48 protein-coding genes, 3 tRNA genes and 1 riboswitch (1 of these 52 running past the window's edge) are annotated in these 57,671 nt (G+C 59.2%); of the genes, 21 read left to right on the forward strand and 30 right to left on the reverse strand.

The genetic code is table 11. From position 1 onward, the window contains the following. The 7 genes from ACFPM8_RS00925 to gcl all read right to left on the reverse strand — a co-directional run. A partial coding sequence (locus tag ACFPM8_RS00925; protein WP_378994026.1) for a type VI secretion system Vgr family protein occupies positions 1-610 on the reverse strand: 610 nt, incomplete at its 3' end. A 245-nt stretch (positions 611-855) separates the two neighbouring features. Continuing rightward, complete coding sequence (locus tag ACFPM8_RS00930) at positions 856-2,322, reverse strand: sodium:solute symporter family protein (protein WP_378994028.1); 1,467 nt, start codon at positions 2,320-2,322, stop codon at positions 856-858. 402 nt (positions 2,323-2,724) lie between these two features. After that, complete coding sequence (gene pyk, locus ACFPM8_RS00935; protein WP_378994030.1) at positions 2,725-4,137, reverse strand: pyruvate kinase; 1,413 nt, start codon at positions 4,135-4,137, stop codon at positions 2,725-2,727. A gap of 20 nt (positions 4,138-4,157) precedes the next feature. Further along, positions 4,158-5,453 carry a glycerate kinase type-2 family protein gene (locus ACFPM8_RS00940; RefSeq protein WP_378994032.1) on the reverse strand — a complete coding sequence of 432 codons (1,296 nt, stop codon included), beginning with the start codon at positions 5,451-5,453 and terminating at the stop codon, positions 4,158-4,160. 138 nt (positions 5,454-5,591) lie between these two features. Continuing rightward, positions 5,592-6,479 carry a 2-hydroxy-3-oxopropionate reductase gene (locus ACFPM8_RS00945; RefSeq protein WP_378994034.1) on the reverse strand — a complete coding sequence of 296 codons (888 nt, stop codon included), beginning with the start codon at positions 6,477-6,479 and terminating at the stop codon, positions 5,592-5,594. 39 nt (positions 6,480-6,518) lie between these two features. Next, a complete protein-coding gene (gene hyi / locus ACFPM8_RS00950; protein WP_378994036.1) occupies positions 6,519-7,298 on the reverse strand; it encodes a hydroxypyruvate isomerase in 780 nt (259 codons plus the stop codon). A gap of 178 nt (positions 7,299-7,476) precedes the next feature. Continuing rightward, positions 7,477-9,252, reverse strand: coding sequence for a glyoxylate carboligase (gcl, locus tag ACFPM8_RS00955; RefSeq protein WP_378994038.1), 1,776 nt, complete (start codon positions 9,250-9,252; stop codon positions 7,477-7,479). A 137-nt stretch (positions 9,253-9,389) separates the two neighbouring features. On the opposite strand from gcl, the gene ACFPM8_RS00960 reads away from it, so the two are divergent. The 3 genes from ACFPM8_RS00960 (at position 9,390) to ACFPM8_RS00970 (ending at position 11,446) form a co-directional block, all read left to right on the forward strand. Continuing rightward, positions 9,390-10,298, forward strand: a complete 909-nt coding sequence (locus tag ACFPM8_RS00960; RefSeq protein WP_378994040.1) for a LysR family transcriptional regulator — start codon at positions 9,390-9,392, stop codon at positions 10,296-10,298. A gap of 229 nt (positions 10,299-10,527) precedes the next feature. Beyond that, positions 10,528-11,061 (forward strand): glycine zipper 2TM domain-containing protein, encoded by a 534-nt coding sequence (locus ACFPM8_RS00965; RefSeq protein WP_378994042.1) that lies wholly within the window; start codon positions 10,528-10,530, stop codon positions 11,059-11,061. A 49-nt stretch (positions 11,062-11,110) separates the two neighbouring features. Then, entirely contained in the window at positions 11,111-11,446 is a 336-nt protein-coding gene (locus ACFPM8_RS00970; RefSeq protein ID WP_378994044.1) for a hypothetical protein, read from the forward strand. Positions 11,447-11,650: 204 nt separating this feature from the next. Here ACFPM8_RS00970 and ACFPM8_RS00975 read toward each other — a convergent pair. The 6 genes from ACFPM8_RS00975 to apbC form a co-directional block, all read right to left on the reverse strand. Beyond that, positions 11,651-11,726 (reverse strand) — tRNA-Glu (locus tag ACFPM8_RS00975). 160 nt (positions 11,727-11,886) lie between these two features. Beyond that, positions 11,887-11,962 (reverse strand) — tRNA-Glu (locus tag ACFPM8_RS00980). Between the two features lie 53 nt (positions 11,963-12,015). Continuing rightward, positions 12,016-12,091 (reverse strand) — tRNA-Ala (locus ACFPM8_RS00985). Between the two features lie 64 nt (positions 12,092-12,155). Further along, positions 12,156-13,577, reverse strand: a complete 1,422-nt coding sequence (gene gltX / locus ACFPM8_RS00990; RefSeq protein WP_378994045.1) for a glutamate--tRNA ligase — start codon at positions 13,575-13,577, stop codon at positions 12,156-12,158. Between the two features lie 124 nt (positions 13,578-13,701). Beyond that, positions 13,702-14,112: a DUF4399 domain-containing protein gene (locus ACFPM8_RS00995; RefSeq protein ID WP_378994047.1), complete on the reverse strand. Its 411-nt coding sequence runs from the start codon at positions 14,110-14,112 to the stop codon at positions 13,702-13,704. A 76-nt stretch (positions 14,113-14,188) separates the two neighbouring features. After that, positions 14,189-15,277 (reverse strand): iron-sulfur cluster carrier protein ApbC, encoded by a 1,089-nt coding sequence (gene apbC / locus ACFPM8_RS01000; protein ID WP_378994048.1) that lies wholly within the window; start codon positions 15,275-15,277, stop codon positions 14,189-14,191. 174 nt (positions 15,278-15,451) lie between these two features. Between apbC and metG the strand changes: the two genes are divergently transcribed. Then, complete coding sequence (gene metG / locus ACFPM8_RS01005; protein ID WP_378994049.1) at positions 15,452-17,554, forward strand: methionine--tRNA ligase; 2,103 nt, start codon at positions 15,452-15,454, stop codon at positions 17,552-17,554. A 226-nt stretch (positions 17,555-17,780) separates the two neighbouring features. Here metG and bamE read toward each other — a convergent pair whose 3' ends face one another. Further along, entirely contained in the window at positions 17,781-18,287 is a 507-nt protein-coding gene (gene bamE / locus ACFPM8_RS01010; RefSeq protein ID WP_378994050.1) for an outer membrane protein assembly factor BamE domain-containing protein, read from the reverse strand. Between the two features lie 180 nt (positions 18,288-18,467). Between bamE and ACFPM8_RS01015 the strand changes: the two genes are divergently transcribed. From ACFPM8_RS01015 to panC, 3 genes are all read left to right on the forward strand, one after another. Beyond that, complete coding sequence (locus tag ACFPM8_RS01015) at positions 18,468-18,677, forward strand: DUF3460 family protein (protein ID WP_378994051.1); 210 nt, start codon at positions 18,468-18,470, stop codon at positions 18,675-18,677. Positions 18,678-18,718: 41 nt separating this feature from the next. After that, a complete protein-coding gene (locus ACFPM8_RS01020) occupies positions 18,719-19,585 on the forward strand; it encodes a segregation and condensation protein A (protein WP_378994053.1) in 867 nt (288 codons plus the stop codon). Positions 19,586-19,684: 99 nt separating this feature from the next. Continuing rightward, positions 19,685-20,524: a pantoate--beta-alanine ligase gene (gene panC, locus ACFPM8_RS01025; protein ID WP_378994055.1), complete on the forward strand. Its 840-nt coding sequence runs from the start codon at positions 19,685-19,687 to the stop codon at positions 20,522-20,524. A gap of 167 nt (positions 20,525-20,691) precedes the next feature. On the opposite strand, the gene ACFPM8_RS01030 is transcribed toward panC, so the two are convergent. From ACFPM8_RS01030 to ACFPM8_RS01040, 3 genes are all read right to left on the reverse strand, one after another. Further along, complete coding sequence (locus ACFPM8_RS01030) at positions 20,692-22,554, reverse strand: TonB-dependent receptor family protein (protein WP_378994057.1); 1,863 nt, start codon at positions 22,552-22,554, stop codon at positions 20,692-20,694. A 216-nt stretch (positions 22,555-22,770) separates the two neighbouring features. Beyond that, positions 22,771-23,038: riboswitch (cobalamin riboswitch) on the reverse strand. A 55-nt stretch (positions 23,039-23,093) separates the two neighbouring features. Beyond that, entirely contained in the window at positions 23,094-24,269 is a 1,176-nt protein-coding gene (locus ACFPM8_RS01035; RefSeq protein WP_465263040.1) for an HPP family protein, read from the reverse strand. A gap of 64 nt (positions 24,270-24,333) precedes the next feature. Next, a complete protein-coding gene (locus tag ACFPM8_RS01040) occupies positions 24,334-25,491 on the reverse strand; it encodes an ABC transporter substrate-binding protein (RefSeq protein ID WP_378994061.1) in 1,158 nt (385 codons plus the stop codon). Positions 25,492-25,668: 177 nt separating this feature from the next. On the opposite strand from ACFPM8_RS01040, the gene ACFPM8_RS01045 reads away from it, so the two are divergent. Continuing rightward, the gene (locus tag ACFPM8_RS01045) at positions 25,669-26,925 is read left to right on the forward strand and encodes a PrpF domain-containing protein (RefSeq protein WP_378994063.1); all 1,257 of its coding nucleotides are present in this window, start codon (positions 25,669-25,671) and stop codon (positions 26,923-26,925) included. Positions 26,926-26,985: 60 nt separating this feature from the next. Further along, entirely contained in the window at positions 26,986-29,154 is a 2,169-nt protein-coding gene (locus tag ACFPM8_RS01050) for a mechanosensitive ion channel family protein (protein ID WP_378994065.1), read from the forward strand. A 107-nt stretch (positions 29,155-29,261) separates the two neighbouring features. On the opposite strand, the gene ACFPM8_RS01055 is transcribed toward ACFPM8_RS01050, so the two are convergent. Then, positions 29,262-29,909 (reverse strand): class I SAM-dependent methyltransferase, encoded by a 648-nt coding sequence (locus ACFPM8_RS01055; protein WP_378994067.1) that lies wholly within the window; start codon positions 29,907-29,909, stop codon positions 29,262-29,264. A 221-nt stretch (positions 29,910-30,130) separates the two neighbouring features. On the opposite strand from ACFPM8_RS01055, the gene ACFPM8_RS01060 reads away from it, so the two are divergent. Both ACFPM8_RS01060 and ACFPM8_RS01065 read left to right on the forward strand, forming a co-directional pair. Then, entirely contained in the window at positions 30,131-31,726 is a 1,596-nt protein-coding gene (locus ACFPM8_RS01060; RefSeq protein WP_378994069.1) for an MFS transporter, read from the forward strand. Positions 31,727-31,816: 90 nt separating this feature from the next. Then, complete coding sequence (locus ACFPM8_RS01065; RefSeq protein ID WP_378994071.1) at positions 31,817-31,942, forward strand: hypothetical protein; 126 nt, start codon at positions 31,817-31,819, stop codon at positions 31,940-31,942. Positions 31,943-32,081: 139 nt separating this feature from the next. Here the strand turns inward: ACFPM8_RS01065 and ACFPM8_RS01070 are convergent, their stop codons facing one another. Further along, on the reverse strand, positions 32,082-33,023 hold the full coding sequence (locus ACFPM8_RS01070; RefSeq protein WP_378994073.1) for a CysB family HTH-type transcriptional regulator: 942 nt from the start codon (positions 33,021-33,023) through the stop codon (positions 32,082-32,084). A gap of 189 nt (positions 33,024-33,212) precedes the next feature. Here ACFPM8_RS01070 and ACFPM8_RS01075 point away from each other — a divergent pair, with 189 nt between their 5' ends. Genes ACFPM8_RS01075 through cobA form a run of 7 tightly spaced genes read left to right on the forward strand, consistent with a single transcriptional unit; the run spans position 33,213 to position 40,066 of the window. After that, on the forward strand, positions 33,213-33,989 hold the full coding sequence (locus ACFPM8_RS01075; protein WP_378994075.1) for a sulfite exporter TauE/SafE family protein: 777 nt from the start codon (positions 33,213-33,215) through the stop codon (positions 33,987-33,989). A 9-nt stretch (positions 33,990-33,998) separates the two neighbouring features. Next, complete coding sequence (locus ACFPM8_RS01080) at positions 33,999-35,693, forward strand: nitrite/sulfite reductase (protein WP_378994077.1); 1,695 nt, start codon at positions 33,999-34,001, stop codon at positions 35,691-35,693. Then, positions 35,680-36,213: a DUF934 domain-containing protein gene (locus tag ACFPM8_RS01085; RefSeq protein ID WP_378994079.1), complete on the forward strand. Its 534-nt coding sequence runs from the start codon at positions 35,680-35,682 to the stop codon at positions 36,211-36,213. Before ACFPM8_RS01080 ends, ACFPM8_RS01085 begins: the two co-directional genes overlap by 14 nt. Before the next feature lie 2 nt (positions 36,214-36,215). Further along, on the forward strand, positions 36,216-36,959 hold the full coding sequence (locus ACFPM8_RS01090) for a phosphoadenylyl-sulfate reductase (RefSeq protein WP_378994081.1): 744 nt from the start codon (positions 36,216-36,218) through the stop codon (positions 36,957-36,959). Positions 36,960-36,982: 23 nt separating this feature from the next. Further along, a complete protein-coding gene (gene cysD, locus ACFPM8_RS01095) occupies positions 36,983-37,918 on the forward strand; it encodes a sulfate adenylyltransferase subunit CysD (RefSeq protein ID WP_378994083.1) in 936 nt (311 codons plus the stop codon). Further along, a complete protein-coding gene (locus ACFPM8_RS01100) occupies positions 37,918-39,264 on the forward strand; it encodes a sulfate adenylyltransferase subunit 1 (RefSeq protein WP_378994085.1) in 1,347 nt (448 codons plus the stop codon). The genes cysD and ACFPM8_RS01100 overlap by 1 nt, the downstream gene beginning before the upstream one ends. Positions 39,265-39,277: 13 nt before the next feature. Beyond that, the gene (gene cobA / locus ACFPM8_RS01105; RefSeq protein WP_378994087.1) at positions 39,278-40,066 is read left to right on the forward strand and encodes a uroporphyrinogen-III C-methyltransferase; all 789 of its coding nucleotides are present in this window, start codon (positions 39,278-39,280) and stop codon (positions 40,064-40,066) included. A 22-nt stretch (positions 40,067-40,088) separates the two neighbouring features. Here the strand turns inward: cobA and ACFPM8_RS01110 are convergent, their stop codons facing one another. The 6 genes from ACFPM8_RS01110 to lptF all read right to left on the reverse strand — a co-directional run bounded on the left by ACFPM8_RS01110 (position 40,089) and on the right by lptF (position 44,494). Then, positions 40,089-40,277 (reverse strand): hypothetical protein, encoded by a 189-nt coding sequence (locus tag ACFPM8_RS01110; RefSeq protein ID WP_378994089.1) that lies wholly within the window; start codon positions 40,275-40,277, stop codon positions 40,089-40,091. A gap of 54 nt (positions 40,278-40,331) precedes the next feature. Continuing rightward, the gene (locus ACFPM8_RS01115; protein ID WP_378994091.1) at positions 40,332-40,538 is read right to left on the reverse strand and encodes a hypothetical protein; all 207 of its coding nucleotides are present in this window, start codon (positions 40,536-40,538) and stop codon (positions 40,332-40,334) included. Positions 40,539-40,904: 366 nt separating this feature from the next. Then, complete coding sequence (locus ACFPM8_RS01120; RefSeq protein WP_378994093.1) at positions 40,905-41,294, reverse strand: hypothetical protein; 390 nt, start codon at positions 41,292-41,294, stop codon at positions 40,905-40,907. A 505-nt stretch (positions 41,295-41,799) separates the two neighbouring features. Next, positions 41,800-42,213 carry a sirohydrochlorin chelatase gene (locus ACFPM8_RS01125; protein WP_378994095.1) on the reverse strand — a complete coding sequence of 138 codons (414 nt, stop codon included), beginning with the start codon at positions 42,211-42,213 and terminating at the stop codon, positions 41,800-41,802. 14 nt (positions 42,214-42,227) lie between these two features. Then, a complete protein-coding gene (gene lptG, locus ACFPM8_RS01130) occupies positions 42,228-43,364 on the reverse strand; it encodes an LPS export ABC transporter permease LptG (protein ID WP_378994097.1) in 1,137 nt (378 codons plus the stop codon). Next, positions 43,361-44,494, reverse strand: coding sequence for an LPS export ABC transporter permease LptF (gene lptF / locus ACFPM8_RS01135; RefSeq protein WP_378994099.1), 1,134 nt, complete (start codon positions 44,492-44,494; stop codon positions 43,361-43,363). Before lptF ends, lptG begins: the two co-directional genes overlap by 4 nt. Before the next feature lie 36 nt (positions 44,495-44,530). Here lptF and ACFPM8_RS01140 point away from each other — a divergent pair, with 36 nt between their 5' ends. Together ACFPM8_RS01140 and ACFPM8_RS01145 are read left to right on the forward strand one after the other, a co-directional pair. Continuing rightward, complete coding sequence (locus tag ACFPM8_RS01140) at positions 44,531-46,063, forward strand: leucyl aminopeptidase (RefSeq protein WP_378994101.1); 1,533 nt, start codon at positions 44,531-44,533, stop codon at positions 46,061-46,063. Between the two features lie 320 nt (positions 46,064-46,383). Continuing rightward, a complete protein-coding gene (locus tag ACFPM8_RS01145; RefSeq protein ID WP_378994103.1) occupies positions 46,384-55,266 on the forward strand; it encodes a glycoside hydrolase family 94 protein in 8,883 nt (2,960 codons plus the stop codon). Between the two features lie 161 nt (positions 55,267-55,427). On the opposite strand, the gene ACFPM8_RS01150 is transcribed toward ACFPM8_RS01145, so the two are convergent. Both ACFPM8_RS01150 and ACFPM8_RS01155 read right to left on the reverse strand, forming a co-directional pair. Beyond that, the gene (locus ACFPM8_RS01150) at positions 55,428-55,790 is read right to left on the reverse strand and encodes a hypothetical protein (protein WP_378994105.1); all 363 of its coding nucleotides are present in this window, start codon (positions 55,788-55,790) and stop codon (positions 55,428-55,430) included. Positions 55,791-55,804: 14 nt separating this feature from the next. After that, complete coding sequence (locus tag ACFPM8_RS01155) at positions 55,805-56,014, reverse strand: DNA-binding protein (protein WP_378994107.1); 210 nt, start codon at positions 56,012-56,014, stop codon at positions 55,805-55,807. A 93-nt stretch (positions 56,015-56,107) separates the two neighbouring features. On the opposite strand from ACFPM8_RS01155, the gene ACFPM8_RS01160 reads away from it, so the two are divergent. Continuing rightward, the gene (locus tag ACFPM8_RS01160; protein WP_378994108.1) at positions 56,108-56,464 is read left to right on the forward strand and encodes a helix-turn-helix domain-containing protein; all 357 of its coding nucleotides are present in this window, start codon (positions 56,108-56,110) and stop codon (positions 56,462-56,464) included. A gap of 161 nt (positions 56,465-56,625) precedes the next feature. Here ACFPM8_RS01160 and ACFPM8_RS01165 read toward each other — a convergent pair whose 3' ends face one another. The 3 genes from ACFPM8_RS01165 to xth form a co-directional block, all read right to left on the reverse strand. Then, on the reverse strand, positions 56,626-56,919 hold the full coding sequence (locus ACFPM8_RS01165) for an addiction module antidote protein (RefSeq protein WP_378994110.1): 294 nt from the start codon (positions 56,917-56,919) through the stop codon (positions 56,626-56,628). Positions 56,920-56,928: 9 nt separating this feature from the next. Continuing rightward, entirely contained in the window at positions 56,929-57,219 is a 291-nt protein-coding gene (locus ACFPM8_RS01170; RefSeq protein ID WP_378994112.1) for a type II toxin-antitoxin system RelE/ParE family toxin, read from the reverse strand. Positions 57,220-57,286: 67 nt separating this feature from the next. After that, positions 57,287-57,671, reverse strand: the 3' portion of a protein-coding gene (xth, locus tag ACFPM8_RS01175) for an exodeoxyribonuclease III (RefSeq protein ID WP_378994497.1). Its footprint extends 380 nt past the window's final position; the window shows 385 of its 765 coding nt (coding positions 381-765); its start codon lies beyond the right edge, outside the window — the gene reads right to left on this strand; it ends in the stop codon at positions 57,287-57,289.

Raw genomic sequence — 57,671 nt, forward strand, 5'->3', positions numbered from 1 at the left:
TGAACGCCGCATTGGCGTCGGCCAGGATCAGGCGATGCGCGCCGTCGCTGTGCTCAAAGAAATAGCTGATGCCCCATTCTTCGCACAGGCGGCTGAAAAAGGCGAAGTCGGTTTCGTTGTATTGGGTTTGGTAGTCGCGCTTCGGGTAACGGGTGAAGTCGTACAGGCGTTTCTCGACCGGGAAAGCATAATCGACCAGCAAATCTTCCAGCACTTCCACCACGGTCTGTTCCTGGAATATCTTGCTGTTGGTGCGCAGCGTCGCCAGATGCAGCCAGGGCCGCAAAGTCAATTCGTAGGACACATCCCGGCCTGCTTCGCGCAGCATTTTTGCGTCGCTGATCAAGCCTGAGATTTCGCGGGTGCCGTCGCCGTCCAGTGCGATGCTGACGGTCAGGTCGCGGCCGATGAAATCGTCCAGGTTGAAGCGGGCAGCGAGAGAAAACCGATTCTTGACGGCGTCGGGGGTTTTAAGCAGCAGGCGATATTCAAACAGGGAATTGATCCCTTCGCTGCCGCTCAGTCTGACTGCAAGCAGTGCCGGCCGGCCCGGCAAGTGTTCGGGGATGGCAGGACTCTTCGCACTGAGGGTGCGGGAGGCGGTCGGCATGGCGCGGCTCCTGGGTTGTTGCGGTGAGGTGTGGGGCACCTCGAAAAACCGTAGCGAGCGACCCAAGGTCGGGGCGACGAAGTTGCAACACCTGCAGCCGTACGGAGCGGGCGAGCATCACAGCCCCGAGATTGAGCCGCGCAGTAGGTTTGTCGAGGTGCCCTGTGGGAGCGCCGCCATTTTCCGGGGCAAGACCCAAGATCTGCTGCTTGACTCCGAAAATGGCGGCGTTTGGCTGCTTGGCCTTAGACCGGCTTCAGCTCTTCCATCTGGGCTCGCTCATCGTCCAGCACCGCCAACGCCTGCTCCGGCGTAATCGGGCAACGCGGCGTCAGCAGACTGACCGCGACGCCGGCGCACAGAGCGGTGGTCACGGCGGGAATCACCGGGTTGCTCCAGTATTTGGCCCAGTCCTCGATCAACATCACGGCAATCGACATGGCCGAGCCGCCGGCCAGTGCCGCCAGCGCGCCCTGCCAATTGAAACGCGGCCAGAAGCGGCCCAGCACGCCGCAGATGAACAAGCCCGACATGACGGTCGCGATCATCTTGGTGATGTAGCCGATGATGTCGTCGGACAGCAAGGCCAACAGCAGCGCCAGTCCGATCACCGCCACCAGCGCTAGACGCGAATAAACCAGCACCTTGTCGCGATCCGGCATGCGGCCGCTGCACATGACGTAGACATCGCGCAGCAGGATGGAGACCCCGGCCACCGCATCCGAACTGGCGCTGGACAGCGTCGCCGACAGTCCTGCAATCAACACCACCATGCCTATCGCCATCGGCAACACTTCGGAAGCAAGATAAGGAAAGGCGTAACTGGCGTTGGACAGGTTGGGCTCCATGGTGCGCGCCGCCATGCCGATCAGCGCCGGCAACAAGCTGAAGAATAAATACAGCACGCCGGTCATCACGAACGAACGGCGCACGGTATCGACACTCTGCCCGGCGTAGATGCGCTGGCGGTACGACGGCGTGGCCAGCACGCCCACCGCCACCACCATCGCCAGCGACAGCGCATGCAGGCCGCCGAGTTTGCCGATGCCGAGCATGGTCACCGCGGCAGGATCCATCGCATCGTAGATATGGTTCAGGCCGCCGATCTGATAGACCGAAATCGCCGCGATCAGGATGAATCCGACAAACAGGATGATCGCCTGCACGGTATCGGTCCAAACCACGGCGGTATAGCCGCCGATCACCACATAAATCGCAAAGCCCAGCGCCACGATCCATTTGGCGGTGGCCGGTTCAATCTTTGCCATCCAGGCCAGGTACATGCCGCCGCCCAGCATGTGCGCTCCCAGCCAGCCGATCGAGGCGACCAGCATCAGCACGCCGGAGATATTCTTCACCAGCCGGTTGGCTCCGACATAGTAAGAAAGCTCCTCGCTCATGGTCATGAAGCGGTGCTGGCGCACCGGCGCGAACCACCAGGCCAGCAACAAAATGCCGGCGGCTCCGCCCAAGCCGTAGAGCGCCCCGGCCCAGCCGTTGACATAGGCGAATCCAACCGCGCCCATGCTGGAACCGGTGCCGACCATGGTCGCCACCGTGGTCCCCAAGGTCAGGAAAAACGGGAAAGATCGCCCGCCCAGCAAGAAGTCCTCGCCGCTCTTCTGTTTGCGAGAGACAAACCAGCCTAGCCAGATCATGGCCAGGATGTAGACCAGAAACCCCGTCATGAACACAGTGCTTTTCATATCCATATATATCTCCTCGATCTATTAACTACTGTTGACCTGCTTTCAATAGCGATTCAATTAAATGCAGCAAACCCGATGTCATGAAATTTCTCGTTTGGATAGCATTCGCTGCCATATCGCACGGTTCGCCAAAGTGCGGCGAGAGCACATTGTATTGAAATTAAGTCAACACAAACGGCGCACAACTTTGTTGCGTTTAAAAACAGAGTTTTCTTAATGTGATCTAAGGGATTTGCATGGAAAGGCGTCCGATGCTGGCGCCAGCCAGGTCATTCGCCTATGCAATGAGGAGGAAATCGATGGGGGATCGTGCTACTGCGTGCGCCCGGCACAACGTCTGCCGGCCGTGCTTGGCTGAGCTCCTGCGGTAGGGCTCAGCGCTAGACATGCATCCTTACTAGTGGACTAGATCTCGGCAAGACGCAGCAAATTGGTACTGCCCGGCTGACCGAACGGCATGCCGGCGGTGATCGCGATCTGGTCGCCAGCTGCGGCGTAGCCTTCCTTGACCGCGGTGCGGCAGGCTGCCGCCACCATTTCGCTTTCGTTATGCACTTGATCGCTGATGGTGGAGTGCACGCCCCACACCAACGCCAGTCGGCGTGCGGTCGCCAGCTTTGGCGTGATGCTGAGAATCGGCGCGGTCGGCCGTTCGCGTGCCGCCCGCAGGCTGGTGTGGCCGGAACTGGTGTAGGTGACGGTGACCTTGGCGCCGACGATCCGGGTCACATCGCGCAAGGCGGAACAAATGGCGTCGCCGCGATTCGGCAACGGCGCTTGGTGCTGGGCATCCAGCATGTTTTGATACAGCGGGTCGCGCTCGACTTCGGCGATGATGCGATCCATGATGGCCACCGCCGGGATCGGATACGCGCCGCTGGCGGATTCCGCCGACAGCATCACCGCATCGGCGCCGTCATAGATTGCGCTGGCGACGTCGGATGCTTCGGCCCGGGTCGGCACCGGCGAGCTGATCATCGATTCCAGCATCTGGGTGGCGATCACGATCGGTTTGCCGTGCTGGCGGCAGACCCGCAAAATGCGCTTTTGCACACCGGGCACGCACTCCGGCGGCAGCTCGACGCCGAGGTCGCCGCGCGCCACCATGATCGCGTCGGATACCTGCACGATGGCATCCAGTTGATCCAGTGCAGCCGGCTTTTCCAGCTTGGACAATACGCTGGCGCGATCGCCGATCAAGGCCCGCGCTTCCAGTACGTCTTCCGGCCGCTGCACGAACGACAGCGCAATCCAGTCGACCCCGAGTTCCAGCGCGAACTGCAAATCGCGCTTGTCCTTGTCGGTCAAGGCCGGGATCGGCAGCACCGCATCCGGCACGTTGACACCCTTGCGATCCGACAAAGTGCCGCTGTTGACGACGCGGGTGTGGATCTGGCTGCCATCGCAGGCCAGCACTTGCAGCCGTATTTTGCCGTCGTCCAGCAGCAGCGACTGGCCGGCGGCGATGACCGCGAACAGCTCCGGATGCGGCAAGCATACGCGCTGATTGTTGCCCGGCGCGCTGTCGCGGTCGAGCGTGAATTCCTGGCCGGCCGCGAGCTGGATCCGGCCTTCGTCGAACTGGCCGATGCGCAGCTTGGGTCCTTGCAAATCGGCCAGGATCGCAATCGGGCGGCCGACTTTGCGCTCCACTTCGCGCACGATGTCGTAGCGGCGCTGGTGATCGGCGTGGCTGCCGTGGCTGAAATTAAAACGGAAGACGTCGGCGCCGGCTTCGAACAATGCCTGGATGGTGTCTTGATCGGCGCTGGCCGGGCCGAGTGTGGCTACAATTTTTGCTTTACGCTGGCGTCGCATCGTGAACTTTCCTCTGCTTTTTATAAGATCAACATCGCACGAAAATCGTTGACGTTGGTACGCGTCGGTCCACTCACAACGAGATCGCCCAGCACGCTGAAAAATCCATAACCGTCATTGTTGTCCAGCATGGCGCGGGCGCGCAGGCCACGCTCCGCCGCCCGGCGCATCGAGTCCGGCTGATAGATCGCGCCGGCGTTGTCCTCCGAGCCGTCGATGCCGTCGGTGTCGCAGGCGATCGCATGAATATCGGGGAAGCCGTCCAGCGCCGTCGCCAGACTTAGCAGGAATTCGGCATTGCGGCCGCCGCGACCGCTGCCGCGTACCGTGACCGTGGTTTCGCCGCCGGAGAGGACCACACAAGGCTTGCTGAACGGCTGGCCGCGACGCGCGATCTGCCTGGCCAGCGCCGCATGCGCTAAGCCGATATCGCGTGCTTCGCCTTCCATTTCATCGGACAAAATATAGGGCGTGATGCCGGCGGCAATGGCGGTGGCTGCGGCCGCCTCCAGCGCGTCTTGCGCGGTCGCGATCACGTGGTGCTGGTTGCGCGCCAGGCGCGGATCGCCGGGCTTGGCGGTTTCGTCGGCGCCGGATGCAAGGTGTTGCAGAACTGCGTGGGGAATCTCGATCTGGTACTTGCGCAATACCGCCAGCGCATCGGCGCAAGTGGTCGGATCGGGCAAGGTCGGGCCGCTGGCGATGATGCCGGGATCGTCGCCGGGAATATCCGAAATCATCAGTGTCACTACCCGCGCCGGGGCGCAAGCCAGCGCCAGCCGCCCGCCTTTGATGGCCGACAGATGCTTGCGCACGCAGTTCATTTCAAAAATATTGGCGCCGCTTTTCAGCAGCGCTTTATTGATCGCCTGCTTCTGTTCGAGCGTGATGCCGTCGGCCGGCAGTGCCAGCAGCGCCGAGCCGCCGCCGGAAATCAGGCACAGCACTAGGTCGTCGGCAGTCAGGTTTTGCACCATTGCCAGCATGCGTCCGGCAGCTTGGCGGCCGGCCTCGTCCGGCACCGGATGCGAGGCTTCGACCACTTCGATCCGCTCGCATGGCGCACCGTGGCCGTAGCGGGTCACGACCAAGCCCGACAGTTGGCCCGGCCAGTGCTGTTCCACCGCCTGCGCCATGGCGGCGGCGCCTTTGCCGGCGCCGATCACCAAGGTACGCCCCTGGCCCGAGGGTGCCGGTATCGCCGCCAGATATTGCGGCAGGCATTTGGCGGCGCTCACCGCATCGACCGCGCTTTGGTACATATCGAGCAGCAGCTGGCGCGGTTTGATTTGGGGCTGGATGTTGGAGGTAGTCATGCGGATGAACCTTGATCGGTGGCGAGAGAGACAGCCATTGTAGGTCGGAAAAGCGTAGCGCCTTCCGACATTGCGCCCCACCCCGTACTACGAAAAAGTCGACGTAATACGGAGTGGATCAAATACACAATCGCGTCATTAAGCCTTCGCGATTTCGTGATTGGACATGATTTCAATCGCCCGGCACAGCGCCGAATGATCGAGGCCGCTCATGCCGTTGGCGGCGCAGGAGTTCATCAACTCTTGCGCCACCGCGGTGTTCGGCAGCGACACGCCGAGCGCCTTCGCGCCCTGCAAGGCCAGGTTCAGGTCCTTTTGATGCAGTTCGATGCGGAAGCCCGGATTGAAATGGCGCTTCACCATCCGTTCGCCATGCACTTCCAGGATGCGCGATGCGGCGAAGCCGCCCATCAGGGCCTGCCGCACGCGAGCCGGATCGGCGCCGGCTTTGGACGCGAACAACAAGGCTTCGGCCACCGCCTGGATATTCAGGGCGACGATGATCTGGTTGGCGACCTTGGTGGTCTGGCCGTCGCCGTTGCCGCCGACCAGCGTGATGTTCTTGCCCATCAGTTCGAACAAAGGCATGACGTCGTTGAAGGCAGACTCGGAACCGCCGACCATGATCGTCAGCGACGCGGCTTTGGCGCCGACCTCGCCGCCGGACACCGGGGCATCCAGGTATTCGCAGCCGAGGGCGTTGATTTTCTTGGCGAAGGCTTTGGTCGCGATCGGTGAAATCGAACTCATGTCGACCACCACCTTGCCGGCCGACAGTCCTTCGGCGACGCCTTTTTCGGCGAACAGCACCGCTTCCACGTGCGGCGTATCCGGCACCATGATGATGATGACGTCGGCGCGTTTGGCGACTTCGGCGCCGGAAGTACACACGGTGGCGCCGCCGTCGATCAATGCTGCCGGTGGATTTTTCTGGTCATGCAGATACAGTTTGTGACCGCCGCGCTGCAGGTTTTCCGCCATGGGCGCGCCCATGATGCCGAGTCCGATAAAGCCGACTTTTGCCATGTTGTTTCTCCCGAGTGAGTTGAACCGTGTTGATGAAATTCAGACGCCGTGTGCTGCGCGCCAGCCCAGGCCTTCGACCGTGCCGGCTTTCGGTTTGTATTCGCAGCCGATCCAGCCGTCGTAGCCGATGTCATCCAGAAATGCGAACAGGAAGCGGTAGTTGATCTCGCCGGTTCCCGGTTCGAAACGGCCTGGATTGTCCGCCAGCTGCATGTGCTTGATCATCGGCAAATTGGCCATGATGGTGTTGGCCAACTCGCCTTCCATCCTTTGCATGTGATAGATGTCGTACTGCACGAACAGGTTGCCGGAACCGGTAGCTTTGATCAGGTCCAGGGCCTGGCGGGTGCGGGTCAGCAGGAAACCGGGGATGTCGAAACTGTTGATCGGCTCGATCAGCAAACGGATGCCTGCGGCCTGCAACTTGTCGGCGGCAAACGTCAGATTGCTGACGAAGGTGGCTTGCGCGAGTTCGGCGCTGACGCCAGCCGGCGCGATGCCTGCCAGGCAGTTCAATTGCTTGACGCCGAGCACCTTGGCGTAACGCAAGGCTTCATCGACGCCATGCCGAAATTCGCTGACTCTGTCGGGATGGCAGGCGATGCCGCGTTCGCCGGCCTCCCAGTTGCCCGCCGGCAGATTATGCAAGACCAGTTGCAAGCCGTGGGTGCTCAGCTTGTCGGCAATCTGTTCCGGCCGGAATGCGTACGGGAACAGGAACTCGACCCCTTTGAATCCGGCCTTGGCCGCCGCTTCGAAGCGATCCAGGAACGGCAACTCGGTGAACAGCATGGTCAGGTTGGCGGCTAATTTTGTCATCTCATATTCTCCTCATTTAAACGTCACCTCTAAAAACCTACTGCGCGGCCCAATCTCGGGGCTGCGATGCTCGCCGTACAACCGTACGGCTCCGCTTCTCGCCCCGACCTTGGGCCGCTCGCTACGGTTTTAAGAGGCGCCCCACAGTGCAAGGGTACTTCAATCTATAAACTGGTCGTTAGTCGAGCAACGAAATAGCAGTCGGCGCGTCGCTGCGGCTCTTGGCCAGCTCTTCGAACTCATTGATGTTGTCGATTTCGGTCCCCATGGCAACATTGGTGACGCGCTCCAGGATGATTTCCACCACCACCGGCACGCGGAATTCTTTCATCCAGCGTTTGGCTTGCGTGAATGCATCCTGGATCGCGTTGGGATCGGTGACCCGGATCGCTTTGCAACCCAGCCCTTGCACCACCGCCACGTGATCGACGCCGTAGCCGTTGAGTTCGGGCGCGTTGATGTTTTCAAATGCCAGTTGCACGCAATAGTCCATCTCGAAACCGCGTTGCGCCTGGCGGATCAGGCCGAGGTAGGAGTTGTTGACCACCACATGCAGGTAAGGCAAGTTGAACTGGGCGCCGACCGCCAATTCCTCGATCATGAACTGGAAATCGTAGTCGCCGGAAATCGCCACCACCTCGCGCTTCGGATCGGCGACGCAAACGCCCAGCGCGGCCGGAATGGTCCAGCCCAACGGACCGGCCTGGCCGCAATTGATCCAGCGGCGCGCGTGGTACACGTGCAGGAATTGGGCGGCGGCGATCTGCGACAAGCCAATGGTGCTGACGTAGCAGGTGTCGCGGCCGAAGGCGCGGTTCATTTCTTCGTACACCCGTTGCGGCTTGAGCGGCACGTTGTCGAAGTGGGTGCGGCGCTGCATGCTGCGCTTGCGCTGCTGGCACTCGCCGAGCCAGGCCGAACGGTCCGGCAATTTGCCGGCGGCCTTCAACTCTTTTGCCACTTCGATGAACAAGGTCAGCGCCGCTTTGGCATCCGACACGATGCCGTAGTCGGGATCGAATACGCGGCCGATCTGGGTCGGTTCGATATCGACGTGGACGAACTTGCGGCCCTTGGTGAAGACGTCGATCGAGCCGGTATGGCGATTGGCCCAGCGATTGCCGATCCCGAGCACGAAGTCGGACGCCAGCATGGTGGCATTGCCGTAGCGATGACTGGTCTGGAGACCGACCATGCCGGCCATTTGCGGGTGGTCGTCGGCAATCGCGCCCCACGCCATCAAGGTGGGAATCACCGGCACCCCGGTCAATTCGGCAAACTCGACCGCCAACTCCGCCGCATCGGCGTTGATCACGCCGCCGCCGATGGTCAGCAACGGCCGCTCGGCCGCATTCAGCATGCTCAATGCCTTTTCGATCTGCGCCCGCGATGCCTTGGGCCGATATACCGGCAATGGCTCGTAGGTGTCGGGGTCGAATTCGATTTCGGCCATTTGCACGTCGAACGGCATGTCGATCAAGACCGGCCCAGGACGGCCGGAACGCATGATGTGGAAAGCTTGTTGAAACACGCGCGGCAGCAAAGCCGGCTCGCGCACGGTGACCGCCCATTTGGTGACCGGTTTGGCGATCGCTTCGATATCGACCGCCTGGAAGTCTTCCTTGTACAAACGCGCACGCGGCGCCTGGCCGGTAATGCACAGGATCGGAATCGAATCCGCCTGCGCCGAATACAGGCCGGTGATCATGTCGGTCCCGGCCGGGCCGGAAGTGCCGATACAGATGCCGATATTGCCCGGATTGGCGCGGGTATAGCCCTCGGCCATATGCGATGCGCCTTCGACGTGACGCGCCAACACATGCTGGATCCCGCCATGCCGTCTCAGCGCCGAGTAGAACGGATTGATTGCGGCACCCGGCACGCCGAAGGCTTGCAGGCAGCCCTCTTTTTCCAATACGTGCACTACTGCGTCTACTGCCTTCATCTTTGCCATATTGCCTCCGAGGGGGATTAGCGAGTTGATGAGACGGATGCTATAACCAAACATATTGTTTGATAAGAATACAAAATATCGCTTTATTCAATACTTCAAGTATTGAATAAAGCTTAAAGTAAGCGCTTGGAGGAGATATGGACAAACTCAAGCAAATCGAAGCCTATGTCAGCGTGGTCGAAAAAGGCAGCCTGGCGGCTGCCGCGCTGGAGCAAAACATCACGCCGGTGATGCTGGGACGGCGCATTGATGCACTGGAGAAGCGGCTCGGCACCAAGCTGATGCACCGCACTACCCGGCATCTGACCTTGACCGAGCAGGGCACGGTATTTCTCGATCATTGCCGCCGCTTGCTGAGCGAACTGGAGGTCGCCGAGAAAATTATTTCGGAAGGCCGCCACAAGGCGACCGGCCATCTGGTGGTGTCGGCACCGGCCGCATTCGGCCGCAAGCACGTCGCGCCGCACGCCCCGGCCTTCATCGCCGCCAATCCTGAAGTGAAAATCTCGTTCAACCTGACCGACCGCGTGGTCGATCTGGTGCGCGAGGGCTATGACATCAGCATCCGCATCGGCGGTGCGATCGATCCCAATTTTGTCGCGGTGAAACTGGCCAGCAATCGGCGCGTGGTGTGCGGCACGCCGGAATATTTCGAGCGCCACGGCATCCCCGGCACGCTAGCCGACATTGCCAGCCACAATTGCCTGTCGTTCAATTTGCAGGGCGGCCAGCAGCGCGGCTGGTATTTTCAGCAAAACGGCAAACCGGTGACGATTAAAACCGCCGGCAATCTGGACTGCAACGATGGCGAATTGCTGCATCGCTGGGTCAGTGAAGGCTTGGGGCTGGGGTGGCGCTCGACCTGGGAGATCCAGTCGCAACTGGCCTCCGGCGAGCTGATGACGGTATTGGACGATTTTGCGCTGCCGCACTACGACATCATGGCGGTTTATCCGCAACAACGGCACTTGCCGGCCAAGGTACGTTTCTTCATCGACCGCTTGAAGGCCATCTATGCGGAGCCAGGGTATTGGACGCAGAACTGAAGGGCGATTGCGTTGAAAAGGAACAATGACCTGATTCAAACGTCGAATAACGGTGGACGACGCTGATACCCTGGTTGAATCGAGGCAATCGCATGGCCTAGTTCCCGCTGCGCACCAATAACGCAACGACCGTTTTCATCAAGTGCGCGCACAATACTCATCTCTGCACAGGCGCAAGCTCAGTGGTCAGCCTCTGCCAAGAGACTTCCAATCATTGAAAGGAGATCGTATGAAAATCCGAACAACATCTCATCAAGCCATGCTGGCGACTTTAATTGGCGGCTCGCTCTTGCTCGGCGGCTGCGCTGCACCCTATGGCGGCGGCGGGTATGGCGGCGGCGGTTATGGTGGTGGCTATGGCAGCGGGCAAGGATATGGCAATCCGCCCTCTACGTCTGCCCCTCCTGCCTACCAGCAAGGCTATATCAACGACTATGGCGTGATAGAAGCAATTGATGTGCTCAATACGCCGCCGAGCGCAGGTATCGGCGGAGCCTTGGTCGGCGGCGTGCTGGGCGGCGTGGTCGGTCATCAAGTCGGTAAAGGTAGCGGCAACACCTTGGCCACCATCGCCGGCGCGGTCGGTGGCGCCGTGGTCGGCAATCAGCTGGAACAGCGCAGCAGTAGCGGCGGACCGGCTTCCTACAATATCCGCATCCGCATGCGCAACAACAGTGTCCAAACCATCAACGTCAGCAATCCGGGCGATCTGCGAGTCGGCGATCGGGTGCGGGTTGATAACGGACAAATTTCTCGTTACTGAGGATGCGGCTTAATTTCTCCACGTAGCTAAAAACAAACAAGGAGCAATCATGAAAATTCAGCTTAAACCAGTATTCTTATCGGTTTTTATTGTCGCCAATGCACTGGCGCTGCACGTCATTGCTGCTGAAGAAAACGTCCAGATCAGGGAGCCGCAGCGCTGGGGGATGGAAGATAGAACGCCGCAGGCGCGTTTTCGGACTATGCAAAAAGAGAATCAGAATGCTTATAAACAAGCCATCGACGAATGCAGGCGAATGCGCGGCCCGGAAGCAGGCGAATGCCGGCGCGAAGCCAAGAGCAATTTTGATCAAGACATGCGGCGTGCGCGCGAGATGATGATGCATCGGGATCGCGATCAAATGGAACCGCATGACCGCAATTAAACCGCGCAGGCGGCTTAATTGTGGACGCAAAAAAAACGCCCACTTGCGTGGGCGTTTGTCCTGGCGTCCCCAGGGGGATTCGCCTACATGCTGCAGGCCGCGGAATCGCTTGCAAGCGATTCCCTTCTCATCCCCCGCGTAAACCGCGCAGGCGGCTTACTTGTGGACACAAAAAAAAACGCCCACTTGCGTGGGCGTTTGTCCTGGCGTCCCCAGGGGGATTCGAACCCCCGTACTCACCGTGAAAGGGTGATGTCCTAGGCCTCTAGACGATGGGGACAATGATCTGTCCGTACTACATTGCTGCTTTGCTACCGCAGCGTTGATACTGCCAACAATAAAGGCCGCGTTTGGCGGCCTTATGGCTTATATCAAATTGACTTCATATCGAATGCGATGACCAAACTTCTGATCGACATCTTCGGTACAAATATAAATCCTGGCGTCCCCAGGGGGATTCGAACCCCCGTACTCACCGTGAAAGGGTGATGTCCTAGGCCTCTAGACGATGGGGACAGAAAACTGTCCGTACTGCGATGCTCTGCCGTACTGCCTTACTTCGTTATTCTTGGTGGAGGTAAGCGGGATCGAACCGCTGACCTCTTGCATGCCATGCAAGCGCTCTCCCAGCTGAGCTATACCCCCCTTGCGAAGAAACGAGATTATAGCAAGGTTATTTCGCGCTTGTAAATCCCGTTTGTAAAATTTATTAAAGATATTTCTGCAAGCGTTGCAACACCACGTCGCGCCCGAATAATTCGAGCACCGCATCGATGGCCGGAGTCTGCAGCTGACCGGTCACCATCAGACGCAAGGGCATCGCGAATTGCGGCATTTTCAGTTTGTGGTTGGCCAGTACTTCCTTGATCATCGGCGACAGGCTTTCCTTGTTCCACTCGACCGTGGCGCAACGTTCGGCAAATTCAGCCAATGCCGGTTTGATCGCATCGGTGAAATGCTGCGTCAGCAAGGCTGCGTCAGGCTGCGGCTGGCGATAGAACAGCATGGCAGCAGCGGCCAGTTCATTGACCGTGTTGGCGCGTTCTTTCAACAAGCCGCAAACCTTTTGCACATCCGGCGCATTGGCGAATACGGCGCCATCGCGCTCCATCAATGGCCGCATCAACGCTTCCAGGCGCGCATTGTCGGCCAGCTTGATGTAATGGTTATTGATCCAGGCCAGTTTTTCCGGATTGAATTGCGCCGGCGATTTCGACAGATGATCGAGATCGAACCAGGCACAGAACTGCTCCATCGAGAAGATTTCATCGTCGCCGTGGCTCCAGCCGAGACGCGCCAGATAGTTCAGCATCGCCTCCGGCAAATAGCCTTGCGCCGGATAATCCATCACGCTGACCGCACCGTGCCGCTTCGACAGCTTTTCTCCATCGGCGCCCAGAATCATCGGCACATGGCCATACAACGGCAATGCAGCGCCCAGCGCCTTCAGGATATTGATCTGGCGCGGCGTGTTGTTGACGTGATCGTCGCCCCGGATCACATGGGTAATCTGCATATCCCAGTCATCCACCACCACGCAGAAATTGTAGGTCGGCGTACCGTCCGGCCGGGCGATGATCAAATCGTCCATTTCACGATTGGAAATCGTGATGGTGCCCTTGACCACGTCGTCCCAGCTGACATCGCCGTCCAGCGGATTCTTGAACCGCACCACCGGCTTGCGATCGGCTGGAACCGGCGGCAAGGTTTTGCCCGGCTCCGGACGCCAGGTGCCGTCGTAACGCGGCTTGTCGCCGGCGGCGCGCATCCGTTCGCGCATCGCTTCCACTTCTTCCGGCGACGAATAACAGTGATACGCAGTGCCGTCAGCCAGCATTTTCGCAATCACTTCACGATAACGCTCCATCCGCTGCATCTGGTAGAACGGACCTTCATCGTGGTTCAGGCCCAGCCATTGCATGCCGTCGACGATCGCCTGCACCGCTTCCGGCGTCGAACGTTCCAGATCGGTATCTTCAATGCGCAGAATGAAAGTGCCGCCGAAATGGCGCGCATAAGCCCACGAAAACAAGGCGGTACGGGCGCCGCCCAAATGCAGGTAACCGGTGGGGCTGGGAGCGAAACGGGTGCGCACCGGAGTGGATGCGGAGATAGAGGCAGGAGCAGTCATGATAAATAAAAACGGCCTTGGGTTGCCAAAGCCGTTATCAATGAAAACCGCATTTTACCGCGTTGCACTGGAGGATGGAACCGCGCTCCTCAGTTGGTTTGCGGCGCGCGCCCCACCATCACTTTTATTCGACGGTAACGTTGATGGTTTTGCTCAGTTCAGGGCCATAGGATTGATGCATGCCGTTGCCGAACTGCATGGTCAGCTGATATTTGCCGGGCGGCAGCGTTACTGTCGTTTCGGTTTGACCGTTACCAAAATGCAAATGCTGAGTATCCTTCGGGATAATCTGCCCTGCCGGGACACTATCCAGATTGATCAACAGATGATGATGACCGGTGTCCGGAGTCATATCGCCGGCCGGCTTGACCGCCATCCCGCTTATCCCGAACTTGACCGTAAACGGGCTGCTGACCACGGCGCCATCGGCCGGCTCGATAAACGAAACAGAATTGGCAGCATGGGCCAGCTGCGGCAAAAAGCCGGCTGTCAGCACAGATGCAGAAAATAGCACAGCAAAAATCCGTGACTTCATCGCGTAATCCCTTATCTAGATAAAAAGCAGGTTAATTAAACACATCACTTGAAAGTCTGACCTCAAATATTTTCCATCAATCATTCTTGATAACAATGCTAGGAAACTTGCTGCTCATATCCTTGGCCTTTTCCGCCACCTTGATCGCCACCTTGCGTGCGATCTCCTTGTATATATGCGCTACCTGGCCGTCGGGTTCCGCCACCACGCTCGGCGTGCCTGAATCGGTCTGGGTCCGGATCGACATCGTCAACGGCAACGCGCCGAGGAATTCGACGCCGTATTCGCCGCACATCCTGGCGCCGCCGCCTTCGCCGAAAATGGCTTCCGCGTGGCCGCAATTGGAGCAGATATGGGTGCTCATGTTTTCGACGATGCCGAGGATGGGAATGCCGACCTTTTCAAACATTTTCAGACCCTTGCGCGCATCCAGCAACGCAATGTCCTGCGGCGTCGTCACGATCACCGCGCCGGTCACCGGCACTTTTTGCGACAGGGTCAACTGGATATCGCCGGTACCCGGCGGCATGTCGACGATCAAATAATCGAGATCGCGCCAGTTGGTCTGCTCCAGCAATTGCTGCAAAGCCTGGGTCACGATCGGGCCGCGCCATACCATCGGCTCGTCGGGGTCAACCATGAAACCTATGCTAGACACTTGCAAACCGTGGTTTTCCAGCGGCTCCATGGTCTTGCCGTCCTTGGTTTCGGGACGGCCGCTGATGCCCATCATCATCGGCTGCGACGGGCCGTAGATGTCCGCATCCAGGATCCCGACCTGCGCCCCTTCAGCCGCCAGCGCCAATGCCAGGTTGACCGCCGTGGTCGATTTGCCGACCCCGCCCTTGCCCGATGCGACCGCGATGATGTTCTTGACGTTCGACATCAGCTTGATGCCGCGCTGCACCGCGTGCGATTGTATTTTTGAATACACATTGGCGCTGATGTTGCCGACGCCGGCAACCGTGCGCACCGCATCAACAGCGGCGCTGCGAATCAATTCGAATTGGCTTTTCGCCGGATAGTCCAGTTCGACATCGAATGCCACATTGACACCGTCGAGCTGGATATTTTTTGCGGATTTGCTGGACACCAGATCTTTACCGGTATTCGGGTCAATCACACTGGACAGTGCTGTCTTGACCGCTTCAATCGTGATGCTCATTACTTCTCCCATGTTTGCGTGCGACAAGTCTAAACCAAATCGCACTTTTCCCGCTGAGAGGGCAAGCGATCAGCACGCCGGAAGCGGCCTTAATCCCTCGGCTAACTGCGAGAATCCGGCCGGCACTGCTAAAATCACTCTTTTATTCCAACCAGCATCGCTAAATACTGCTAAATGAGCTCCCCTTTGACTTCATCCCCGCGCAAACTCTTCGTCACGACCGCCCTGCCCTACGCCAATGCAGCGTTTCATATCGGCCACATCATGGAATATATCCAGGCCGACATTTGGGTACGATTCCAGCGAATGCAGGGCCATGAAGTCAATTTCGTCGGCGCTGACGACGCGCACGGCGCGCCTATCATGATTGCCGCCGAAAAAGCCGGCGTCACGCCGCAGGAATTCGTGGCCCGGATCGCCGCCGGCCGCCAGCAATACCTGGATGGTTTTCATATCGCGTTCGACAACTGGCATTCGACCGACGGCCAGGAAAATCACGAACTGTCACGCGACATCTATCGCAAGCTGAAGGCAGCCGGCTTTATCGCGACCAAGACCATCGAGCAATTCTTCGACCCGGTCAAAAACATGTTCCTGCCGGACCGCTACATCAAGGGCGAATGCCCGAAATGCGGCGCCAAGGATCAATACGGCGACTCCTGCGAAGTCTGCAGCTCGGTGTACGCGCCGACCGACCTGAAGAATCCGTACTCGACCTTGACCGGCGCGACGCCGGTGATGAAATCGTCGGAACACTTTTTCTTCAAGCTGTCCGATCCGCAATGTGTCGAATTCCTGCGCGAATGGGCCTTGGGGAATGCCGACGGCAAGCCGCGCCTGCAATCCGAGGTGGCCAACAAAGCCAAGGAATGGCTGGAAGGCGACGGCGGCCTGGGCGACTGGGACATTAGCCGCGACGCGCCTTATTTCGGCATCGAGATTCCGGACGAGCCGGGCAAATATTTCTACGTCTGGCTGGATGCGCCGGTCGGCTACCTGGCTTCACTGAAAAACTATTTCGGCAAGACCGGCCGCGATTACGACGCCTTCATGGCCGACCCGAGCACCGAGCAGTATCACTTCATCGGCAAGGACATCACCTATTTCCACACGCTGTTCTGGCCCGCGATGTTGAAATTCTCGGGACAAAAAGTACCGAACAATATCTTCGTGCACGGCTTCCTGACCGTATCCGGCGAGAAAATGTCAAAGTCGCGCGGCACCGGCATTTCGCCGCTGCGCTATCTGGACCTTGGCATGAATCCGGAATGGATGCGCTATTACATCGCCGCCAAACTGAGCGCCAAAGTCGAAGATATCGACTTCAATCCGGACGACTTCGTGGCGCGCGTGAACTCCGACCTGATCGGCAAATACGTCAATATCGCCAGCCGCGCCGCCGGCTTCATCGCCAAAAAATTCGACGGCAAGGTCAGCACCGGCTGGGCTAGCGACAGCGATCCTTTCCTGGCCAAGCTGCGCGCGGTCGCGACCGATATTCGCAACCTGTACGATGCGCGCGAATACGGCAAGGCGCTGCGAGCAGTGATGGAGCAGGCCGACATCATCAACGCCTACGTCGATGCCAACAAGCCATGGGAACTGGCCAAGGATCCAAGCAAGGAAGCGGCGCTGCATGAAGTCTGCAGCCGCTTGCTGGAAGCGTTCCGGATTTTGACCATCTACCTGAAGCCGGTATTGCCGACCTTGGCAGCGCAAGTCGAAGCCTTCCTGCAAATCCAGCCGCTGGTGTGGGCTGACGTTGCCGCGCCGCTGGCTGACGGCCATAGCATCAACGCCTATACGCATTTGATGACGCGGGTGGAACCGAAGATGCTGGAAGCCTTGTTCGACGCGCCGGAAGCCGCTGCGCCTGCTACGGCTGCAGAAGCTGCGACCGACAGCGCGATCAACAACGCCATTGAGCCGCTGGCCCCCGAAATCAAAATCGACGACTTCGCCAAGATCGACTTGCGCATCGCCAAAATCGTCAATTGCGAAGCGGTCGACGGCTCTGACAAATTGCTGCGGCTGACGCTGGATGTGGGCGAAGGCCGCTTGCGCAACGTCTTTTCCGGCATCAAATCGTCCTACAAACCGGAAGAGCTGGTCGGCAAGCTGACGGTGATGGTGGCCAACCTGGCGCCGCGCAAGATGAAATTCGGCATCTCCGAAGGGATGGTGCTGGCGGCATCGGCCGCCGACGAGAAAACCAATCCCGGCATTTACGTGCTGAACCCGTGGCCGGGCGCAGAACCGGGCATGCGGGTCGGTTAAACACGGCATACTTGTCGCGTCTGAGCCAGCTCGGACGCGACAAGCAGCAGCAAAGATGCCGTATGGGCACCTTGAAAAACCGTAGCGAGCAGCCCAAGGTCGGGACGACGAAGTTGCAACACCTGCAGCCGTACGGGGGTACGGCGACGAATATGTCACCCCTGCAGTCCCGAGATTGGCGAGTTTACCAAACCCTGCAGTAGGTTTTTCGAGGTGCCCGTATTGATTAGTGCCCTGAAATATCCGAACTTGAAGTCCCGGTCACCCGGCCGCTGGTGATATCCATATGCACGTTGAACAGGCCCTTGCTGTGGTCGCCCTGGATATAGCGCCAATCCCAGACCTCTTCGTTCTTGCGCGAAAACTGCACCACGGTGCGTGGCTTTCCCAGCATCTTGCGGACTTCGTCCTTGCTCATGCCGACTTTGATCCTGGCGAAATTTTCTTCGGTCAGCACCTGCTTGTAATCGGCTAACTTGCCATCCTTGCCGATCGAGAAAATCCAGGTGCGCGCCCCTTCCGGTCCTTTCGGATATTCCAGCGAGCGCTCGCCGCTCTCTTCTTCCCAGACCGTATCCGGCTGCCCCATGACATTGCGCACATCCGCTTCGGACGACACGCCGCGCCCTAGTTTGTCCAAGCCGAATTCCTCAACCGGACGCCCCTGCTGATCGCAGGCGGCGATCAGAAAAGGCGCAACCACTGCAAGAATACTGCCCATCCATGGCTTCATTTTTTCTCCTGTCGCGTCAAAAACAATTGCGGGAAAGAGTTTAAGAGGCACCGCAGCGTGCCGAATTACTCTGTCCCCAACTAATCATGGCAATATCGGATGATCCAGCCAACAAACAACTCAGTCAAATAGGAAATGGCATAAAATAGCGCCTACTCCTCTTGAATTGTCAAATAAACCATGAAATTCTCCAAGCAAATCTCCGGATACGAGTCTGAGCTCACCAAATTCATCGCCGAACTCAAGCAAAAGAATCCGCAGCTGGAAGCGCAACAGCTCGCCGGGCGCGCGCTGTTGTGGGACAAGGCGCCGATTGACCTGGACAGCCGCCAACGGACCCAGGATTCGCGCGTGGCGCAACAACCCTACGTTTATCAAAACAATCACTAAATCGCTCACCCGTCATTAGCCCTGGTGAAGATCAGATCAAGATGAGCCAGAATTTGTCGGATGCTGCCGAACTGATGCTGGAGGGGCAGCCCGATTCGACGCCGAACGTGATCGACGGCGTCGCTTTTGCGCGTCTGTACGGCGAGCCGCTGTTCCGCATGCCGAACGATTTGTACATTCCGCCGGATGCGCTGGAAATCTTCCTGGAAGCATTCGAAGGGCCGCTCGACCTGCTGCTGTACCTGATCCGCAAGCAAAACTTCAACATTCTCGATATCCCGATGGCGCAAGTCACCTTGCAATATCTGGCTTATGTCGATCAAGTCCGGATTCACAATCTGGAGCTGGCGGCAGAATATCTGCTGATGGCGGCGATGCTGATCGAAATCAAATCGCGCATGCTGCTGCCGTCCAGGAAAACCGACGGCGGCGACGAAGCAGAAGATCCGCGTGCCGAGCTGGTGCGGCGGCTGCTGGAATACGAACAAATGAAGCTGGCCGCGCGTGAGATCGACGTATTGCCGCAACTCGGGCGGGACTTCGTCCGCACCCAGATCTACATCGAGCAAAGCGTCGTCACGCGCTGGCCGGAAGTCGATATCGGCGACTTGCAGGCGGCCTGGGCCGATGTCATCAAGCGCGCCAAACTGACCGCGCATCACACCATCAGCCGCGAAGAACTATCGGTGCGCGAGCATATGACCGGGATTTTGCGACGTCTGCAATCGGCCCGCTTTGTCGAGTTCGCCGACCTGTTCGATCCCGCGCGCGGGGTGCCGGTGCTGGTGGTCAATTTCGTCGCGCTGCTGGAATTGGCCAAGGAAACCCTGGTTGAAATCACGCAGGCAGAACCTTTTGCGCCGATCTATGTACGGCTGGCTTATTCGCCGACTTATGCGCCGGCGTAATTTTGCATATGCCTCAACCTTCCCTCTTAATCAGTTGGAGACAGAGTAATTCGCCACGCTACGGTGGCTCTTAAACTCTGCCCCGCAATATAAAAAATTATGAAAATAATCTCCTCCATCGAAGAATTGCGCGATCAACTGCGCGGCCAATTACGTACCGCATTCGTGCCGACCATGGGCAATCTGCATGAAGGCCACCTGTCGCTGATGCGGCTGGCCAAAAGACACGGCGATCCGGTGGTGGCGTCGATCTTCGTCAATCGCCTGCAATTCGGGCCGAACGAGGATTTCGACAAATATCCGCGCACCTTTGCCGCCGACGTCGCCAAGCTGGAAAAAGAAGGCGTTTACGTGTTGTTCGCGCCGACTGAAAAAGATCTGTACCCAGAACCGCAGGAATTCCGTGTGCGTCCGCCCGACGGCCTGGGCAATATGCTCGAAGGCGAATTCCGTCCGGGATTTTTCACCGGCGTCACGACCGTGGTACTGAAGCTGTTTTCCTGCGTCCAGCCGCGCGTGGCGGTGTTTGGGAAAAAAGATTATCAACAGCTGATGATCGTTCGCAATATGTCCAAGCAATTCGCACTGCCGACCGAAATCATCGCCGCCGAAACCTGGCGCGCCGACGATGGACTGGCGCTGTCGTCGCGCAATATGTATCTGTCCGCGGACGAACGGGCCGAAGCACCGACCCTGTTCAAAACCTTGAACCAGGTCGCCGACGAGATGCGGGCCGGACATCAGGATATCTTCGAATTGGAGAAGCAAGCCATGGCCCAACTCGAGAGCCGCGGCTGGAAGCCGGACTACATCTCGATCCGCAAGCGCAACGATCTGCAACCGCCCGCAGCCGGCGACCTGGCGCAAGGTGAAAAACTGGTGGTGCTGGCCGCTGCCAAGCTGGGCGGCACCCGCCTGATCGACAATCTGGAAATTTGATCGAGGCACTCTCGGCATCCAGGCACCTGTCAAAATCCGCGACAACCCGTAGGGCGGATGAGCGCAGCGTTATCCGCCGCTGGATGCATCACATGCATTCGATGTATCCAAAACGGCGGATAACGCTGCGCTCATCCGCCCTACGTACTACCTACTTGCTCGGCGCATCAGAAATCGTAACGCGCTGTGAATTTCAACTGACGTCCTGCATCCGGATAAATCCCGTTGCGGCAAGCACCGTAAGCATTGGTGAAGTAATTCTTGCCGGTCAGGTTGCTGCCCGCCAGCGCCAGTTCCCAACTGCTGATCCGAATCGCGTAGCGCGCATCGACCGTCGTAAATGACGGAATCTTGGCATCGCAGCTATTCGAAAAGTCGCCGCCATAGCGCTGCGAATCAACCCATTGCACGCCGACATCGGCCGTCTGGCCGCCGGATATCCAGTTCAGACGGGCCGAAGCGATATTGCGCGGCACCAGCACCATCTCTTTGCCGGCATTCGCCCCCTCGGTGAACGTCGCCGACACATGCTGAAAATTGGCTTTCGCCGTGATCGCCGATGTCAGGCGGGTGCTGGCTTCGACCTCAACGCCCTGGCGCTTGGTCGGGTCCAGGTTGACGTTGGACCCAAACGCTCCCGCGGTCGGATCAAAGAAAATCTCATTGTGCAGGCGATGCTGGAACCATTTCACGGTCAGCTTGTGATTGGCATTGCCGATGCTGCTGCCAAATTCCAGATCATGCGAAATCTGCGGCTGCAATACCTGACTCGGGACTGCTGTCTGGGCGTTGTCGTCGACGTTGGCCACCCGGTAGCTCTGCCCTGTCTTGGCAAACACATCGAAGCCCGGCATCAAGCCGTAACTGCCTTGCAGATCCCAGGCATTGACCGCCTGCGCCTGCTTGTATTTGATTTTGGTGAACGCCTGTGTGTCGTCCGCATCCTTGTGGAAGATCTCGCGCCGCACGCCGGCCGCCACACGGGCATTGCCCAGCTTGATCTCGTCGCGCACATACGCCGCTTTCGAATGCTGGTTCGCCTTGTTGTTGGAGAAATCGCTATTCGTATTGCGCGACCAATCGGCCCAATCCAGCCCGGCCACCAATTCATTTTTCAAGTCTCCGAATGCCGACAGGTGGCGCACACGCGGCGAAAACTGGGTGCCCCGACTGTTGTATTCCGATGCCGATTGGAAGGCGCCGGCACCGTAGGAGGCTTTGAGCGTTTTTTCACGATGAGACAGTTCAGCCGCCAATTCAAACGCGCCCAGCTTGCGCTCCGCAAACAAGGTGTAGCGATCGACGTCGACCGAGCCGAAATCGTTCGGGTGCAAGGTCTGCCGCGGATTGTCGTTGAACTGTTGCAGCGTATCCAAGGCACCCGCCAGACGGTATTCCTGCCGCGAACTGTCGATCCGCATGCCAATCCGGCCCTGGCTGGAAGCCCATTGCAAACCGCCGCCGAAATTTTCCTGTTTCACGCCATTGTTGTCGCGATAATTATCCGCACGCTGCCGGCCCAGATTGGCATCCAGCGTAAATCCGTCCCAGCTCTTCGACACCGATCCGCGTACCTCACGCTGACCGTAGGAGCCGACTTCCGCCGTCACCGTGCCGTGCGTGCCGTCTTGTCCGCCGCGCTTGGTAATCACCTGGATCGTGCCGCCGGTAGCGCCATCGCCATACAGCACGCTGCTGCCGCCGCGCACGATTTCGATCCGTTCGACCAACTCGACTGGGATCGTCGATAGCAGCGCAATGCTCTGTTCGTTATCCGACAGCCGGACGCCGTCAACCAGCACCACCATGTTTTGATCGCTGGTGGCGCCAAAGCCGCGCAGATCCAATGAAAAATCCTGAGTGCCGGTGGCATTTTGACGGCCGAACACACCGCCGACCTTGCGAATCGCTTCATTCACATTACTCGCGCCGGCGTTACGAATTTCCTCTGCGGTGATTACCGTGGCGCCGATCGGATTGAGCGTGGGATCGTTCGGAAAGCGCGATCCGGTCACGACTACTTTTGGCAAGGGCTGTTCTTGCGCAAATTGCGCGAACGCTGAACCGGTACCGCAACAGAAAATAAGCGAAGCGAGCGCAAGCGGCTTCAGGGTCGCGCCGGAGCGACGGGATAAAGAGTGGGTCATGAGTTGCTTACGATGAGAGTCCCCGGCTCGCCTCCCCGCAAGCCCGGTAAACGGCAATAACTAATTTGAGCCTGTTGAAAATTAAACCGAACTCTCTTAGTTACTCCACCTGCTCTGGCCGGTATCCGGGCTAACAAGTCGGAGCGCATAACCTTCCCATGCAAATGCACAGTGGTATGAGATGCGCTCTGTCGCTCATGGGTGCCGGGAACCGATTCTCGATTGCCGGCAGAGGACGCTTGTTTTACCGTTGCGGGGGCAGCACACGTTGGCTGGCGGTTTGCTTCAAAGCAGGGACCAGCGCCGTGTTTCCCGTTTAACTGCGGACATGAACATATCCGCATGCACCAAAACCCCGCCATTGTAAGTGGCATGTGTGTTTGCAGCAATCGCCGGGATCGCACGATGCTCAGGCTGTTGTTTTAGCTTGCGTCGATCTCGACGACTCTGCCTCGGTACAGCGCAGCGACCAGATCCGATTGCGTCACCATGCCTACCAGCCGCCCTTCATCGTTGAGGATGGGGATGTGGTGCAGGCCGGAATCCGACAGGGGCGCGACCAGCTCAACGATGTGCATGTCGGCGTCCGCACTGGTGACCTTGGTGGTCATGATCTGGCCGACCACTTCCGGTTTATCCGAATGGGTACCGGTGGTGCGTCGAATGAATTGTTTTAATTTCTGCTCAAAACCGGCGTACACCTGCAAATCGGCCTGGCGCATGAAATCGGCCTGGGTGATGATGCCGATCAGTCGCCTGGCTGGACTGATCACCGGCAAGGCCTTGATCCGATGGGTCTGCAGCAAGGCCCACGCCGCTTCCAGCGAAGTACCGTATTCGACGCTGATGACATCGCGCGACATGATGTCGGCACAGGTAATTTCACCAAAACGACGTCGGTAGGCATGCATTTCGGTTTGCAAAAACAAGCTTTCCAGATCGTCGCGGCTGACATCAAGCACTTGGTTGTACTGTTGCAGCACGTAGTCCAGATCCGCCTCGGTAAAGCCGAGACGCGCCGTGCTGGGCAGATCTTTGGTCTGATGCAATTTGCCGTGATCAGGTTGGCCGGAATGCGGGTAGCGGCGGCGCGTGGCGTTATTGAAAAACAGCGCCACCAGCAATAGCAAAACCGAATTCAGCAACACCGGCGACAGCACGAAATGAAACCCCTGGCTGGTCACCGCCGGACCGCCCAGCACCGCGGTCAATGCCACCGCGCCGCTCGGCGGATGCAGGCAGCGCAACACAAACATGGCGCCAATCGCAGCAGAAACCGCGATCGCGGCCGCCAGCAACGGTTCGGGAATCCAGCGCGCGCAACTGACGCCAATCACGGCGGCGACCAGATTGCCGCCGATGATCGACCATGGTTGCGCCAACGGGCTGGCCGGCACGCCGAACAACAACACCGCGGACGCCCCCATCGGCGCGATCAACAATGGCAATGCGGCGCTCGATCCCAGCGTCAAATGACTGACCAGGCCGGTCAGCAAGATTCCCAACAACGCGCCGCAACAAGCGCGCAAGCGCTCGGTAGTATTTACCGCAACCGGTCCCGGGATAAACCCGCGTAACCAAAGCCGGACCGAATTCATTTGTTTGCAACCTATCTATATTTCTAAATCAACCTCACGCGCATGAAACAGCGCGGATGGGATTTTACCCGCCATAAGCATAGGTAAACTTGCTATTTACAATTCGCGCCATCACCCGCGACCGCTGGTCGAGTCCGACATGGTCTTGCGGCGTCATATTGACCACGCCTTGCGGGATGGTCAGGTTGTGGGTGTTTTCCAGCGCGCTGCGCAATGCTGCGCGAAATTGCCGGGTGCCGGGCGGTCCCGCTTTCAGCGCCTGCGGCGCCGCGTTGGCGATCAACAGGTATGCGCCCCATGCGTCCGCCGCGAACTGGGTCATGCTATCGGCGCCATACGCGGCTTCATAGCGGCGCTTGAAATCGAGCGCGGCGTGCCTGACCGGATTGGAGTCCGGCAATTGGCTGGCAACCACCGCCGGGCCGGTCGGAAAGAACGTCCCTTCCACGTCCTTGCCGCCGACTTTCAGGAACTCGCGGGTGGCAATGCCGTGGGTCTGATAGATGCGTCCTTTGTAACCGCGCTGGACCAAGGTTTCTTCCGGCAATACCGCGGGTGTCGCGGAGCCGGCGATCAATACCGCGTCCGGCTGCGCCGCCATGATTTTGAGGATCTGGCCGGTGACGCTGCTGTCGTTGCGGTTATAACGTTCGCTGGCGACAATCTTTATTTTCTGCAGCTCGGCCAGCCGCGAAAATTCACGCCACCAACTGTCGCCATAAGTATCGGCAAAGCCAATGAAAGCAACCGTCTTGATCCGATTGTCGGCCATGTGCCGGGTCAGGATAGCGGCCATTTGTGCATCGTTTTGCGGCAGCTTGAACACCCAGCGGTGCTTGGCGTCCTGCGGCTCCACTATCGATGCCGCCGCGGCCAAGGCCAGCAGCGGCGTTTCGGCTGCGGCAACCACATCCAGCAAGGCTAGCGCCGCCGGCGTGGTGTTGGGGCCGACGATCACATCGACCTTATCTTCGCTAATCAGCTTGCGGGCGTTGCGCACCGCATTGCCCGAGTCCGAAGAATCATCCAGGATGAAATATTCGACCTGTTGACCTGCAATCTGTTTGGGCCATAGCAGAATCGCGTTCCTGGTCGAGGCGCCTATCGCCGCCGCCGGCCCGGTGACGGCGATATCGACCCCGATCCTGATTTGCGCCGACACCGGCGAAGCCAGCATCGACAGCCCAATCACGAATAATCCTGCATACCAGCGCTTGTTCATCAGCTATCAACCTTGGCAGGGATTGGCGGTTATAAGGCGAATTGTCAGCCGACGATTTTACTGGAACTGAAAGTCGGCCACAGCCTGCTAGGCCACGCAGGTTTTGGTCCGCCCACCCAAAAATGCGAATGCTAGACTGCCAGTGTCCTGAGTTACTAATTCAATTTGGCGCCCATCATGAGCAAACAATTTCCCAACCCCGACCTGTCCTATCTGCGCATCCGGCATGCATTCGGCATCCCGGAATTTCCTGTGATGCACATGCGCGGCGGCACCTCGACCGGGATCGTGATCTGGCAGCAGCATTTGCCTGCCGACGAGGCGCTGCGCGATGAGCTGATACGGCACTTGATGGGAGTGCCCCTGGACGGCGAACGCGGCGGCAACCGGCAAACCCACGGGCTCGGGCGCGCAACGCCGACCAGCAACAAGGTATTCATTGTCGACGTCGATCCGGACCGGCGCCTGATCAGCAGCACGCTGGCGCAACTGGCGGCGGATAAAAGTGCGATCGACTGGAGCGTCAACTGCGGCAATATGTCGGCCGCCTTGCCCCTGTATGCGCTGGATACCGGCTTGATCGAAGTCGACCGCGCGCGACAGGACGCGCAGTTGAATGCACGGTTTCAACTCGATATTTTCAATACCAATACCGGCAGCCGCATGTCGGCCCAGATGGCGCTGGATGCCGGCAGCGGCAACTTGCTGGCCGATACCGCGATCCCCGGCGTCGACGGCCGTTTTCCCGGCGTCGATCTGTATCTGCATGAGCCGGTCGGCGCCAAAACCGGCGCCCTGCTGCCAACCGGCCAGGTGCTCGACGTGATTGACGGCATCGAAGTCAGTTGCGTCGATGTCGCCGTGCCGATGGTGATCGCGGCCGCCGCGGCATTCGGAAAAACCGGCTACGAGACACCGGCCGAACTGGATGCCGATGGCGATTTCAAGCAGCGCCTGCGCCAGTTGTGGGTCGCCGCCGGCTTGCGGATGGGGCTCAAGCAGCGCTCGGGGCAAGCGATGACTGCGGCGCAACTGGCCGCCAGTGAAACCATACCGAAAATTTGCCTGGTCGCTCCGGCGCGCAATGGCGGCCACTTGAGCGTACGCTATTTCACGCCGCAGGCGGCCCATCCGTCGCTGGCCGTATCGGGCGGCTGCTGTCTGGCGTCGGCCTGCCTGCTGCCCGGCAGCGTGGCCCGGCGTGCCGCGCCTTATGCGCCTAGCGTGACCGCTGCCGCCGACACTTACGATATCGCCATCGAAAATCCCGCCGGCGTGCTCGAGACTCGCATCGAAGCGATGACCCGCAACGCCCAGGTCCACATCTGCCAGGCAGCTTACCGCCGCAGTGCGCAAATCCTGTTGCGCGGCACTTTTCCGCTGTATCGCGGATCGCCTGCATTGAATGCATTCCTGCGCGCGCAATCGGTATAGGCTCTCCCCGCTTGAATTGACGTGCGGTAAGATCTGCGTTTTACGACTTTTGCCGCACACATGATGACCCCTCCTTTTCGAGCGCTAGCCCGCTTTTTCACTGGCATGCTGGTAGTGCTTTGCTTGCTGCTGAGCAGTAGCGCTCCGGCATTGTCGGCCACCGACGCAAGCGCGCCGCCGCCATCGGCGCTGGACTCGCTGGCCAAAGCGTTGCAGAACAAACCCGGCGCAGGCGGCTTGGTTGCCAAGTTGATTCAGGCGGAACAACAAAGCAGCAAAACGCCCGCCGCACAAAAGGGATTCATCGGTCTGATTTCGAATAGCCTCGACGTGCTGCAAGCACAGTTGCATCAGGCAGCCACGCCGCAAACGTATTGGGTCGAGCAATTTTCCCTGGCCTGGCAAGACCTATCCACCATCCTGGAACGGCAGGATGGCGAACCGCCGTTGAGCGTGCTGCAGAATTTCCTGGCCATGCTGGCCTTGTTCGGCGTCATCGCCAGCGCGCTGCGGTATATCGGGCGCAGGGTGCGACAGCATTTCAACGTCAATCCGGAGTTGCCGCCCGACCCCAGTTTCAAGGAATTGCTGATTTTTATCTTGCGCCGCATCGTGCCCTGGGTGATCGCGCTGGTGGTCGAGATCTCGGTCGTGCTGAGCCTGGAACCGTCGCTGGGACGAACCCTGGCCACCATCCTGCTGTATACGCTGATCGGCGCCCGCGTGTTCCGGGCCATCTGCGCCATCATCTTTTCGCTGTCGCATGGCGGTCATCGCAATGTCGCCATCGGCATCTTGTATCGCCGTGCTTGGGGCTTGCTGTACGTGATCGGCTGTGCCGGCTGGTTCGGCGATGCGCTGAACAATCCGCATGTGTATCAAATCGTCGGCTTCAATTTATCGCACATGGTGGCGACGCTGGCCAATCTCACCGCGGCTATATTTTGCGGCGTGTTCGCATTGCGCTTTCGGCGCCCGGTGGCGCAAGTGATCCGCAACCGGCCGCTGGAAATCCGCATCAACCACCGGGCCCGGATGGAGACGCTGGAAGTCATCGCCTCGCTCTGGCATCTGCCTATCCTGCTGCTGGCCGGCAGCGTCAGCGCGGCGACGGTACTCGGCCACACCGGCAAGGACGCCGCGCTCAATCACGCGCTGGGCAGCGTAGCGCTGTTGGTCAGCATGTTTTTCATCAGCGCGCTGCTGCAACGCAGCCGCAGCCGCAAACGGCAGCAACAGCCGCCCGGACGCCGTCCATCGCCTTATGTCAAGCGTCTCAGGAATGCCGGCTACAGCCTGCTGCAGCTGACCTTGTGGATAGGCTTTTTTGAGTTATTGACCCGTATTTGGGAGGGCTCGCTGCTGGAGTTTGCCGACTCCACCTTGATCGGCCAGATGATCAGCGCCGCCATAGGGAAAATCGGGGCCACGCTGGTGCTGGCATGGCTGGTCTGGATCATGCTCGACACCGCGATCCAGGAGGCGATTTCGCCCAGCCGCCCGAATCGCTACGCCCGCAAAAAAACCAGCACCCGGATGCGCACCATCCTGCCCTTGTTGCGCAATGCGCTGATGTTGCTGATCCTGACTGTCACGATCATCACCACCCTCGCCAACCTGGGCATCAATGTCACGCCGCTGCTGGCCTCGGCCGGCGTGGTCGGGCTGGCGTTCGGCTTCGGCTCGCAGTCGCTGGTCAAGGATTTGATCACCGGCGTCTTCATCCTGATCGAAGATTCGATGTCGGTCGGCGACTGGGTCGATGTCGGCAACGGCCATGCCGGCATCGTCGAGCATTTGACGATACGCACGGTACGCCTGCGCGACAGCAGCGGTTCGGTGCACAGCGTCCCGTTTTCGCAAATCACGGCGATCAAGAACGATTCGCGCGAATACACTTACGCCAGCTTGAAGTTGAGCGTCACGCACGACTCGGATATCGACCAGGCCTTGCGCCTGATGCGCGAGACCGGCGCCGAGATGCAGGAAGACCGACGCTTGCGGCGCTTGCTGCAGCAGCCGATCGAGATCTACGGCATCAACAGTTTCGATTTACATGGCGCGGCGCTGCTGGCCGGTTTCCGCACCAAGCCGCAAACCCAGAATGAAGTGATGCGCGCATTCAACCTGCGCATCAAGAAGAAAATCGACAACGATCCGACAGTACATTTTGCCAATGAATGGTCGAGCTTTCCGCTGGCGGCTGCTGTCGAAAAAACTCAGGAATAGGGAAAGAATCGTAGGGCGGATGAGCGTAGCGTTATCCGCCGTTTTACATTCCTTCGCACATCCAACGGCGGATAACGCTGCGCTCATCCGCCCTACGAATGCCGGGATTATTTGAGACGGCAGCTCAGCAGCCAATAATACTCAAGCCGCAAAATACGCAGTTCGCGCGTAGCCGGCGCCAGCTTCTTGCGCAAGGCGCTATCGGTGGGGAAATTTTTCATGATTTCATAACGCTCGCCGTCCGGCGCGGTAAGAATCTGATAGGTATTGCCATCCGCATCGGTGCTCGCAATCGGCTTGCGGCCGTCATCCACGTAGCTGTTGTCGACCATCACCAGCAAGGTATCCGGACCCAGTTTTTCACGCAACTGCGCCAGAAAGCGCACCTGTTCCTGGCGTCCCACATGCGACCACCAAAAACCTAAAAAGCAGGCGCTGAACTTTTGCTCGACCTGGAGTTGCGACGCATCGCCGAGCGCGAAGCGGACCTTGTCGGACGGCAGGTTTTTGGCCTGCGCCAGCGCGATCATTTCCGGGTTGATGTCGAGCGCCAGCACCGACTTGGCCGAAGCGGCGATCTGCTCGGTCCAGAAACCGGTGCCGCAAGCGAGCTCCAGCACATCGTGGTTTTCCAGCAATTCCTGCACCCGTACCTGCAACATCAGCAATTCATCCTGGCGCTCCGGGCGCTGGTAAATCGCTTCATAATTCGCGGCGCGTTTGGCGTAATAGGCCACCATTTCATTTTTAATCATTTTCCGACTTTCTCAACCTGAGCCCGTTGACTGATCCATTGGGCGTAAAGAAGGATTATAAGTGATCGCTATTGCGGAGCCGCTGCCAAATCTGCGGAACGGGCGTATGATTCTGCGTTTGGAAATATCTATTCATTGTGGCTCCGCCATTGAAAACCCCTCTTCCTCCCAGGATTCGCCACTTGCATTCTTCTGCCGGCAACCCTGCCAATACATGACATATGGCTATTCATTCCGCCGCCGCTCACTCCAGCGATCAAGTTTTACCTTTCCGCGAATCATTACTTGCCATGCTCGGCATCGCCTTCGTCGTGATGCTGGTGGGGCTGGATTCGACCGTGGTCGGCACTGCTTTGCCGACTGTTGTCGCTGAGCTGAAGGGCTTCGAGCTGTATGCCTGGGTCGCCACCTCGTATTTGCTGACCTCCGTCATCACGGTGCCGATTTTCGGCCGGCTGGGCGATTTCTACGGCCGCAAGCCGTTCGTAATTGCTTCGATTGTCTTGTTTACTGCGGCTTCCATCCTGTGCGGCATGGCCGACAGCATGCTGTGGCTGGTGATCGCCCGCGGCTTGCAGGGAATAGGCGGCGGCATGCTGGTCGGTACCGCGTTTACCTGCAGTCCCGATTTGTTTCCCGGCGCCCATGTGCGCTTGCGCTGGCAAATCATGCTGAGCACCGCGTTCGGCATCTCCACTGCCGTCGGGCCGTCATTGGGCGGCTTCCTGACGCAATACTGGGGTTGGCGCTGGGTGTTTTACATCAATCTGCCGGTGGGCGTGCTGTCGCTCATTTTCGTCTCGCGCTACCTGCCCCACCTGCGGCACACAGCCCCCGATGCCAAAATCCGCCTCGACTGGCCTGGCGCTTTGTTGATTACGGCTTCGCTGGGCTGCCTGCAATTATTCGTCGAAATGCTGCCGAAACATGGCTTCTCGCTCGGCATGCTGGCCTTGCTGGCGACCAGCATTGCAGCCTTTTATGCGCTCTGGAAATGGGAGCATAAGGCGCCGCAACCGATGTTGCCGTTTGACTTGTTGTTCGATCCCAAATTATCGACGCTGTTTCTGTTGTCGCTACTGAGCGGATTTGTCATGTTCTCGCTGATGTTTTTCGCGCCTTTGCTGTATCAGGGCGGGTTCGGCCTATCGCCGCAGGAAGCCGGTCTGCTGATCACGCCGCTGGTGGCCTGCATCACGGTCGGCAGCATCGCCAACGGCCGTTTCATCACGCGCCTCAAGAATCCGAACGTGATGCTGCATATCGGTTTCGTTCTGGTGGCCATATCTTGCCTGGGCGAGGTGATCTCGAACCGCTGGACCGCACATGGCGTGATCGCTTGCTTCATGCTGACGGGCGGGCTCGGGCTTGGATTTATCTTGCCGAACCTGACGATATTCATTCAGCAAGAATCCGGCCGCGAACATCTCGGCATCGCCTCCGCACTGATGCAATCGTTGCGCATGATAGGCAGCATGCTGGGTACCGCCATCACCGGCACGCTGATCAATCACCTGTATGCCGACAATGTGCATCGAGCCCTGGACACGGAGCAGGCAGGAGCATGGTTTGCCAGCTTTGCCGACCCGCAGATCCTGATCAGCCGCGAAACCCAAAGCACGGTATTGGAACAGCTGGCGCGTGCCGGCCATAACGGCCGGTGGCTGCTGGAAGCCGCCCGCGATGCATTGATAGCGGCGATTCACATGGGACTGGGATTGGCGGTAGTGGTCGCCATCATCGCTCTTTGGCTGGTGCGCAGGGTGCCGGCAATTTCGCTGCACGTGAAACGTGAACCGGATGTAGTTACTGAATAACAAACGCTTACACTTCACACGCTCCGGTAGCACCTTAAGCGCATCCTCAATGGCATTCTGAAGGCCTCCCCCATCAGGAAGGAATGTCAAATGAAAAAGCTAATCGGTCTTGTGGTGCTGGGCGTCATTCTGAGCACCGCTTTATCCGGCTGCATCGTGGTGCCGGCACGCGGCGGCTACTATGGTCCGCCTCATCCGTACTACTACCACTACTAACTCTAGGGCACCTCGGAAAACCTACTGCGCGTCCCAATCTCGGGGCTGCGATGTTCGCCGTACAGTCGTACGACTCCGCTTCTCGCCCCGACCTTGGGCCGCTCGCTACGGTTTTCCGAGGTGCCTTTCAATTCCCTGTCTACAACTCGTACATTTCCTTCTCGCCGTTCATTACTTGTTCGATCAGCTTGCGGTTCATGGTCGGCGCCAGCAATTCGATGAAGGTATACACATAACTGCGCAGATACGCGCCCTGCTTGACCGCCGCCCGCGAGATATTGGTGCCGAACAGGTGTCCGACCGGTATCGAGCGCAGGCCGACATCCCGTTCGGCATCGAACGCCATGCCGGCGATGATGCCGACGCCCATGCCCAGTTCGACATAAGTCTTGATCACGTCGGCGTCGATCGCTTCCAGCAGCACGTCCGGCTTCAGGTTGCGCAACGCAAACGCGTGGTCGATCTTGGTGCGGCCGGCAAACGCGCTATCGTAAGTAATCAGCGGGTAAGCAGCCACTTCTTCCAGCGTAATCGCCTTCGATTGCAGCAACGGGTGATCCGGCGGCACCACCACCACGTGTTCCCACTGATAACACGGCAAGGTGACCAAGCCGTCGGCGTTGGCAATGGCTTCGGTGGCCAAGGCCAGATCGGCCTGGTCGTTGCGCACCATGTCGGCCACCTGCTTCGGATTTCCTTGCAATAAGGACAAGCGCACCTTCGGGTATTTCAATGCAAACGCCTGCACCACTTTGGGCAGCGAATAGCGCGCCTGCGTGTGCGTGGTCGCAATCGTGAAGCTGCCGCTGTCGTGGGCCGCATATTCATTGCCGATGCGCTTGAGTCCGTCGATTTCCTGCATGATCAGCTCGACCGACTTCAACACTGCCCGGCCGGGCTCGGTCAAGCCGCGGATCCGCTTGCCGTGGCGGGTAAAAATATCGACGCCAAGCTCTTCCTCCAGCTCAATAATCGCCTTGGAAACGCCCGGCTGCGACGTATACAGTGCCTTGGCTGCCTCGGTCAGGTTGTAATTTTGCCGCACCGCCTCACGGACAAAGCGAAACTGATGGAGATTCATGGCATTTCCTTGATTTTTTCTTGATAAGAATCAATAGCGCACTGGCAAAGGGCACGGTTGGCAATTGACTGTTCCAAAAGCATTAGTTGAATTTGCATATATCAAACGCGCATATAAGCAAATAAATACTCTGTAGTTTGGAATAGATGTGAAGTTTATTACGATTCGTCCTATTCAGCATGAGGCGATATGACTATTTCTTATGTAGTAAGCGGTTTTGCCGTTGGCCTATTGGTGGGATTGACCGGTGTCGGCGGCGGATCGCTGATGACGCCACTGTTGACGCTGCTGTTCGGCATCCACCCCAGTGTTGCGGTCGGCACCGATCTGGCGTTTGCCTCGGCAACCAAGGTCGCCGGCACTTTCGCTCATCGTTACAAGGGCACGGTGCGCTGGGATATCGTCAGGCTGCTTTCGCTCGGGGCATTACCGGCTGCCATCGTCACCGCGCTGATCCTGAAGGCCTTGGGCGGCATCAGCGCCGAAATCGGCCAGATCATTCGCTATTCGATCGCATTTTCAGTCTTTCTTACGATCATCGCCCTGTTATTCAGAGGCAAACTCCAGCACTGGCTGAATGCCCATCCGGAAAAACATTTAAGTGGCGCCACATTGACCGCGGCCACCGTTCTGGCCGGCTTCATCCTCGGCGCCCTGGTGACCATGTCGTCGATCGGCGCCGGCGCCGTCGGCGCCACCATCCTGGTGCTGCTGTATCCCCGTCTATCGCCGGCTGAAGTTGCCGGCACCGATATTGCATACGCGGTGCCGCTGACGGCGATTGCCGCCCTCGGCCACTGGTGGCTGGGCTCGATCGACTGGGTGTTGCTAGGCTCGCTGCTGCTTGGTTCGGTGCCTGGCATCACACTTGGTTCGCTTGCGGCACGTGCGGTCCCGGAGAAATTCTTGCGCGGCTTGCTGGCGCTAACGCTGGCCAGCGTCGCGGTAAAGCTGGTTTACAACTAGGAAATTGAGATGTATCGCTACGATCAATACGATCACCAGATCGTCAAAGAAAGAGTTGCCCAATATCGCGACCAAGTACGCCGCCGGCTGTCGGACGAGCTGGCCGAAGACGAATTCCGCATCCTGCGCCTGCAAAACGGCCTGTACCTGCAACGCCATGCCTACATGCTGCGGGTGGCGGTGCCGTACGGCCTGCTGTCGTCGGCGCAAGTGCGCATGTTTGCGCATATCGCCCGCAAGTACGACCGCGGCTACGGCCACTTCACAACCCGTCAAAACATCCAGTACAACTGGATCAAGCTGGAACAGTCGCCGGACATCCTGGCCGAGCTGGCCAGTGTCGAAATGCATGCGATCCAGACTTCCGGCAACTGCATACGCAACATCACTTCGGACGAGCTGGCCGGAGTCGCCGCCGACGAAGTCATCGATCCTCGCCCTTATGCCGAGATCCTGCGCGAATGGAGCACTTTCCATCCGGAATTCGCCTACCTGCCGCGCAAATTCAAGATCGCCATCAACGGTTCGGAGCAAGACCGCGCCGCCACCGCGGTGCACGATATCGGTCTGGCTATGGTCAAGAATCCGGAAGGCGAAATCGGCTTTCGCGTGCTGGTCGGCGGCGGCATGGGCCGCACCCCTATCATCGGCAGCGTGATCCGCGAGTTCCTGCCGTGGCAGCACGCGCTGACCTACATGGAAGCGATCCTGCGCGTCTATAACCAGTACGGCCGGCGCGACAATATCTACAAAGCCCGCATCAAGATCCTGGTGAAAGCCATCGGCGCCGAAGAATTCGCGCGCCAGGTCGAAGCCGAATGGGTCGACATCAAGGATGGCCCGGGCACCTTGACGGCCGAGGAATTGCAGCGCGTGGCGCAGTATTTCACCGATCCGGCCTACGAAAACCTGGCCGCCGTCGATGCCGAATTCGAACAGCACAAAGCCACCGACAAAGCGTTCGGCAACTGGCTCAAACGCAACGTCAAGGCGCACAAAGTCGCCGGCTATGCCGCCGTGATCCTGTCGCTGAAGAAAACCGGCGTACCGCCAGGCGACATCACCGCCGACCAGCTGGATTTCGTTGCCGATCTGGCCGAGCGCTACAGCTTCGGCGAATTGCGCGTCACCCATGAACAGAATCTGGTGCTGGCCGACGTCAAGCAAAGCGAGCTGTTCACCCTCTGGCAAGAAGCCAAAGCGCAAGGATTGGCAACCCCGAACATCGGTTTGCTGACCGACATCATTTGCTGCCCCGGCGGCGATTTTTGCTCGCTGGCCAACGCCAAGTCGATTCCGATTGCGCAAGCGATTGCAGAGAAATTCGACAACCTCGATTTCCAGCACGACATCGGCGACATCGAATTGAATATCTCGGGTTGCATCAACGCCTGCGGCCATCACCACGTCGGCAACATCGGCATTCTCGGGGTCGATAAAGACGGCGCCGAGTGGTACCAGGTGTCGATCGGCGGCGCGCAGGGCAACCACACCAGCATCGGCAAGATCATCGGCCCGTCGTTCTCTGCGCAGCAGATGCCGACCGTGATCGAACGCCTGCTGGACGTCTACGTGCAACAGCGCACCGAGGACGAACGTTTCATCGACACCGTGCAACGGATCGGCGTCGCGCCGTTCAAGGACTATGTGTACGCGACCCCGATCAAACTTGAGCAACCGCATGGGGAGGATGCCTGTGTCTAATAACATCATCAAAAATCGCGCAGTGGTCGCCGACGACTGGACCGTATTGCGCCTGAACGAAGGCGAAAGCGCCGACAGCGTCGCGATTCCAGCCGGTAAAGTGATCCTGCCGTTCAGCGTCTGGCAGGCACAGCGGGCCACGCTGCAAGGCCGTGCCCCATTGGGCGTATGGCTCGCCAGCGATGCGCAAGCGGACGTGCTGAAAGACGATCTGGCGCAGTTTGACCTGATCGCGATCAACTTCCCGATCTTCACCGACGGCCGCGGCTATTCGATCGCCTACAACCTGCGCACCCGCCTTGGCTACAACGGCGAGTTGCGCGCGATCGGCGACGTCTTGCGCGATCAACTGTTTTATATGCAGCGGGTCGGCTTCAATGCCTTTGCGGTACGCGCCGACAAAAACATCCACGATGCGCTGAAGGGCTTGACCGATTTTTCGGAAAAATACCAAACTTCGTGGGACGAAAAAACACCGCTGTTCCGCCGCGTTCAGCGCCAACCGGTCACCCAGGGTTAATCATGACAACAGCCGTCCCCAGCTTGCCTGAACTGGTCGCCGCCACCAAAGCGACCTTGGAAAAAATCGCTGCCGAATATACCCCTGCGGTGCTCGCATCCAGTCTGGCGGCGGAAGACATGGTGCTGACCGACCTGATCCTGCGCAACCAATTGCAAGACCGGATCGGCATCTTCACGCTGGAAACCGGACGCCTGCACGCCGAGACGCTGGGCATGCTGGACCGCATCAAGCAAACCTACGATTACGACGTCACGCCGTATCGGCCGCAGCCGGATGCGGTCGCCGCCTACGTCAAGCAAAACGGCTTGAATGCGTTTTACGACAGCGTCGAGATGCGCAAGGAATGCTGCCGGATTCGCAAAATCGAACCTCTCAATCGCGCCCTGGCCGGCAACCGGGCCTGGATCACCGGCCAGCGCCGCGCGCAATCATTGACCCGCGCCGAACTGCATGTGCAGGAGCAGGACGAAGCGCACGGCATGGTTAAATTCAATCCATTGGCCGATTGGTCCGAGCAGGATGTGTGGGACTACATCCGCAGCAACAAGGTGCCGTACAACCCGCTGCACGACAAGGGTTACCCGTCGATCGGCTGCGAACCGTGCACCCGCGCGATCCAGCCCGGCGAAGACGTGCGCGCCGGCCGCTGGTGGTGGGAGAATCCGGAATCGAAGGAATGCGGGCTGCACGTCGTCGACGGTAAACTGGTCCGCATTAAACCCGCTGCGCAGCAAAGCATTTGAATCTTTAGAGACAAGACGCCGATATGAACACAGCCGTAGAAAAACTCTTCCTGGATAACGCCAGCGACCGCCATCTGGATTGGCTGGAATCGGAAGCGATCCACATCATGCGCGAAGTCGCAGCCGAATGCAGCAATCCGGCTTTGCTGTTCTCCGGCGGCAAGGATTCGGTGGTGCTGCTGCGGATTGCCGAAAAAGCATTCCGTCCCGGCAAATTCCCGTTCCCGCTGGTGCATATCGACACCGGCCATAACTTCGAAGAAGTGATCGCTTTCCGCGACAAGCGCGTGGCCGAACTGGGCGAGCGCCTGATCGTCGGCCCGGTCGAGGATTCGATCAAACGCGGCACGGTGCGCCTGCGCAATCCGCAAACCGACTCGCGCAATGCCGCGCAGGCGGTGACGCTGCTGGAAACCATCGCCGAATACAAATTCGACGCCTGCATCGGCGGTGCCCGCCGCGATGAAGAAAAAGCGCGCGCCAAGGAACGCATCTTTTCGTTCCGCGACGAGTTCGGCCAATGGAATCCGAAAGCGCAGCGGCCGGAACTCTGGGACCTGTACAACACCCGCGTCCATCCGGGCGAAAACATGCGCGTGTTCCCGATTTCGAACTGGACCGAACTCGACGTCTGGCAATACATCGCCCGCGAAAAACTGGAACTGCCGCCTATCTATTTCGCCCATCAACGCCAGGTGATTTCGCGCAACGGATTGCTGGTGCCGCTGACCGAGCTGACCCCGGCCAAGGATGGCGAAACGGTGGAACTGCGCGAAGTACGGTTCCGCACCGTCGGCGATATTTCCTGCACCTGCCCGGTCGCCTCCGATGCGGCCACGGTCGAAGCGATCATCGCGGAAACCGCGGTCACCCAGATCACCGAACGCGGCGCGACCCGGATGGACGACCAGACCTCGGAAGCATCGATGGAAAAACGCAAGAAAGAAGGATATTTCTAATGAACGCCATAGTGAACAGCGCTGTTGCAGAACTTCATCCAGCCAATGTGGGGCAAGAACGCGGCCTGCTGCGCTTCATTACCGCCGGTTCGGTGGACGATGGCAAAAGCACGCTGATCGGCCGCCTGCTGTTCGACAGCAAGGGGATTTTCGCCGACCAACTGGATGCGATTTCACGCGCCAAACACAAGCGCACGGTCGGCGACACGATCGACCTGTCGCTACTGACCGACGGCCTGGAAGCCGAGCGCGAGCAAGGCATCACGATTGATGTCGCGTACCGCTATTTCGCCACGCCGAAGCGCAAGTTCATCATCGCCGACACCCCGGGTCATGAGCAATACACGCGCAATATGGTGACCGGCGCCTCGACCGCCGATGCGGTGATCATCCTGATCGATGTCTCCAAAGTGAAGTTCGGCGATGACGGCAGCGTCGAATTGCTGACCCAGACCAAACGTCATTCGACCATCGCCCACCTGCTGCAAATCGAGCACGTCATCGTGGCCGTCAACAAGATGGATCTGGTCGATTACGATCAAACCGTCTACGACCGCATCGTGGCCGCCTATCAGGACTTCGCCAAGCAACTCGGACTGCGCGATGTGCGTCCGATCCCGTTGTCGGCGCTGGCCGGCGACAACGTGGTGGCAGCCGGCGACAATATGCCGTGGCATCGCGGCCCGACCCTGATCGAGCTGCTGGAATCGCTCAGCGTGTACGACGAGTCGCATGACGAACCGTTCCGCTTCCCGGTGCAACTGGTGGCACGCCACAACGGCCATGAGGCGAACGATTTCCGCGGCTACATGGGCCGCATCGAAGCCGGCAAGGTCAGCAAAGGCGACAAACTGGTGGTGCAGCCGGGCGGCCAAAGCGCCACCGTCAAAGACATCCTGGTGCTGGAAGGTTCGCTGCCGTCAGCGGTGGTCGGCCAATCGGTCACGCTGTTGCTGGAAGAGCATCTGGACATCTCGCGCGGCGACATGCTGGCCTCGGTTGAACGGCCGCCGACCCTACTGAAAACCGTCAGCGCAGACCTGTGCTGGCTGTCGGAAGATGGACTCGACCTGCGCCGCAAATACTGGATGAAACACACCAGCAAACAGATCGCCGCCCGCATCACCAGGGTCGATACGCTGCTCGATATCAATACCCAGCAGCGCCGTCCGGCCGAGTCGCTGCGGCTCAATGACATCGCCCGCGTGTCGCTCAATGTGCAGCAGCCGATCGCTGCCGATTCCTACGATGCGATCCGCGCCACCGGCGCCTTCATCCTGATTGATGAAGTCACCCATCAAACGGTCGCCGCCGGTATGATTCGCTTGGACACTGATAGAACTTAAGGGAACCGACGCGATGCAATCCTCCTCATCCACTCACGCATCAAGCCGCTTCGGCAAGGTCTATTTGATCGGCGCCGGCCCGGGCGCCGCCGACCTGATCACCGTGCGCGGCGCCAGACTGCTGGCACAGGCCGAGGTGGTTTTGCATGATGCGCTGGTGACCGAGGAAATGCTGGCGCTGTGCCCGCAAGCCTTGAAAATCGCGGTCGGCAAGCGTTGCGGCAAGCTCTCGACCGCGCAGCAATTCATCAATAAGCAATTGATCGACAATGCGCAGAAATACGCGCTGGTAGTGCGCCTGAAAGGCGGCGACCCGATGCTGTTCGGGCGCGCCGATGAAGAGTTACGAGCGCTGGAAAGTCATGGCATCGAAGTGGAAGTGGTGCCCGGCATCACCGCGGCGCTGGCGGCGGCGGCATCGGCCCAACAGCCGCTGACCAAACGCGGCGCCGCCCGCAGCGTCGCATTTTTCACGTCCAGCACAGCTCCCGGCGAATCGGATCAGGTCGAGATCCCATCCTGCGACACGCTGGTGCAATACATGGGCGGCCGCGAAGCTACGGCCACCGCCCGCCGGCTGCTGGCACAGGGCCGCGCCGCCGCCACTCCGGTGGTCGTAGTCGAAAACTGCAGTCGCGACAATCAGCACATCCTGCGCCTGCGCCTGGATCATCTTGAAGCGGGCCTGAAGCAATGCGAAGGCCCGGTGCTGGTGATGATAGGCGAAGCACTGGCCACCCGTGCCGAGCAGCCGGTCGATGCCGGCGTAGCAACGACTATCCATGCCAAAAACGTAGCCTGAACTCCCGAGGCCATGCAGGCCTTCATAGTTTGAGCTGTGCCGGCTGGCTTGTAATCCGCGCCGATACTGATACATTCTGTTGATGCTGGTGTTGACTGGCTCGGCTCACACGATCGTCGATCGGCGACAAAATATTTATCAAGATCACCAGCCCGGCAGCTGCCATGACCAATGTCACGAAAACTGCCACCCTTTTATTAAAAAATCGCATTTCGTTTTTCCTCCACAAACATGCGTGACATGATTCTGCGTCTAGCAGCCGCGGTTAACGTCCGTTGTTGCCGCGCGGCGCAAGCACGCCATACATCCCTACCTGACGCGTGTTCTGGCCCTTATCTTTGATAACGGTAGAAGATTTGGATTTATTTAAATGCGCAGATGCCTGGCCCGGCGTCCAGCCGAAAGTCCAGTTGCTAGGAACTGCGCTGCCGCGATTGCTGGTCGGGAAACCCAGCAGTTTTTTGATTTTCATGATTTCACCTTGTCATTTCGCGCTGCACCGCCGCCTCATCAAGGGCACCTCTCAAACCGTAGCGAGCAGCCCCGAGATTGGGTCGCAGTAGGTTTTTAGCAGTGCCCTTAAGAGCCGGTCATGTGGAGCGAGTAAAGATGTAGAGCCTCATGCGCATGGGGACTATCGCGCAGACGACAGCAGCGGTGAAAAAGGTATTCCGCCAGCCGATTGCTCCCTGCTCGGGTTCAGCCAATCGACACGGGAAAATGTGAAGAGGCGCTAAATCCGGATCGGGCAAATGCGCATGCCGCTTTTACAAACTTTTGTTAAATATTTTTCCCTGCAACAGGGACAACTCGAACAGCCCATAGCAAAAACTCCTTATCAAGAAGACAGTGCCGCCCTTGCCTGAACGTGTCGGCCCGCCGGCGCTGCATGAGCGGATCGCTTTGGAATGCTCTCCCAACGCACACTGCGCACGCCGACTTCCCTGCCCAAACGGGTCACCAGTTGGACCAGCCCGGCACGCTCGCTGACCGAACACATCAGTTCCACCGTGATACTGGTCAAATGGGCTTGCACCGCAGGTTCATTGCCTCGATAAGTGACGTCGTAAGCGGTAAGCAATTGCTGCGCCAACGCCATCACATGCGCCGCTTCGGAAGTGCGGCAGATAGTGACGATACGGTATGGCAGAGGCGCTTCGATGCCGCTATGGCGTGGGGCGAACCAACGATACTTGTTTAAGAATGAATGCAATTTGTTGAAATGCATGGCGATACCCTTCCCTTTGCGTCGTTCGGGATGGTGCCGACCCAATTCAATCCGCGCATGACGCGCACGGAATAGAAACCGGAACAGCACGATAGAACGCGATCCGCCCCGAAGGCAGCACGAACGACGATCTTCAATAAACGGATGGGAGTATCTGCTGCGGTCTGTGATTACCGCGATACTACAGCTCGCAATGCGCAAGCCGTAGCGGAGGGAGGTCTGCTAATGGCTATGCGAATTGTGCCGGGCTGAGGGCCCATCCACGTCTACTACTAGAACAACTGTCCAAGATATGGACCTCCATGTGATGCAATGCGGGGGATTCTATTGCTTGTCGGCTAGCTGCGTCAAGTAAAAATATCTTTACATTCCAAAAAAAATCTGATTGGCTCCAAAATTTAGCCGCCGATAAAAGCAGCATCAGTCAGCGCGGGGTCGAACCGATTTATGCGGCACGGGTCTTTGGACTGGCGGATGCTGAAAGGACAGCAAACCTCGTCCAATATCATGCTCGGTCCAGAGTAGTCACGCAGTACTGTGCGATAGCGCTCAACACCTCAGGCTGCTCGCCGGCCGCCTGCGCCACCTCGATGGACAGCGTCGGATGCTGTTGCCGGGCCTGCTCGATCAACAGCGGCAAATCGCGCCGGACATGACCGCCCTGCCCCAAAAACACCGGCACCACGCTGACCTCGGCAACACCGCTAGCGGCCAATTGCGCCAGCAATTGCGGCAGATCCGGCTGCATCAATTCGAGAAACGCCAGCGCGACATGCACCGTCGGCAATTGCGCTTGAATCAGTTGTTGCAAGCGCTCAAACGGCGCCGCCCAGGCAGGATCGCGGGCGCCGTGGGCGAACAGAACAAGAGCTTGATTCGGGGCTTGATGCGGCGCTTGGCCTGAGGTTTGCAGTGACATATCGACCCCCCGTATCAATGCCGCCGCTCGATCCGCCACAAAACGCCGATCGCGACCAGCAGGAACAAGGTGCTGGGCAAGGCCGCCGTGACGAAAGGCGGCCAGGTATTGAGCAATCCGAGGTGCGAGAACAAGGTATTGACCAGCTGGAAACTGACGCCAATCATGATGCCGGTAAAGATCTTCAAGCTGACGCCGCCGGCGCGGAAATGCAGATAAGCAAATGGCAGCGCCAACGCCATCATGACCAATACCGACAGCGGATAAACCACCTTCTTCCAGAACGCGATTTCATAGCGCTCGGTATGCTGGTTGTTCTCCTTCAGATGGCCGATATAGCTATTCAGATTGTAGGCTGACATGCGGTCGGGATCGGCAAACAATACCGACAGGATTTCCGGCGTGATTTCGGACACCAGGTCCTTGCTGGCGAATTTTTTGGTGGCGATCGAGCGCGTGATGTCTTCGACCGAAGCGCCATTGGCGAAATCGGTTTGCACCACATCGCTCATGCGCCACATATGGGTGCCCTGATAATTGGCGTGCCCGGCCAGAATCATCGACGTCAGATGCTGGTTGCGATCGAACTCGTACAATTTGACGCCCTGCAGTTCGCCGTCAGGACGGATTTCGCGAATATTGACAAAGCGCGAACCGACCACCTCACCCGTCATGCCGCCGGCCCGAATCACATCCTTGCTCCACAAACCCGATTTGAACTGCTGCGAAATGGAAGCTCCCTTGGCGCGCAGTTTTATTTTTTCAGCAAACTCGGCGCTTTTGGGGGCGATGAACTCACCGATCAACACGGTCGCCAGGACGAAAATCAAACCGATCTTGAACAGCATCGCGGCGGTCATCGTGGTCGACATGCTGGACGCACGCATGATGGTGAATTCCGAGCGGGCGGCAAATTGCGACAGCGTGTAAATGGTCCCGATCAGCGCCGCAATCGGCATCAATTCATAAGCATTGCCCGGCATCCCCAACAGTACGAAGAAAAACGCATGCTGCAATTTATAGCCGCCGCGGCCAACCGATTGCAGCTCACTGGTCAAATCGAAAAATGCAATCAGCGCCAGCAGCACCGCCAACGCGAACAGGACCGAGCGAACAATCTCGGTGGTGAAATAACGCTGCAGGACTTTCATGCTGCCGCCGATCGTTTGACTAAACGGGCGTGCTTGACCGCAGACCACATGACCAACGGATGGAACCGGCTATTGACATTGAGACGCCACAGGAACAACAGGCCGACGATGATCAGCACCGTCAGATGCATGGGCCACCAGGCGAGTCCGAACGACAGCCGTTTTTGCACGACCGAGGCCTGGAACACGCTGGTCATGTTGCTGTATGCCACGTACAGCAACAGCGCGATCACCAGGTTGCCGGAACGTCCGACGCGCGGATTGACGAAGCTCAAAGGGATCGCCAGCAGCATCAGGCAAAGGGCCATCAGCGGCAGCGACAAGCGCCACAATAATTCGCCCATATTGAAATCGTTGCGGTCTTTCAGCAGAGCCGAGGTCGGCAGCGCGCGCGCCGATTTATCGCCGCTCACCGCTTGCGAATGGCTCGCCACCAGCACGCCATAGCGTTCGAATTCCATCACCCGCAATTCGGTCTGATTCGGTACTCCGTCATAACGGCGGCCCTGCGACAGGATCAGGAATTTATCGCCGTTCTTGTCGGTTTCGACCACCCCTTCCTTGGCCGCGACCACGCTATTTTTTCCTTCGTCCTGCGTGTTCACGAAAACGTTCTTTACTTTAGAGCTGTCGCCGGAAAATCCTTCGACGAAAAAAATCCGGTTGGCGGCTGCCGACTCTTGAAACTTGCCGGGCGAAACCTTGGAAATATCTTCCCGCTTTTCAAAGCGTTCGCGGTATTGGGCGCTCTGGTTATTGGCCCACGGCGTCGCGACAAAGCTCAGGATGGCGGTCAGCAGGATGATAGGGAAGCCGAAGTCGAGCACCGGCTTGACCCAGGTCACCAGGCTCTGGCCGGAGGCGAACCAGACCACCATTTCAGAATCCTGGTAGCTGCGGGTGACAACCAGCAGCACCGAAATATATCCGGTCAGGATCAATAGGATAGGCAGGTAATTCAGGGATTGGAAACCGATCAGGGCGACCACGTCCTGCGATGCGATCTGGCCGCCGGCGGCCTGGCCCAGGATCTTGATCAACATCACGGTGATGATAATTGTGAAGAGCGTCGTAAATACTGCACCAGCGGTGCTAATTAATTCGCGTCTGAGTGCGCGCTGAAAGATCATTGGGGAATATAATTGTGGATTGACAAGGAGTGACTGATGGACTTTAGCATAAAAACCAACGACGCAAAAACCTCAATTGCCAGTCTCAAATCCGGCTGTATCGTAGTCGGAATTTACGAAAACAAGAAACTGTCGCCACAAGCGCAAGCTCTTGATAATCTTGGAAAATCCAGCGGTGAAATTACTGCCGCACTAAAGTCCGGGGACATTTCCGGCAAACCCGGTTCCTATTTACTGCTGCGCAAAGTCGCAGGCGTCGCCGCCGAGCGCGTCCTGCTGATCGGTCTCGGTAAAGAAGGCGAACTGAACGACAAGGTGATTTCCACCGCCGCGCTGTGCGTGGCAAAAGTGCTGGCGACACTGGGCGGCAACGATGCATTGATCGCGCTGCCGTTCGACAGCATCAAGGACCGCGATCTGGCGTGGGCGATCCGCACCAGCATCCTGGTACTGCGTGAAAACAGCTATCGCTCGGATGGCCTGAAGAGTAAAAAAGAAACAACATCGGAAGGCGTCAAGAAAGTCGCTTTCCTGGCGACTACCGCGCAAGGCGCAGCTGCCAAAGAAGCCGTCGCGCATGGCCTGGCGCTGGCCAACGGCATCGAGCTGACCAAGGACCTGGGTAACCTGCCGGGCAATTTCTGCACCCCGACCTACCTCGCCAACACCGCCAAGAAACTGGCAAAAGATTTCAAATTGACAGTCGAAGTGCTCGACCGCAAACAGCTCGAAGCATTAAAGATGGGCAGCTTCCTGTCGGTCACGCGCGGCGGCGACGAACCGCCAAAATTCATCGTCTTGAAACATCTGGGCGGCAAAGCCAAAGATGCACCGACCGTCCTGGTCGGCAAAGGCATCACCTTCGACTCCGGCGGCATTTCGCTGAAGCCGGGCGCGGCCATGGATGAAATGAAATACGACATGTGCGGCGCCGCTTCGGTGCTGGGCACCTTCCGCGCGATCGCCGAACTGAAACTGAAACTGAACGTGATCGGCGTCATTCCTGCGACCGAGAACATGCCGTCCGGCAGCGCCACCAAGCCGGGCGACATCGTGACCTCGATGTCCGGCCAGACCATCGAAATCCTGAACACCGATGCCGAAGGCCGCCTGGTCCTGTGCGACGCGCTGACTTATGTCGAACGCTTCAAGCCTGCCGCCGTGGTCGATATCGCGACCTTGACCGGTGCTTGCATAACTTCGCTCGGCCATCACAATTCCGGCCTGTTCACACGGCACGATAGCGCCCACGACGAACTGGCAAATGAATTGCTGAGCGCCGGCAAAGCGACTGGCGACACCGCCTGGCGCATGCCGATCGAAGATAGCTACCAGGAACAGCTGAAGTCGAATTTTGCCGACATGGCAAACATCGGCGGCTCGGCCGGCGGCAGCATTACCGCAGCCTGCTTCCTTGAGCGCTACACCAAGAACTACACCTGGGCTCATCTGGACATCGCCGGTACTGCATGGAAGAACGGCCCAGCCAAGGGCGCAACCGGCCGTCCGGTATCGCTGCTGACGACCTTCCTGATGAACCGGGCCGATCGCGCAGCCGCGAGCAAGTAATCTCACCGGCAAGTAAGTAGTATCTAGCTGTCGGAGTAGCAATATCGCTCCGACAGCTAGCAAACAGCTCCCCGTCCCGCAGCTTTGCCCCATTCCATAGTTCTGCATCTCCCCGTGAAATCCGCTTTGATCTATGCCACAATCCGTGAGCAATAGTTTCCGCACGGATATCTTTCAAGTATTCCACCGTCATTACTAACAGGCGGTTTGTACTATCCGCAATGTCTATGATTCACAGATTGACCTGCTGAAAGCTGCTGCGAGCGACTGTTTCAAGTCCTGCAACACCCTTTTGGCGGCACTGAGAAAGGGACTCGGAATTGAAAGCACAACTCCACACCTGGCTAAATCGCGTCCATCACATCCGCGAACGCTTGCTCAGCCCTCATCCAGCATCGAAAGCCATCGGCGACGAACGACCGCTGCGCGCCGAACTGTTCAGCGCGATGCAAATGGAACAGCATGGAAAGCAGTTGGCGGCGACCCATCAAATCAATCCGCAGCGCAGCCCGGACCAGCTTCTGACGCGGCTCGCCGATAACGAACGGGTGCTGATCCAGGCCTGCAATCTGCTGATCGCCGCGGTCAAGGCCAAACGCCAGATCACGCCGGCGGCGGAATGGCTGCTGGATAATTTCTACCTGATCGAAGAACAGATCCGGACCGCCAAGCGGCATCTGCCCAAAGGCTACAGCCAGGAGTTGCCGCGCCTGCTGAAGGGGCCGTCGGCAGGCCTGCCGCGGGTGTACGACATTGCGCTGGAAACCATTTCGCATGGCGACGCCCGGGTCGACCCCGAAAGCCTGAGCCGCTTCGTCACCGCCTACCAGAAAATAACGCCGCTGAAGCTGGGCGAGTTATGGGCCATCCCCATCATGCTGCGGCTGGCGTTGATCGAAAATTTGCGGCGGGTGGCGGCACGCCTGGTCACCAGCAGCGAAAACCGCAACCTGGCCGACACCTGGGCCGACAAGATGATAGGCATGGCCGAACGCGATCCCAGCAACCTGATCCTGGTGATCGCCGACATGGCGCGCTCCGATCCGCCGATGGCCGGTTCGTTTGTGGCCGAGCTGGCGCGCCGGCTGCAAGGCCAGGGACCGGCGCTAGCGCTGCCGCTGACCTGGATCGAACAACGCCTGTCGCAATCCGGCGTGACCATCGAACAATTGGTCCTGACCGAAATCCAGCAACAAGCCGCCGACCAGGTGTCGATCAGCAACAGCATCGGCAGTCTGCGCTTCCTCGGCAACATGAACTGGAGCGAGTTCGTCGAAACCATGAGCATCGTCGAACAATGCCTGCGCAACGATCCCGGCGAGGTTTACGGCCACATGGATTTCAGCACCCGCGATCAATACCGGCACAGCGTCGAACGGATCGCCAGGCACTCCGGCTGGCCGGAGTTCGACGTCGCTCAGCAGGCCGTCGCATTGGCGCGCCAGGTCGCCGCCGACAATCACGAGCAGGCCAGCGCAATCAATAACGCCGCCGCCCCGGACCTGCGGCGCGCGCACGTCGGTTATTACCTGATCGATGCCGGCTTGCCGCAACTGGAACAGATCGCCGGGGTCCGCCTGCCGCCATATCAGGCGCTGCGCAAGGCGATCCGGCGCGTGCCGCTGCAGCTGTATCTGAGCGGCATCGCGTTGTTGACGCTATTGTTTAGCGCCGGTTTGAGCTACCGCGCCTACCTGCATGCGGCCGAAACCTGGCAACTGATTGCGATCGGCATCTTGTCGCTGGTCGCCGGCAGTCATCTGGCAGTGGCGATCATCAATTGGCTGGCGACGCTGCTGGCGGCCCCGAAACGCTTGCCGCGGATGGATTTTTCCAAAGGAATTCCAGCCGCCATGCGGACCCTGGTCGCCGTGCCCAGCATGCTGACCGATCCGGACGGCATCGACCAATTGAGCGAAGCGCTGGAAGTCCGGTTTTTAGCCAATCGAGATCCGCACCTGCATTTCTGCCTGCTGACCGATTTCCGCGATGCCGCCAACGAGACCCAGCCGGAAGACGCGTTGCTGCTGCAACTGGCGCAGCAACGGATCGAGGAACTGAACCTGAAATACAGCGCCGGCAGCGACAACATATTCTTTCTATTCCATCGTCCGCGACGGTGGAATCCGCAAGAAAAAATCTGGATGGGCTATGAACGCAAGCGCGGCAAACTGGCCGACCTGAACGCCTATCTGCGCGGCGCGGCGCAGGATGCCTTCATGCTGGTGGTGGGCAAGCCGGACCTGCTAGCGAGCGCCAAATACGTCATCACGCTGGATACCGATACCCAGCTGCCGCGCGACACCGGCCACCAGTTTGTCGGCGCCATGGCGCATCCGCTGAACCGGCCGCATTACGACCCGACGCTGCAACGCGTGACAGCCGGTTACACGGTGCTGCAGCCGAGAGTCGCGGTCAGCCTGCCTGGCTCCAACGCCTCGCGCTACACCCGCCTGTACGGCGGCGATACCGGCATCGACCCCTACACGCGCGCGGTGTCCGACGTCTATCAGGATCTGTTCGACGAAGGTTCCTACGTCGGCAAGGGGATCTACGACATCGACGCCTTTGAACAGGCTCTGGCCAATCGCCTGCCGGACAACCAGATACTCAGTCATGACTTGCTGGAAGGCTGCTATGCCCGCTCCGGCTTGCTGTCCGACGTCCAGTTGTACGAGGACCATCCGAGCCGCTACGGCAGCGACGTCAGCCGCCGCCATCGCTGGATTCGCGGCGATTGGCAAATTTCCGGCTGGCTGCTGAGCCGGGTCCCGCGCCCAAAACAACAGCCGCTACAAGCTGCGCTGCCAGCGCAAAAAAACCCGCTGTCGACGCTCTCGCACTGGAAAATTTTCGACAACCTGCGGCGCAGCCTGGTCCCGGCCGCACTCACTCTGCTGCTGGTTCTGGGATGGAGCCTGGCCGACGCGCCATGGTTCTGGAGCGCTGCCGTGCTCGCCATCATCGCCTTGCCGTGCCTGATCAGCGCGCTGCTGGATTCGCTGCGCAAATCGAGCGACGTCTTATGGTGGCAGCATCTGCAGGCCGTGCTCGGCACCTGCGGCCGGCATCTGGCGCAAGCGCTGCTGACCCTGGCTTTCCTGCCCTATGAAGCCTGCTTCAGCCTGGATGCGATCTTGCGTACCGCCTGGCGCATGCTGGTATCGCGCCGGGGTCTGCTGGAATGGCAGCCGTCCAGCGACAGCGGCCGTTGCATCGCCGCCGACATGCTGTCCACTTATCGCGCCATGTGGGTCGCGCCGGCACTGGCGCTGGCGATCGCCGCCGGCCTGCTGGCAATCTCGCCGCCGGCATTTGCCGTGGCCGCCAATGTCTTGTTGCTGTGGCTGTGCGCGCCGGCGCTGGCATGGTGGATCAGCCGCCCGCTATTGCCCGCACCGGCGACGCTGAGCGATGCCCAGCACCGCTTCTTGCGCAAGCTATCACGCAAGACCTGGGCCTTCTTCGAAACCTATGTCGGCCCGGAAGACAACTGGCTGCCGCCCGACAATGTGCAGGAACACCCGGTCGCCGTGGTCGCCCACCGCACCTCGCCGACCAACATCGGACTGGCGCTGCTGACCAACCTGGCGGCCCACGATTTCGGCTACATCCTGGCCGAACAACTGCTGGAGCGCGTAGTCCACACGCTGCGCACGCTGGAAACGCTGGAACGCCATCGCGGCCATTTCTATAACTGGTACGACACCCAAACCTTGAAGCCGCTGCATCCGACTTACGTCTCTACCGTCGATAGCGGCAATCTGGCCGGACATCTGCTGACGCTGCAACCGGGATTGACCGCACTGGTCGATCAGCCGATTATCGGCACGCAGTGGCTGGCCGGATGCCGCGACACCTTCGCCGTGCTGTCCGAACTGGCTGAACAGGAAGACGACAGCCAGACCAGCGCCGAGCGCGCCCAGTTTCTAGGCGCACTAGACTTTGCCAGCAACGCGCCGCCAACCACCCTGGACGGCTTGCAGCAACTGACGGCGCAACTGCTGATGGATGCGGTGGCGCTGGAACAGAGAGCCCAGCTGGTCCATGACGCCGAACTCCACTGGTGGGCACAGGCGCTGGTGCAGCAATGCCGTACCGCGCAAGAAACGCTGACGCTGCGGGCGCCGTGGTTGCTGCTACCGGAAATTGCATCGTGGTTGCAGACGCTGCCTATCCTGAATGCGATTCCGACCCCGCGCGACCTGATCGGCCTCAAAGCGCAATTGAAGCAGGAAACCAAGGACCACGATTGGAGCGACGCGCAACAGGCGCAACTGGGCGAGATCCGCAAGCAGGTCGCGCTGGCCGCGCAACGTGCAGCCGAACAATACAAGACCATCGAACGCCTGACCTTGCAACTGCGCGAGTTGGCGCAGATGGAATACGACTTCCTGTACGACAAAGCCAGTCACCTGCTGGCGATCGGCTATAACGTCAGCGAACGGCGGCGCGATGCCAGCTATTACGATCTGCTGGCGTCCGAAGCGCGCCTATCCAGCTTCGTCGCCATCGCCCAGGGCCAGGTGCCGCAAGAAAACTGGTTCTCTTTGGGGCGGCAATTGACCACCGCCGGCGGCGCGCCGATCCTGCTGTCATGGAGCGGTTCCATGTTCGAATACCTGATGCCGCTGCTGGTGATGCCGACCTTCGACAACACGCTGCTGGATCAGACCTGCCGCGCAGCGGTGCAGCGCCAGATCGACTATGGCGCCCAGAGCGGCACACCGTGGGGGATTTCGGAGTCGGGTTATCACACCTTCGACGCCAGCCTGAATTATCAGTACCGCGCCTTCGGCGTGCCGGGCCTCGGCCTCAAGCGCGGTCTGGCCGACGACCTGGTGATCGCGCCCTACGCATCGGTGCTGGCGCTGATGGTCGCGCCGGAACAAGCCTGCCTCAATCTGCAGCGGCTCTCCGCCAGCGGCTTCGAAGGCAAGTACGGCATGGTGGAGGCGATCGACTACACTCCGGCGCGCATGCCGCGCGGCCAAGCCTATGCCGTGATTCGCTCGTTCATGGCGCACCATCAAGGCATGAGCCTGCTGGCGCTGGCCTATCAGCTGCTGGACCGCCCGATGCAGCGGCGCTTTGCCGCCGACCCGCTATTCCAGGCCACCATGCTGCTGCTGCACGAGCGCATCCCCAAAGCCGGCGCGTTCTACTCCAACACCGAACAACTGTCGGCAATCCGCACCGTGGCCGCCAGCAGCCAGGAGATGCCGGTGCGCGTGCTCAACAGCCCGCACACCTCCGTGCCGGAGGTGCAACTACTCTCCAACGGCCGCTATCACGTGATGGTCACCAACGCCGGCGGCGGCTCCAGCCGCTGGCGCGATCTGGCCGTCAGCCGCTGGCGCGAAGACACCACCTGCGATCACTGGGGCACCTTCTGTTACGTGCGCGACATCGCCAGCGGCGCGTTCTGGTCGAGCGCCTACCAGCCGACCCGCAAGCAACCGAAAAGCTACGAAGTCATTTTTTCCGAAGGACGCGCCGAATATCGGCGGCACGATAACGACTTCGACATGCACACCGAAATCGTGGTCTCGCCGGAGGACGATATCGAACTGCGCCGCAGCCGCATCACCAATCGCTCGCGCAGCCGCCGCACGATCGACATCTCCAGCTACTCGGAAGTGGTGCTGGCGCCGGCCGCCGCCGATAACGCCCATACCGCGTTCAGCAACCTGTTTGTGCAAACCGAAATCGTGCCCGACCGGCGCGCGATCCTGTGCACCCGGCGGCCGCGCTCGATCAATGAAAAGTCGCCGTGGATGTTCCACCTGATGGCGGCCCACGGCGCCCGGGTCGAAGTCGTTTCTTACGAAACCGACCGCATGCAATTCATCGGCCGCGGCAACAGTGTCGCCGCCCCGCAAGCGATGTTACGCGGCACCCTGTCCGGCAGCCAGGGTCCGGTGCTCGACCCGATCGTCGCGATCCGCTACCGCATCACCCTGGCGCCCGAGCAAACCGTCACCATCGATATGGTGACCGGCATCGGCGACAACCGCGACGCCTGCCTGGCGCTGGTCGACAAATACCAGGACCGCCATCTGGCCGACCGCGTGTTCGACCTGTCCTGGACCCACAGCCAGGTGATCTTGCGCCAGATCAATGCCAGCGATGCCGACTCGCAGTTGTACGGCCGGTTGGCCAATTCGATCATCTATTCCAATAACCTGTTGCGCACCGACGCCAGCGTGCTGATCAAAAATCAGCGCGGCCAATCCGGCCTGTGGAGCTACGCGATATCGGGCGATTTGCCTATCGTGCTGTTGCAGATCAAGGATCTGGAAAACATCGAACTGGTGCGGCAACTGGTGCAGGCCCACGCTTACTGGCGGCTGAAAGGCCTGGCGGTGGACCTGGTGATCTGGAACGAAGACCACGCCAGTTATCGGCAATTGCTGCAAGACCAGATCATGGGCATGATCGCAGCCGGCATCGAAGCCCATGTGATCGACCGCCCGGGCGGCATTTTCGTGCGGCCGGGCGACCAGATTTCGAGCGAGGACAGGATCCTGCTGCAATCGGTGGCAAGGGTCATCATCAGCGACAGCCGCGGCACCCTGGCCGAACAAGTCAACCGGCGCGGCTTGCTGGAAGTGCGGGTACCGCATCTGGCCGCCAGCAAAAAACCGGCGCTGGCCGAAGGCGGCGACGACCCGCAACCGCCGTCAGGCAGACTGGGCGCGGCGGCCAACGTCGCCCAGCGACCGGAACTGATGCAGTCCCTGATACTGTCCAACGGCATCGGCGGCTTCACCCCGGACGGCCGCGAATACGTCATCCACAGCAGCCAGCGGCAACAGACGCCGGCGCCCTGGGTCAACGTCATCGCCAACCCGGATTTCGGCACCGTGATCGCCGAAAACGGCAGCGCATACAGCTGGGGCGAAAACGCTCATGAGTTCCGGCTGACGCCATGGCATAACGACGCCGTCAGCAACGCCAGCGGCGAGGCTTTCTATCTGCGCGACGAAGAAACCACCGAGTGCTGGTCGCCCACCCCGCTGCTGGTGGCCGACGCCGACGATGCCGCCAACCCGCCTTATGTCACCCGCCACGGCTTCGGCTACAGCGTTTTTGAGCACACCGAAAACGGCATCGTCTCGACCCTCTGGGTGTACGTCGCCACCGATGCTTCGGTCAAGTATTCGGTGCTCAAGGTGCGCAACCAATCGGGTCGCGCACGCCAGTTGTCGGCGACCGGCTACGTCGAATGGGTGCTCGGCGATTTGCGCCATAAATCGGCGATGCATGTGATCACCGAAGTCGATCCCAACAGCGGCGCGCTGTTGGCGCGCAACGCCTACAACACCGAGTTCCACAACCGGGTCGCCTTCTTCGATGTCGACGACCCCAATCGCACGGTCAGCGGCGACCGCATCGAATTCATCGGCCGCAACGGTTCGCTGCGCCGCCCGCAAGCACTGGAACGCCAGCACTTGTCGGGCAAGGTCGGCGCCGGTCTCGATCCGTGCGCCGCGCTGCAAGTGCCGTTTGCGCTGGCCGACGGCGAGGAACGGCAAATCGTTTTCATGCTGGGTCTGGCCAGAAACGGCAGCGCCGAAGCCGGCAACCTGGTGCGCCGCATGCGCGGATCGGCCGCAGCCCAGACCGCACTCGATGCGGTCCATCGCTACTGGCAGCAAACCCTGGGCACGGTGCAGATCAAGACCCCGGATCACTCGCTCAACGTGCTGGCCAACGGCTGGCTGATGTACCAGACCATCGCCTGCCGCCTGTGGGCGCGCAGCGGCTATTACCAATCCGGCGGTGCGTTCGGCTTCCGCGACCAGTTGCAGGATGTGATGACGCTGATCCATACCCAGCCGCAAATGCTACGCAATCATTTACTGCTATGCGCCGCGCATCAATTCGTCGAAGGCGACGTCCAGCACTGGTGGCATCCGCCATCGGATCGCGGGGTGCGCACCAAATGCTCGGACGACTACCTGTGGCTGCCGCTGGCCACCTGCCGCTACGTGATCGCCAGCGGCGACACCGGCGTGCTGAACGAGACCGTCCACTTCCTCGAAGGCCGCGCCGTCAATCCGGATGAGGACTCGTATTACGACCTGCCGGGCCGCTCCTCGCAAGTCGCGAGTCTGTACCAGCATTGCGTGCGCGCGATCAATCACGGCCTGCGCTTTGGCGAGCATGGCTTGCCGCTGATCGGATCGTGCGACTGGAACGACGGCATGGACAAGATCGGCGAGCACGGCCGCGGCGAAAGCGTGTGGCTGGCCTTCTTCCTGTACGACGTCCTGACCCGCTTCGAGGCAATCGCCGCGCTCCACGGCGATGCGGAATTCGCGCAGACCTGCCGCACCGAAGCCATCAAACTGCAAAGCAATATCGAGAAAAATGCCTGGGACGGCGAATGGTATCGACGCGCCTATTTCGACGACGGCACCCCGCTCGGCTCCAGCGCCAATGAGGAATGCCAGATCGACTCGATCTCGCAAAGCTGGTCGGTGCTGTCCGGCTCCGGCGATCCGGCACGCGCGCGCAGCGCGATGCTTGCGGTCGACCGCCGGCTGGTGCGGCGCGACGCGGCGCTGATGCAATTGCTCGATCCACCGTTCGACAAATCCGCCCTCAATCCAGGCTACATCCGCGGCTACGTGCCCGGCGTCCGCGAAAACGGCGGCCAATACACCCACGCCGCAATCTGGGCCACGATGGCGTTCGCCCAACTCGGCGACAGCCGCCGCGCATGGCAACTGCTGGCCTTGATCAATCCGGTCAATCACGGCCGCAGCGCCGCCCAGATCGCGACTTACAAAATCGAACCGTACGTGGTCGCAGCCGACGTCTACGGCGTCGCGCCGCATGTCGGCCGCGGCGGCTGGAGCTGGTACACCGGCTCCGCCGGCTGGATGTATAGGCTGATCGTCGAATCGCTGCTCGGCCTGACGCTGAAAGGCGACCAGCTGTCTTTCGCACCATGCCTGCCCGCCGCCTGGGACGGTTTTTCGCTGCGCTATCGCTATCGCGGCAGCCACTACCAGATCTATGTGACGCAACAGGCCAGCGAACCAGCCAGCATCAGCGTCGACAGCGTGCTCCAGCCCGGGTCGTCGATTACGCTGATCGACGATCAAAGAGAGCACACGGTTGAAGTGCGATTGTTGGTCGCCGCCGGCGAGACCGAGATCGAAAAATCGCTGGAGCCTACTCAGGACGCGTAGGTCGGAAAAGCGTAGCGCCTTCCGACGTTCTGTGCGAACCGCCGAAAAGGCCAAGGGATTGATCGGGTGATGTGATTCACGCCGTCGGAAGGCGCCAAGGGCTTGACCGGGTGATGTGATTCACGCCGTCGGAAGGCGCTGCGCTTTTCCGACCTACCGACCTACCGGCGCTCTTTTATGTGCTTGGCATTGCGGCGCTCAATATCCGCAGCGGCCTGTTCCGCCAGATCGCCGCAAGCGTCGATCGCAAACAGCATCAGCCGCTCGCGGGCGGTGACACTCAACAGCGGCGGGTGTGCCGGGTCGGCATAGTCGCCGCTGGACAAGTCGGTGGCGTGGACCAGTTCCAGACAGGTTTGGATGCCCAAGCAGTAGCTCTTGGTTTTGGACGAGAATTGCGCTTCCGAATCGTGCCGCAGCGCTGCGACCAGCCAGGAGAACGGCTTGTGCAGGGCTTCGGGTTCAGGTGTGTCGCGTACAGGTGGGAAGATGAAAGTTTGATCCGGCTTTTTAGCATAGGTCATACAAGCTCCTGGAGTTAAGCGTTTTCGTAGTGGGTTGAAACGGTTTGCGACTCTTCTTTCATGCCAAGGGCGACTGCGACCTGATGGCCCTTGCCGAAATTTCCCTTCTGGACGCCGCGGATAATGCGCGACACCAGGATGTAATTGAATCCATGCTCATGCGCCCATTGGCGCATCGTCGTTCCTTGCTGCCGCAACTTGCGCTTTACTTGCTCGCCTGTCATAGTTCGACCTCCTTTTAGCCATCAAACGTTAACCAACTTACAATTAATTATGGTTCACAAATGTGTACCTGTCAACAGCTTTAAAGTGCAAATATGGATACCATTGGCGGCAGGTTAAAACAAGAACGCGAACGCCTGGGTAAAACCCAAGTGGAGATGGGTGCGATAGCCGGTGTAACAAAAGGGTCCCAGATTAACTACGAGGGCGACAAACGCGTACCTGATGCCTCATATTTGAAGGCAATTGCTGCAGTTGGAGCTAACGTCCAATACATCATTAGCGGGGATAAAAAAGCGGACGAAAATCCGAGTGTCGAAGAAATTAGAAAAGCGGCAGAAGCCGCATTTCTGATGGTGACTACCAGCGGCATTTCTGTGACACCTCAGCAGTTTTCTCAGATGGTGGTTGCGATGCTTCCTTCTATCACCGAGAAATTGAAGTCCAATTGAAGTTGAATTGATGACGGATAGCCCCGGCGACGTACCGAGATTGAAGAATCGCGACGTGAAAAGGGGCCAGAATTCGTTCGCGACAAACCTGCGAAAAAACGCTGACCCCGTTCAACCATTGATTCGCTATTACGCCGTTTCACCCCATAGGCGTCGCGCTCTTATGCCGCACTCACATGCAGCTTCAATCCCAGCGCCTTGACTACTTTCAGAATGGTGCCAAATTCCGGATTCCCTTCGCCAGAAAGCGCTTTGTACAGGCTCTCACGTGCCAGTCCTGTATCACGGGCGACTTGGCTCATGCCGCGGGCGCGGGCAATGACGCCTAGGGCGTGGGCGATAAAGGCGGGATCATCGCCAGCCTCCTCAAGACATGCATCGAAATAGGCAACGATATCCTCTTCCGTTTGCAGGTGCTCGGCAGAATCCCATTTCCGCAGTTTTACGGTTTCCATTTCATTCTCCTAAAGTTGTCGTGCCAATTCGAGCGCGGTCGCAATATCTTTGCCCTGCGTTGATTTATCCCCGCCAGCAAGCAATATGACCAGCTCGTAACCGCGTTGTACAAAATACACGCGGTAGCCGGCGCCAAAGTGAATCCGCATCTCGGAAACGCCGTCCCCAACCGGTTCACAATCGCCGAAATTACCCAGCTCAGCACGGTCAATACGCATTTGGATGCGCGCTTTAACGCTGCGATCACGCAATGAAACAAACCAATTATCAAATGCCAAGGTTGTCTGGATAATTTTCATAAACAACTGTATCCCATGGATTACAACATGTCAAATCCGTCACGTTGGCCTGGAAAGCCCAATGCCCTTAACCCAGAGTTGCTATCACCGGCGCGTGATCCGACGGCTGCTCCCATTTGCGCGGCACCTTGTCGATGACGCAGGCCGTGCATTTTGCCGCCAATGCCGGCGACAGCAGGATATGGTCGATCCGCAGGCCGCGATTCAAGCGGAATCCCATCTGCCGATAATCCCACCAGCTATACAGCTTCTCGGGCTGCTCGAACATGCGAAACGCATCGGTCAACTCCAGCCCCTGCAAGCGCACGAACGCGGCGCGCTCGGCCGGCGACACCAGCACACTGCCCTCCCACGCTGCCGGATCATGCACATCGCGATCTTCCGGCGCGATGTTGTAATCGCCCAGCAACGCCAATTGCGCATGCTGTTTGCACTCGCCCTGCAACCAGTCG

The sequence above is a fragment of the Paraherbaspirillum soli genome, assembly GCF_042654985.1.
Lineage (GTDB): Bacteria > Pseudomonadota > Gammaproteobacteria > Burkholderiales > Burkholderiaceae_D > Paraherbaspirillum > Paraherbaspirillum soli.

Coding starts and splice junctions, on each gene's coding strand:
- ACFPM8_RS00930 (WP_378994028.1), bottom strand. CDS start 2,322: ATGGATATGAAAAGCACTGTGTTCATGACGGGGTTTCTGGTCTACATC.
- pyk (WP_378994030.1), bottom strand. CDS start 4,137: ATGCGACGCCAGCGTAAAGCAAAAATTGTAGCCACACTCGGCCCGGCC.
- ACFPM8_RS00940 (WP_378994032.1), bottom strand. CDS start 5,453: ATGACTACCTCCAACATCCAGCCCCAAATCAAACCGCGCCAGCTGCTG.
- ACFPM8_RS00945 (WP_378994034.1), bottom strand. CDS start 6,479: ATGGCAAAAGTCGGCTTTATCGGACTCGGCATCATGGGCGCGCCCATG.
- hyi (WP_378994036.1), bottom strand. CDS start 7,298: ATGACAAAATTAGCCGCCAACCTGACCATGCTGTTCACCGAGTTGCCG.
- gcl (WP_378994038.1), bottom strand. CDS start 9,252: ATGGCAAAGATGAAGGCAGTAGACGCAGTAGTGCACGTATTGGAAAAA.
- ACFPM8_RS00960 (WP_378994040.1), top strand. CDS start 9,390: ATGGACAAACTCAAGCAAATCGAAGCCTATGTCAGCGTGGTCGAAAAA.
- ACFPM8_RS00965 (WP_378994042.1), top strand. CDS start 10,528: ATGAAAATCCGAACAACATCTCATCAAGCCATGCTGGCGACTTTAATT.
- ACFPM8_RS00970 (WP_378994044.1), top strand. CDS start 11,111: ATGAAAATTCAGCTTAAACCAGTATTCTTATCGGTTTTTATTGTCGCC.
- gltX (WP_378994045.1), bottom strand. CDS start 13,577: ATGACTGCTCCTGCCTCTATCTCCGCATCCACTCCGGTGCGCACCCGT.
- ACFPM8_RS00995 (WP_378994047.1), bottom strand. CDS start 14,112: ATGAAGTCACGGATTTTTGCTGTGCTATTTTCTGCATCTGTGCTGACA.
- apbC (WP_378994048.1), bottom strand. CDS start 15,277: ATGAGCATCACGATTGAAGCGGTCAAGACAGCACTGTCCAGTGTGATT.
- metG (WP_378994049.1), top strand. CDS start 15,452: ATGAGCTCCCCTTTGACTTCATCCCCGCGCAAACTCTTCGTCACGACC.
- bamE (WP_378994050.1), bottom strand. CDS start 18,287: ATGAAGCCATGGATGGGCAGTATTCTTGCAGTGGTTGCGCCTTTTCTG.
- ACFPM8_RS01015 (WP_378994051.1), top strand. CDS start 18,468: ATGAAATTCTCCAAGCAAATCTCCGGATACGAGTCTGAGCTCACCAAA.
- ACFPM8_RS01020 (WP_378994053.1), top strand. CDS start 18,719: ATGAGCCAGAATTTGTCGGATGCTGCCGAACTGATGCTGGAGGGGCAG.
- panC (WP_378994055.1), top strand. CDS start 19,685: ATGAAAATAATCTCCTCCATCGAAGAATTGCGCGATCAACTGCGCGGC.
- ACFPM8_RS01035 (WP_465263040.1), bottom strand. CDS start 24,269: ATGAATTCGGTCCGGCTTTGGTTACGCGGGTTTATCCCGGGACCGGTT.
- ACFPM8_RS01040 (WP_378994061.1), bottom strand. CDS start 25,491: ATGAACAAGCGCTGGTATGCAGGATTATTCGTGATTGGGCTGTCGATG.
- ACFPM8_RS01045 (WP_378994063.1), top strand. CDS start 25,669: ATGAGCAAACAATTTCCCAACCCCGACCTGTCCTATCTGCGCATCCGG.
- ACFPM8_RS01050 (WP_378994065.1), top strand. CDS start 26,986: ATGATGACCCCTCCTTTTCGAGCGCTAGCCCGCTTTTTCACTGGCATG.
- ACFPM8_RS01055 (WP_378994067.1), bottom strand. CDS start 29,909: ATGATTAAAAATGAAATGGTGGCCTATTACGCCAAACGCGCCGCGAAT.
- ACFPM8_RS01060 (WP_378994069.1), top strand. CDS start 30,131: ATGGCTATTCATTCCGCCGCCGCTCACTCCAGCGATCAAGTTTTACCT.
- ACFPM8_RS01065 (WP_378994071.1), top strand. CDS start 31,817: ATGAAAAAGCTAATCGGTCTTGTGGTGCTGGGCGTCATTCTGAGCACC.
- ACFPM8_RS01070 (WP_378994073.1), bottom strand. CDS start 33,023: ATGAATCTCCATCAGTTTCGCTTTGTCCGTGAGGCGGTGCGGCAAAAT.
- ACFPM8_RS01075 (WP_378994075.1), top strand. CDS start 33,213: ATGACTATTTCTTATGTAGTAAGCGGTTTTGCCGTTGGCCTATTGGTG.
- ACFPM8_RS01080 (WP_378994077.1), top strand. CDS start 33,999: ATGTATCGCTACGATCAATACGATCACCAGATCGTCAAAGAAAGAGTT.
- ACFPM8_RS01085 (WP_378994079.1), top strand. CDS start 35,680: ATGCCTGTGTCTAATAACATCATCAAAAATCGCGCAGTGGTCGCCGAC.
- ACFPM8_RS01090 (WP_378994081.1), top strand. CDS start 36,216: ATGACAACAGCCGTCCCCAGCTTGCCTGAACTGGTCGCCGCCACCAAA.
- cysD (WP_378994083.1), top strand. CDS start 36,983: ATGAACACAGCCGTAGAAAAACTCTTCCTGGATAACGCCAGCGACCGC.
- ACFPM8_RS01100 (WP_378994085.1), top strand. CDS start 37,918: ATGAACGCCATAGTGAACAGCGCTGTTGCAGAACTTCATCCAGCCAAT.
- cobA (WP_378994087.1), top strand. CDS start 39,278: ATGCAATCCTCCTCATCCACTCACGCATCAAGCCGCTTCGGCAAGGTC.
- ACFPM8_RS01110 (WP_378994089.1), bottom strand. CDS start 40,277: ATGCGATTTTTTAATAAAAGGGTGGCAGTTTTCGTGACATTGGTCATG.
- ACFPM8_RS01115 (WP_378994091.1), bottom strand. CDS start 40,538: ATGAAAATCAAAAAACTGCTGGGTTTCCCGACCAGCAATCGCGGCAGC.
- ACFPM8_RS01120 (WP_378994093.1), bottom strand. CDS start 41,294: ATGCATTTCAACAAATTGCATTCATTCTTAAACAAGTATCGTTGGTTC.
- ACFPM8_RS01125 (WP_378994095.1), bottom strand. CDS start 42,213: ATGTCACTGCAAACCTCAGGCCAAGCGCCGCATCAAGCCCCGAATCAA.
- lptG (WP_378994097.1), bottom strand. CDS start 43,364: ATGAAAGTCCTGCAGCGTTATTTCACCACCGAGATTGTTCGCTCGGTC.
- lptF (WP_378994099.1), bottom strand. CDS start 44,494: ATGATCTTTCAGCGCGCACTCAGACGCGAATTAATTAGCACCGCTGGT.
- ACFPM8_RS01140 (WP_378994101.1), top strand. CDS start 44,531: ATGGACTTTAGCATAAAAACCAACGACGCAAAAACCTCAATTGCCAGT.
- ACFPM8_RS01150 (WP_378994105.1), bottom strand. CDS start 55,790: ATGACCTATGCTAAAAAGCCGGATCAAACTTTCATCTTCCCACCTGTA.
- ACFPM8_RS01155 (WP_378994107.1), bottom strand. CDS start 56,014: ATGACAGGCGAGCAAGTAAAGCGCAAGTTGCGGCAGCAAGGAACGACG.
- ACFPM8_RS01160 (WP_378994108.1), top strand. CDS start 56,108: ATGGATACCATTGGCGGCAGGTTAAAACAAGAACGCGAACGCCTGGGT.
- ACFPM8_RS01165 (WP_378994110.1), bottom strand. CDS start 56,919: ATGGAAACCGTAAAACTGCGGAAATGGGATTCTGCCGAGCACCTGCAA.
- ACFPM8_RS01170 (WP_378994112.1), bottom strand. CDS start 57,219: ATGAAAATTATCCAGACAACCTTGGCATTTGATAATTGGTTTGTTTCA.